At 68.8% G+C, this 56,442-nt stretch carries 49 protein-coding genes (1 of these 49 only partly in view); 24 read left to right on the top strand and 25 right to left on the bottom strand.

Annotated features, from left to right (window positions below; all coding sequences use genetic code 11):
• The 4 genes from mltA to gyrB form a co-directional block, all read left to right on the top strand.
• Positions 1-509, top strand: partial view of a murein transglycosylase A gene (mltA, locus tag NNZ72_RS03125; RefSeq protein ID WP_257312606.1) — the final stretch only. Its footprint begins 610 nt before the window's first position; 509 of the gene's 1,119 nt are visible here — the last part of the coding sequence; the start codon falls outside the window, past its left edge; its stop codon occupies positions 507-509.
• Positions 496-1,062 carry a Smr/MutS family protein gene (locus NNZ72_RS03120; RefSeq protein WP_257312603.1) on the top strand — a complete coding sequence of 189 codons (567 nt, stop codon included), beginning with the start codon at positions 496-498 and terminating at the stop codon, positions 1,060-1,062. Before mltA ends, NNZ72_RS03120 begins: the two co-directional genes overlap by 14 nt.
• Positions 1,059-1,439, top strand: coding sequence for a helix-turn-helix domain-containing protein (locus tag NNZ72_RS03115; RefSeq protein WP_257312600.1), 381 nt, complete (start codon positions 1,059-1,061; stop codon positions 1,437-1,439). Before NNZ72_RS03120 ends, NNZ72_RS03115 begins: the two co-directional genes overlap by 4 nt.
• A 135-nt stretch (positions 1,440-1,574) precedes the next feature.
• Positions 1,575-4,010: a DNA topoisomerase (ATP-hydrolyzing) subunit B gene (gene gyrB / locus NNZ72_RS03110; RefSeq protein WP_257312597.1), complete on the top strand. Its 2,436-nt coding sequence runs from the start codon at positions 1,575-1,577 to the stop codon at positions 4,008-4,010.
• Between the two features lie 176 nt (positions 4,011-4,186).
• Here gyrB and NNZ72_RS03105 read toward each other — a convergent pair whose 3' ends face one another.
• On the bottom strand, positions 4,187-4,780 hold the full coding sequence (locus tag NNZ72_RS03105) for a nitroreductase family protein (protein ID WP_257312595.1): 594 nt from the start codon (positions 4,778-4,780) through the stop codon (positions 4,187-4,189).
• Between the two features lie 168 nt (positions 4,781-4,948).
• Here NNZ72_RS03105 and gabD point away from each other — a divergent pair, with 168 nt between their 5' ends.
• The 11 genes from gabD to NNZ72_RS03050 all read left to right on the top strand — a co-directional run bounded on the left by gabD (position 4,949) and on the right by NNZ72_RS03050 (position 15,688).
• Positions 4,949-6,403: an NADP-dependent succinate-semialdehyde dehydrogenase gene (gene gabD, locus NNZ72_RS03100; RefSeq protein WP_257312592.1), complete on the top strand. Its 1,455-nt coding sequence runs from the start codon at positions 4,949-4,951 to the stop codon at positions 6,401-6,403.
• A 3-nt stretch (positions 6,404-6,406) separates the two neighbouring features.
• Positions 6,407-7,204 carry an aldolase/citrate lyase family protein gene (locus NNZ72_RS03095; RefSeq protein ID WP_257312590.1) on the top strand — a complete coding sequence of 266 codons (798 nt, stop codon included), beginning with the start codon at positions 6,407-6,409 and terminating at the stop codon, positions 7,202-7,204.
• Between the two features lie 61 nt (positions 7,205-7,265).
• Positions 7,266-7,712 (top strand): RbsD/FucU family protein, encoded by a 447-nt coding sequence (locus tag NNZ72_RS03090; RefSeq protein WP_257312588.1) that lies wholly within the window; start codon positions 7,266-7,268, stop codon positions 7,710-7,712.
• A gap of 178 nt (positions 7,713-7,890) precedes the next feature.
• Complete coding sequence (phaZ, locus tag NNZ72_RS03085; protein WP_257312586.1) at positions 7,891-9,180, top strand: polyhydroxyalkanoate depolymerase; 1,290 nt, start codon at positions 7,891-7,893, stop codon at positions 9,178-9,180.
• Between the two features lie 140 nt (positions 9,181-9,320).
• Positions 9,321-9,761 (top strand): DUF2852 domain-containing protein, encoded by a 441-nt coding sequence (locus NNZ72_RS03080; protein WP_257312584.1) that lies wholly within the window; start codon positions 9,321-9,323, stop codon positions 9,759-9,761.
• 106 nt (positions 9,762-9,867) lie between these two features.
• On the top strand, positions 9,868-10,629 hold the full coding sequence (locus NNZ72_RS03075) for a M48 family metallopeptidase (RefSeq protein ID WP_257312581.1): 762 nt from the start codon (positions 9,868-9,870) through the stop codon (positions 10,627-10,629).
• Between the two features lie 52 nt (positions 10,630-10,681).
• Entirely contained in the window at positions 10,682-11,356 is a 675-nt protein-coding gene (locus tag NNZ72_RS03070; RefSeq protein WP_257312579.1) for a phosphoribosylanthranilate isomerase, read from the top strand.
• Positions 11,353-12,573: a tryptophan synthase subunit beta gene (trpB, locus tag NNZ72_RS03065; RefSeq protein ID WP_257312576.1), complete on the top strand. Its 1,221-nt coding sequence runs from the start codon at positions 11,353-11,355 to the stop codon at positions 12,571-12,573. Before NNZ72_RS03070 ends, trpB begins: the two co-directional genes overlap by 4 nt.
• A gap of 15 nt (positions 12,574-12,588) precedes the next feature.
• A complete protein-coding gene (gene trpA, locus NNZ72_RS03060; protein ID WP_257312574.1) occupies positions 12,589-13,428 on the top strand; it encodes a tryptophan synthase subunit alpha in 840 nt (279 codons plus the stop codon).
• 38 nt (positions 13,429-13,466) lie between these two features.
• Complete coding sequence (gene accD, locus NNZ72_RS03055; RefSeq protein WP_257312571.1) at positions 13,467-14,375, top strand: acetyl-CoA carboxylase, carboxyltransferase subunit beta; 909 nt, start codon at positions 13,467-13,469, stop codon at positions 14,373-14,375.
• Positions 14,372-15,688, top strand: coding sequence for a bifunctional folylpolyglutamate synthase/dihydrofolate synthase (locus NNZ72_RS03050; protein ID WP_257312567.1), 1,317 nt, complete (start codon positions 14,372-14,374; stop codon positions 15,686-15,688). The genes accD and NNZ72_RS03050 overlap by 4 nt, the downstream gene beginning before the upstream one ends.
• Positions 15,689-15,741: 53 nt before the next feature.
• On the opposite strand, the gene trxA is transcribed toward NNZ72_RS03050, so the two are convergent.
• From trxA to NNZ72_RS02985, 12 genes are all read right to left on the bottom strand, one after another.
• Positions 15,742-16,062: a thioredoxin gene (gene trxA, locus NNZ72_RS03045; protein WP_257312564.1), complete on the bottom strand. Its 321-nt coding sequence runs from the start codon at positions 16,060-16,062 to the stop codon at positions 15,742-15,744.
• Between the two features lie 89 nt (positions 16,063-16,151).
• Positions 16,152-19,691, bottom strand: a complete 3,540-nt coding sequence (addA, locus tag NNZ72_RS03040; RefSeq protein ID WP_257312561.1) for a double-strand break repair helicase AddA — start codon at positions 19,689-19,691, stop codon at positions 16,152-16,154.
• Positions 19,684-22,833: a double-strand break repair protein AddB gene (gene addB, locus NNZ72_RS03035; RefSeq protein WP_257312559.1), complete on the bottom strand. Its 3,150-nt coding sequence runs from the start codon at positions 22,831-22,833 to the stop codon at positions 19,684-19,686. Before addB ends, addA begins: the two co-directional genes overlap by 8 nt.
• Positions 22,830-23,555, bottom strand: a complete 726-nt coding sequence (locus tag NNZ72_RS03030; RefSeq protein WP_257312555.1) for a nucleotidyltransferase family protein — start codon at positions 23,553-23,555, stop codon at positions 22,830-22,832. The genes addB and NNZ72_RS03030 overlap by 4 nt, the downstream gene beginning before the upstream one ends.
• A gap of 13 nt (positions 23,556-23,568) precedes the next feature.
• On the bottom strand, positions 23,569-25,071 hold the full coding sequence (gene tsaE / locus NNZ72_RS03025; protein WP_257312552.1) for a tRNA (adenosine(37)-N6)-threonylcarbamoyltransferase complex ATPase subunit type 1 TsaE: 1,503 nt from the start codon (positions 25,069-25,071) through the stop codon (positions 23,569-23,571).
• Between the two features lie 7 nt (positions 25,072-25,078).
• Positions 25,079-27,457 (bottom strand): sensor histidine kinase, encoded by a 2,379-nt coding sequence (locus tag NNZ72_RS03020; RefSeq protein WP_257313102.1) that lies wholly within the window; start codon positions 27,455-27,457, stop codon positions 25,079-25,081.
• 339 nt (positions 27,458-27,796) lie between these two features.
• A complete protein-coding gene (gene ahcY / locus NNZ72_RS03015; protein ID WP_257312548.1) occupies positions 27,797-29,197 on the bottom strand; it encodes an adenosylhomocysteinase in 1,401 nt (466 codons plus the stop codon).
• A 112-nt stretch (positions 29,198-29,309) separates the two neighbouring features.
• On the bottom strand, positions 29,310-29,582 hold the full coding sequence (locus NNZ72_RS03010; protein WP_257312546.1) for an HPr family phosphocarrier protein: 273 nt from the start codon (positions 29,580-29,582) through the stop codon (positions 29,310-29,312).
• 16 nt (positions 29,583-29,598) lie between these two features.
• Positions 29,599-30,000 (bottom strand): PTS sugar transporter subunit IIA, encoded by a 402-nt coding sequence (locus tag NNZ72_RS03005; protein WP_257312543.1) that lies wholly within the window; start codon positions 29,998-30,000, stop codon positions 29,599-29,601.
• Positions 30,001-30,111: 111 nt separating this feature from the next.
• Positions 30,112-30,609, bottom strand: a complete 498-nt coding sequence (locus NNZ72_RS03000; protein WP_257312540.1) for an HPr kinase/phosphorylase — start codon at positions 30,607-30,609, stop codon at positions 30,112-30,114.
• Positions 30,610-30,811: 202 nt separating this feature from the next.
• A complete protein-coding gene (locus tag NNZ72_RS02990) occupies positions 30,812-32,554 on the bottom strand; it encodes a sensor histidine kinase (RefSeq protein WP_371747696.1) in 1,743 nt (580 codons plus the stop codon).
• Between the two features lie 133 nt (positions 32,555-32,687).
• On the bottom strand, positions 32,688-33,416 hold the full coding sequence (locus tag NNZ72_RS02985; RefSeq protein WP_257312539.1) for a response regulator transcription factor: 729 nt from the start codon (positions 33,414-33,416) through the stop codon (positions 32,688-32,690).
• 292 nt (positions 33,417-33,708) lie between these two features.
• Here NNZ72_RS02985 and NNZ72_RS02980 point away from each other — a divergent pair, with 292 nt between their 5' ends.
• From NNZ72_RS02980 to NNZ72_RS02970, 3 genes are all read left to right on the top strand, one after another.
• Positions 33,709-35,319: a phosphoenolpyruvate carboxykinase gene (locus NNZ72_RS02980; RefSeq protein WP_257312536.1), complete on the top strand. Its 1,611-nt coding sequence runs from the start codon at positions 33,709-33,711 to the stop codon at positions 35,317-35,319.
• 93 nt (positions 35,320-35,412) lie between these two features.
• Entirely contained in the window at positions 35,413-35,853 is a 441-nt protein-coding gene (arfB, locus tag NNZ72_RS02975) for an alternative ribosome rescue aminoacyl-tRNA hydrolase ArfB (RefSeq protein WP_257312532.1), read from the top strand.
• On the top strand, positions 35,846-36,463 hold the full coding sequence (locus NNZ72_RS02970) for an alpha-ketoglutarate-dependent dioxygenase AlkB family protein (RefSeq protein WP_257312529.1): 618 nt from the start codon (positions 35,846-35,848) through the stop codon (positions 36,461-36,463). Before arfB ends, NNZ72_RS02970 begins: the two co-directional genes overlap by 8 nt.
• 62 nt (positions 36,464-36,525) lie before the next feature.
• Here the strand turns inward: NNZ72_RS02970 and coaA are convergent, their stop codons facing one another.
• The 7 genes from coaA to hisB form a co-directional block, all read right to left on the bottom strand.
• Positions 36,526-37,521: a type I pantothenate kinase gene (gene coaA / locus NNZ72_RS02965; protein WP_257312526.1), complete on the bottom strand. Its 996-nt coding sequence runs from the start codon at positions 37,519-37,521 to the stop codon at positions 36,526-36,528.
• Positions 37,518-37,841, bottom strand: coding sequence for a phosphoribosyl-ATP diphosphatase (locus NNZ72_RS02960; RefSeq protein ID WP_257312523.1), 324 nt, complete (start codon positions 37,839-37,841; stop codon positions 37,518-37,520). Before NNZ72_RS02960 ends, coaA begins: the two co-directional genes overlap by 4 nt.
• A gap of 9 nt (positions 37,842-37,850) precedes the next feature.
• Positions 37,851-38,627: an imidazole glycerol phosphate synthase subunit HisF gene (gene hisF / locus NNZ72_RS02955; protein WP_257312520.1), complete on the bottom strand. Its 777-nt coding sequence runs from the start codon at positions 38,625-38,627 to the stop codon at positions 37,851-37,853.
• Positions 38,628-38,733: 106 nt separating this feature from the next.
• Entirely contained in the window at positions 38,734-39,477 is a 744-nt protein-coding gene (hisA, locus tag NNZ72_RS02950; RefSeq protein ID WP_257312514.1) for a 1-(5-phosphoribosyl)-5-[(5-phosphoribosylamino)methylideneamino]imidazole-4-carboxamide isomerase, read from the bottom strand.
• Position 39,478: 1 nt separating this feature from the next.
• Positions 39,479-40,120 (bottom strand): imidazole glycerol phosphate synthase subunit HisH, encoded by a 642-nt coding sequence (gene hisH, locus NNZ72_RS02945; RefSeq protein WP_257312511.1) that lies wholly within the window; start codon positions 40,118-40,120, stop codon positions 39,479-39,481.
• A 2-nt stretch (positions 40,121-40,122) separates the two neighbouring features.
• Positions 40,123-40,584 carry a DUF2628 domain-containing protein gene (locus tag NNZ72_RS02940; RefSeq protein ID WP_257312508.1) on the bottom strand — a complete coding sequence of 154 codons (462 nt, stop codon included), beginning with the start codon at positions 40,582-40,584 and terminating at the stop codon, positions 40,123-40,125.
• A gap of 22 nt (positions 40,585-40,606) precedes the next feature.
• Positions 40,607-41,200: an imidazoleglycerol-phosphate dehydratase HisB gene (hisB, locus tag NNZ72_RS02935; RefSeq protein ID WP_257312505.1), complete on the bottom strand. Its 594-nt coding sequence runs from the start codon at positions 41,198-41,200 to the stop codon at positions 40,607-40,609.
• A gap of 173 nt (positions 41,201-41,373) precedes the next feature.
• Here hisB and hslV point away from each other — a divergent pair, with 173 nt between their 5' ends.
• The 3 genes from hslV to NNZ72_RS02920 all read left to right on the top strand — a co-directional run bounded on the left by hslV (position 41,374) and on the right by NNZ72_RS02920 (position 44,463).
• Entirely contained in the window at positions 41,374-41,934 is a 561-nt protein-coding gene (hslV, locus tag NNZ72_RS02930) for an ATP-dependent protease subunit HslV (RefSeq protein ID WP_257312502.1), read from the top strand.
• Positions 41,935-42,045: 111 nt separating this feature from the next.
• Positions 42,046-43,353 carry an ATP-dependent protease ATPase subunit HslU gene (gene hslU, locus NNZ72_RS02925; RefSeq protein WP_257312498.1) on the top strand — a complete coding sequence of 436 codons (1,308 nt, stop codon included), beginning with the start codon at positions 42,046-42,048 and terminating at the stop codon, positions 43,351-43,353.
• 180 nt (positions 43,354-43,533) lie between these two features.
• Entirely contained in the window at positions 43,534-44,463 is a 930-nt protein-coding gene (locus tag NNZ72_RS02920) for a DUF1402 family protein (RefSeq protein WP_257313097.1), read from the top strand.
• A gap of 156 nt (positions 44,464-44,619) precedes the next feature.
• On the opposite strand, the gene NNZ72_RS02915 is transcribed toward NNZ72_RS02920, so the two are convergent.
• Positions 44,620-45,162 (bottom strand): hypothetical protein, encoded by a 543-nt coding sequence (locus tag NNZ72_RS02915; protein ID WP_257312495.1) that lies wholly within the window; start codon positions 45,160-45,162, stop codon positions 44,620-44,622.
• Positions 45,163-45,284: 122 nt separating this feature from the next.
• Here NNZ72_RS02915 and NNZ72_RS02910 point away from each other — a divergent pair, with 122 nt between their 5' ends.
• A complete protein-coding gene (locus tag NNZ72_RS02910) occupies positions 45,285-47,291 on the top strand; it encodes a hydantoinase/oxoprolinase N-terminal domain-containing protein (protein WP_257312493.1) in 2,007 nt (668 codons plus the stop codon).
• 123 nt (positions 47,292-47,414) lie between these two features.
• The gene (locus NNZ72_RS02905; protein WP_257312490.1) at positions 47,415-49,568 is read left to right on the top strand and encodes a malate synthase G; all 2,154 of its coding nucleotides are present in this window, start codon (positions 47,415-47,417) and stop codon (positions 49,566-49,568) included.
• A 165-nt stretch (positions 49,569-49,733) separates the two neighbouring features.
• Here the strand turns inward: NNZ72_RS02905 and NNZ72_RS02900 are convergent, their stop codons facing one another.
• Positions 49,734-50,396 carry a L,D-transpeptidase gene (locus NNZ72_RS02900; RefSeq protein ID WP_257312487.1) on the bottom strand — a complete coding sequence of 221 codons (663 nt, stop codon included), beginning with the start codon at positions 50,394-50,396 and terminating at the stop codon, positions 49,734-49,736.
• 320 nt (positions 50,397-50,716) lie between these two features.
• Between NNZ72_RS02900 and NNZ72_RS02895 the strand changes: the two genes are divergently transcribed.
• Positions 50,717-51,247 (top strand): MmcB family DNA repair protein, encoded by a 531-nt coding sequence (locus NNZ72_RS02895; RefSeq protein WP_257312485.1) that lies wholly within the window; start codon positions 50,717-50,719, stop codon positions 51,245-51,247.
• A 181-nt stretch (positions 51,248-51,428) separates the two neighbouring features.
• On the opposite strand, the gene NNZ72_RS02890 is transcribed toward NNZ72_RS02895, so the two are convergent.
• From NNZ72_RS02890 to hrpB, 3 genes are all read right to left on the bottom strand, one after another.
• The gene (locus NNZ72_RS02890; protein WP_257312484.1) at positions 51,429-52,007 is read right to left on the bottom strand and encodes an ActR/PrrA/RegA family redox response regulator transcription factor; all 579 of its coding nucleotides are present in this window, start codon (positions 52,005-52,007) and stop codon (positions 51,429-51,431) included.
• 68 nt (positions 52,008-52,075) lie between these two features.
• Entirely contained in the window at positions 52,076-53,377 is a 1,302-nt protein-coding gene (locus NNZ72_RS02885; protein ID WP_257312482.1) for an ActS/PrrB/RegB family redox-sensitive histidine kinase, read from the bottom strand.
• 120 nt (positions 53,378-53,497) lie between these two features.
• Positions 53,498-55,969: an ATP-dependent helicase HrpB gene (hrpB, locus tag NNZ72_RS02880; RefSeq protein ID WP_257312480.1), complete on the bottom strand. Its 2,472-nt coding sequence runs from the start codon at positions 55,967-55,969 to the stop codon at positions 53,498-53,500.
• Positions 55,970-56,442: the final 473 nt, after the last annotated feature.

The raw sequence follows: 56,442 nt of genomic DNA, 5'->3' as shown, positions 1-56,442 counted from the left end.
CGGCCAAGTCCGGCCATCCCTTCTCGGCGATCGGCAAGCTCCTGATCGAGCGCGGCGAGATCGACGCGGCGACGGTGTCGATGGCGTCGATCCGCGACTGGCTCGCCCGCCATCCGGACGAGGCGGACGCGGTGCTCCGGCACAACCGCTCCTTCATCTTCTTCCGCGAGGCGGCGGTGGACGATCCGGCACTCGGCCCCGTCGCCGCGGCCAAGGTGCCGCTCGTCGCCGGTCGGTCGCTCGCCGTCGATCGTGCGATCCACACCTTCGGCCTGCCCTTCTTCGTGGCGAGCGACAGCCTCACGCACATGGACGGGGACAAGCCCTTCCGCCGGCTGATGCTGGCGCTCGATACCGGCACGGCGATCGTCGGCCCGGCGCGCGGCGACATCTTCACCGGCTCGGGCGATGCCGCCGGCGCGCTTGCCGGCTCCGTCCGCAACGCGGCGGATTTCTTCCTGCTCATCCCGAAGGCGGCGGCGGCGAGATACCTCCATGCCGAAGGATAAGACGCTGTCGAGCGAGGACCGCATCCTCTGGGGCAAGGTCGCCCGCTCGACGCGGGCGCTGCCGGGCCGGCTCGACGCGCTCACCGAATTCGAGGAGGCCTTCGCCGAAAAGCCGGCGGAGCCGAAGGCCGCGCCCGCCGCGGCGAAGGAGGCCGCCGGCAGGCCGTCCGGCGACATCCCCCTCGTTCTCGGCGGCAGGAAGGAGGCGCGCCACCATCCGCTCGAGCGGCCGGTCAAGCGCAAGATCGCCCGCGGCCGCCTGCCGCTCGAAGCCCGCATCGACCTGCACGGCATGATCCAGAGCGAGGCGCACGGCTTCCTGCTCGGCTTCCTCATCCATGCGCACGAGCGCGGGCTGCGCCACGTCCTCGTCATCACCGGCAAGGGCACCTCGCTCGGCAGCGACGGCGCGCTGAAGCGGGCGGTGCCGCTGTGGTTCTCGCTGCCGGAGTTCCGGCCGTTGATCTCCTCCTGGGAGCCGGCGGCGCGCAATCACGGCGGCGAGGGCGCGCTCTACGTGCGGCTCGCCCGCCAGCCGGGAGAGAAGCGATGACGACGCCCTTCGGCAAGGCCGTGCGGCACCTGCGCGCCCGCAAGGGCGTCTCGCAGAAGGAGATGGCCGCGGCGCTCGGCGTCACGCCCGCCTATCTCTCGGCGCTGGAGCACGGCAGGCGCGGCGTGCCGAGCTTCGACTTCCTGCAGCGCGTGGCGGGCTACTTCAACGTGATCTGGGACGAGGCGGAGGAACTCCTGCGCCTCGCCCGGATCTCCGACCCGCGCGTGGTGGTCGACACGGCCGGCCTGCCGCCCGAATACACCGCTTTCGCCAACCGGCTTTCGGCGGAAATCCGGGGGCTTTCGCCCGAGACCGTGCGCCGCCTCGCCGGCATTCTCGAAAAGGCGTGCAATAGCCGGGAAAAAGCGCGGTGATCCCCTGATTTCTGCCCCGATTCCCTGCCATCGGTTTGGAACTTGCCGGCAAAATCCCTATAGTCCGCCTGCTGGAAAACCGTGATTCGCCCCTTGTTTTCCGCCTTTCGCAAGAACTTTGGAAAGACCCTCTGAATGACCGACACACCCGAGACCGAAAACGGCGGCCCGGCCGAATACGGCGCAGACTCCATCAAGGTCCTGAAGGGCCTCGATGCGGTGCGCAAGCGCCCGGGCATGTACATCGGCGACACCGACGACGGCTCGGGCCTGCATCACATGGTCTACGAGGTGGTGGACAACGCCATCGACGAGGCGCTGGCGGGACATGCCGATATCGTCACCGTGACGCTGAATGCGGACGGGTCCGTCACCGTCACCGACAACGGCCGCGGCATCCCGACCGACATCCATCGCGAAGAGGGCGTCTCGGCGGCGGAGGTCATCATGACCCAGCTCCATGCCGGCGGGAAGTTCGACCAGAATTCCTACAAGGTCTCCGGCGGCCTGCACGGCGTCGGCGTGTCGGTGGTGAACGCGCTCTCCGTCAAGCTGAAGCTGAAGATCCGCCGCGGCGGCCGCATCCACGAGATGAGCTTCACCCACGGCGTCGCCGACGGCCCGCTCGCCGTCACCGGCGATTGCGGCGACGAGACGGGCACCGAGGTCACCTTCCTGCCGTCGCCCGGCACCTTCTCGAACATCGAGTTCGACTATGCGACGCTGGAGCACCGGCTGCGCGAGCTCGCCTTCCTCAATTCCGGCGTGCGCATCCTCTTGACCGACCGGCGCCACTCGGACGTGAAGCAGGACGAGATGATGTATGACGGCGGCCTCGAGGCCTTCGTCGCCTTCCTCGACCGGGCGAAGAAGCCGCTGGTGCAGAAACCCGTCTCGATCCGCGGCGAGCGCGACGGCATCACGGTGGAAGTCGCCATGTGGTGGAACGACAGCTACCACGAGAACGTCCTCTGCTTCACCAACAACATCCCGCAGCGCGACGGCGGCACGCATCTCGCCGGCTTCCGCGGCGCGCTGACCCGCCAGGTCGTCTCCTATGCGGAAAGCTCCGGCATCCTCAAGAAGGAGAAGGTCTCGCTCACCGGCGACGACTGCCGCGAGGGCCTGACGGCGGTGCTCTCGGTCAAGGTGCCGGATCCGAAATTCTCCTCGCAGACCAAGGACAAGCTCGTCTCCTCCGAGGTGCGACCGGTGGTCGAGGGCCTCGTCAACGAGGCGCTGAGCATCTGGCTGGAGGAGCATCCCGCCGAGGCGAAGACGCTGGTCGGCAAGGTCGTGGAGGCCGCCGCCGCCCGCGAGGCCGCCCGCAAGGCGCGCGAGCTGACGCGCCGCAAGGGCGCGCTCGACATCTCGTCGCTGCCCGGCAAGCTCGCCGACTGCTCCGAGCGCGATCCGGCGAAATCCGAGCTCTTCCTGGTGGAGGGCGATTCGGCCGGCGGCTCGGCCAAGCAGGGCCGCTCGCGCGAGAACCAGGCCATTCTTCCCCTGCGCGGGAAAATCCTCAACGTGGAACGCGCCCGCTTCGACAAGATGCTGTCGAGCCAGGAGATCGGCACGCTGATCACCGCGCTCGGCACCTCGATCGGCAAGGACGAGTTCAACCCGGACAAGCTGCGCTACCACAAGATCATCATCATGACGGACGCCGACGTCGACGGCGCCCATATCCGCACGCTGCTTTTGACCTTCTTCTTCCGGCAGATGCCGGAGCTGATCGAGCGCGGCCATCTCTACATCGCCCAGCCGCCGCTCTATAAGGTCTCGCGCGGCAAATCGAGCCAGTACCTCAAGGACGAGAAGGCGCTCGAGGACTACCTCATCGCCGCCGGTCTCGACGACGCGTCGCTGGCGCTCGGTTCGGGCGAGGTGCGCGCCGGCCAGGACATCCGCGAGCTGATCCAGGACGCGCTGCGCCTGCGCGCGCTCGTCGACGGCCTGCATTCGCGTTACTCCCGCTCCATTGTCGAGCAGGCGGCGATCACCGGCGCGCTCAACCTCGAGCTCAGCCACGACCGCGAGGCCTATGCGGCGAAGGCGGAGGAGGTGGCCCGCCGCCTCGACCTCATCGCCGAGGAGACGGAGCGCGGCTGGACCGGATCGGTCGCCGCCGACGGCGGCCTGAAGTTCGAGCGCATGGTGCGCGGCGTCAAGGAATTCGCCCATCTCGACATGGCGCTGATCGGCTCGTCCGATGCCCGCCATATCGACCAGCTCTCCGGCCGCCTCGCCGACATCTACGCGGTGCCGCCGAAGCTGCGCCGCAAGGACGGCGAGGTGGAGATCACCGGCCCGCGGGCGCTGCTCGACGCGGTCTTCGCCGCCGGCCGCAAGGGGCTTTCGATGCAGCGCTACAAGGGGCTGGGCGAGATGAATGCCGAGCAGCTCTGGGAAACGACGCTCGACCCGGACGTCCGCTCGCTCCTGCAGGTGCGCGTCAACGACGCCACCAATGCCGACGGCCTGTTCTCCCGCCTGATGGGCGACGAGGTGGAGCCGCGCCGCGACTTCATCCAGGAAAACGCGCTGAGCGTCGCCAACCTCGATATTTAGCCCGGCCGCCCTCTCTTCCGGATATGGCCCCTCATCCGGCCTGCCGGCCACCTTCTCCCCGCAAGCGGGGAGAAGGAGACGGGACGCACCGTTTTCCCGAACCATCGTCGTCTCGCGCGCTAGGGTGAGGGCGGGCCGAGCGCCCGGCACGATCTTCGCGGGGTCCGTCAGCCGGATCAGGGCGCGAACCGGCCCTCGGAGACGAACTCGGCGACCGGCTTGCGCCCGCTCGGGACCTCGCGCTTCATGAGGTCCTCCGGCAGGGTTTCCTTCGCCGCCAGCTTGCCGATCGCCAGGCCCGCTTCCACCCGGAAACCTTCCGGAATGCCGAGATCGGCCGTCGCCTTCGTGCGGTCGATGCCGCCCATCGCATGGGCATGGTAGCCGCTGAGCCGGGCCTGCAGGGCGAGGTAGCCCCAGGCCGCGCCGGTGTCGAAGGCGTGGGTGTAGGCCGGCCGCAGCTCGCCGCCCGCATTCGTCCGGTGGGTCTGCGAGACGATGACGGCGAGCACCGACGCATTCGGCGCCCAGCGCCGGTTGCCGTCGTCGAGCGTCGCGAGGATGCGTTCGAAGGCCTCGGTGCCGCGGTGGCCGTAGACGAAGCGCCAGGGCTGGCCGTTGGCGGCCGAGGGCGCCCAGCGCGCGGCCTCGAAGAGGGTGAGGAGCGTCTCGTGCGGCATGGCCTCGCCGGTGAAGGCGCGCGGCGACCATCGGTCGAGGAAGAGCCCGTCGACGGGATGGTCTGCGGTGCGTCCGGTATCGTGTGTCATCCTGGGTGTCCTGTTCTGTCGGTTTCCTCCAAGTAGCGATTCCCGCCCTTCGGGAAAAGAGATTCGCTCCGCTTTGTGAAAACGACGGTCTGCCGCATTGCCCGAGCGGCGGGCGAGGCAATATAACGGCACCACGACCGACAGCATCGACAATTGGGAGACCGTCCGATGAGCCTGAAAGACCCGAGCCTGCTGCGCCAGGCAGCCCTTGTGGGCACGCGCTGGATCGAAGCCGACGCTTCGACCGGGATCGCCGTGAAGAACCCGGCGACGGGAGAGCTCATCGGCCACGTGCCGAAGCTCGGCGCAAGCGAGACGAAGGAAGCGATCGACGCGGCCGCCGTCGCCCAGAAGGCCTGGGCCGCCAGGACCGCCAAGGAGCGCTCGGCGGTGCTGCGCAAGTGGTTCGAGCTGATGATCGAGAACAAGGACGATCTCGGCCGCATCCTCACCATGGAGCAGGGCAAGCCGCTGCCGGAGGCGACCGGCGAGATCGTCTACGGCGCGAGCTTCGTCGAGTGGTTCGCCGAGGAAGCCCGCCGCCTCTACGGCGACATCGTTCCCGGCCACCAGAAGGACAAGCGCATCCTGGTGATGAAGCAGCCGATCGGCGTCGTCGCGGCGATCACGCCCTGGAACTTCCCGAACGCCATGATCACCCGCAAGGCCGGCCCGGCCTTCGCCGCCGGCTGCGCAATGGTCTTGAAGCCCGCCTCGCAGACGCCCTTTTCCGCCATCGCCATCGCCGTTCTCGGCGAACGCGCGGGCCTGCCCGCCGGCCTCTTCAGCGTGATCACCGGCTCGGCCCGCGAGATCGGCGCCGAGCTGACGTCGAACCCGATCGTGCGCAAGCTCACCTTCACCGGCTCGACGGAGATCGGCGCCGAGCTCTACAGGCAGTGCGCGCCGACCATCAAGAAGCTCGGCCTCGAGCTCGGCGGCAACGCGCCCTTCATCGTCTTCGACGATGCCGATCTCGACGCCGCCGTCGAGGGCGCGCTGATCGCAAAATTCCGCAACAACGGCCAGACCTGCGTGTGCGCCAACCGCATCTACGTGCAGGACGCCGTCTACGACGCCTTCTCCGAAAAGCTCGCCGCCGCCGTCGGCAAGCTCAGGACCGGCAACGGCTTCGACGAGGGCGTGACGCTCGGCCCGCTGATCGACCAGGCGGCGCTGGAGAAGGTCGAGGAGCATGTCTCCGATGCGTTGAAGAAGGGCGGTCGCGTCGTCTCGGGCGGCAAGCGCCATGCGCTCGGCGGCACCTTCTACGAGCCGACCGTGATCGCCGACGTCACGCCCGAGATGGCCGTGGCGCGGGAAGAAACCTTCGGCCCGGTCGCGCCGCTCTTCCGCTTCACGGACGAGGACGACGTCGTCACCCAGGCCAACGACACGGAATTCGGCCTCGCCTCCTATTTCTACGCCAAGGACCTGTCGCGCGTCTTCCGCGTCGCCGAGGCGCTGGAATACGGCATGGTCGGCGTCAACACCGGCCTGATCTCGACGGCGGAAGCGCCCTTCGGCGGCGTCAAGCTCTCCGGCCTCGGCCGCGAGGGCTCGAAATACGGCATCGAGGAATTCACCGAGATGAAGTACGTCTGCCTCGGCGGCATCGGCTGATCCATGGCGGCTCCGAAGAACCCCTTCAAGGCGGCGCTCGCCGAGCGCCGCTTCCAGCTCGGCCTCTGGGTGGCGCTCGGCAGCCCCTACGTCGCGGAGATCCTGTCGGGAAGCGGCTACGACTGGCTGCTGATCGACGGCGAGCACGGACCGAACGACATGCCGCTGATCGGCGCGCAGCTCGGGGCGCTTCGCCATTCGCAAAGCCACGCCATCGTGCGCCCGCCGATGGGCGAGGCCTGGCTCATGAAGCAGCTCCTCGACCAGGGCGCGCAGACCTTCCTCATCCCCATGGTCGAATCGGCCGAGCAGGCCCGCGCGCTGGTGCGCGCCGTGCGCTATCCGCCGCACGGCATCCGCGGCGTCGGCGCCGGCCTCGGCCGGGCGAGCGATTTCAACCGCACGCCGGATTACCTCGCGACCGCCAACGCCGAGATCTGCCTGCTGGTGCAGATCGAAAGCCGGGCGGGCCTCGCCGCGCTCGACGACATCGCCGCGGTGGAGGGGGTCGACGGCCTCTTCATCGGCCCGTCCGATCTCGCCGCCGACATGGGCCTCCTCGGCAATCCGGGCGCCCCGGAGGTGCTGGCGATGATCACCGACGCCTTCCGGCGGATCGAGGCGCATGGCAAGGCGCGCGGCATCATGACGGTCTCGCTTGCGCAGGCCGAGCAGTACCGCGCGCTCGGCGCCGATTTCATGGCCATCGGCACGGATGTCGGCTGCCTCGTCGAGGCGGCGGACGGGCTGCGCCGCCGCTTCCTCGGGCTCGACCAGGCGGAACGCGGCGGCGGCTATTGATTCGCTCGCGGCGAATGCCGATAAAGACGCAAAAGCATCGACCGGAGGAGGATCGTCGCCCATGCTGAAAGGTATTCACCCGCTGCTCGGACCGGAGCTCCTGCACGCGATCCGCACCATGGGCCACGGCGACGACATCGTCATCGCCGACGCCAATTTCCCGGCGGGCTTCATGGGGCCGAAGGTGGTCCGCGCCGACGGCGTCGACGCCGTGGCGATGACCGAGGCGATCCTCGCCCACATGCCGCTCGACACCTTCGTGCCCGAAGCCGCCTGGCGCATGGAGGTGGTGGGCGATCCGACGGCGGTGCCGGAGGTCTGCGCCACCTTCCAGGAGGTCGTCCATCGCCTTGCCGGCGATTTCACGGTCCATTCGGTCGAGCGCTTCGCCTTCTACGAGATGGCGAAGAAGGCCGCCTGCATCGTGGCGACGACCGAATTCCGTCTTTACGGAAACATTATCCTGAAGAAGGGCGTTGTGCTTCCGCACGAAGTCTTCCGCGTCTAGCCCCTCCGTTCATCCCCGCGAAAGGTCTTTGCTGCACCATGGCGTCGTGACGACAGCCGTGTTCCACGATCTGTTGCCACGCAGCGAAAACATGCTAGTCTTTTCGCAATTGCGGAAACCAGAAGAAAGCGGCGCGGGCGCAGGACGTTCCCGCGTCCGGAACGGGATAACGCGGCCGATGTACTATCACCTCTATGAAATGAACCATGCGATGATGGCGCCCTGGCGGGCCGCCGCCGACCAGATGCGGCTCGCCTTCCGCAACCCGTTCAATCCGCTGGCGCACACCTATTTCGGCCGCACCGTCGCTGCGAGCATGGAGGTTCTGGAGCGCACGACGCGCCGCTACGGCAAGCCGGCCTTCGGCCTCGGCGAGACGCTGATCGACGGCAAGCCCGTCTCCGTGCACGAGAAGATCGTCTGGCAGGCGCCGTTCTGCAACCTCATCCATTTCGAGCGCTGTCTGCCGGCCGGCCACCGCCGCGATCCCAAGGTGCTGGTCGTGGCGCCGATGTCCGGCCACTACGCGACGCTGCTCCGCGGCACCGTCGAGGCGCTCCTGCCGGCGGCGGAGGTCTACATCACCGACTGGGTGGACGCGCGCATGGTGCCGGCCTCGGACGGCAGCTTCGACCTCGACGACTATATCGACTACGTCATCCAGATGATCCACACGCTCGGGCCGGACACGCATGTGATGGCGGTCTGCCAGCCGGCGGTGCCGGTTCTCGCCGCCGTCGCGCTGATGGAGGCCGACGACGATCCGCTCTCGCCCTCCACCATGACGCTGATGGGCGGACCGATCGACACGCGCATCAACCCCACCGCCGTCAACAAGCTGGCGGAGGAGAAGCCGATCGAGTGGTTCCAGGACAACGTCATCATGCCGGTGCCGTGGCCGCAGCCGGGCGTGATGCGCCTCGTCTATCCGGGATTCCTGCAGCTCTCCGGCTTCATGTCGATGAACCTCGACCGGCACGTCATCGCCCACAAGGAGTTCTTCGCGCATCTGGTGAAGAACGACGGCGACGCGGCCGAGAAGCACCGCGAGTTCTACGACGAATATCTCGCCGTCATGGATCTCACGGCCGAGTTCTACCTCCAGACCGTCGAGACGGTGTTCATGCGCCATGCCCTGCCGAAGGGCGAGATGATGCACCGCACCCGCCCGGTCGACACGACGGCGATCCGCAAGGTGGCGCTCCTGACGGTCGAAGGCGAGAACGACGACATCTCCGGCGTCGGCCAGACCCGCGCGGCGCAGACGATCTGCACCGCCATCCCCGACCAGATGCGCATGCACTATGTCCAGCCGGACGTCGGCCACTACGGCGTCTTCAACGGCTCGCGCTTCCGCAAGGAGATCGCGCCCCGCATCCTCGCCTTCATCGGCGAGCACGGCAAGACGGACAGGGCGAAGCCCCGCCCGCGCGTCATCCGCGGCGGCAAGGCCGGGGACGCGGCCTGAATTACGGACCGATTTTCGGGGTCGCTTTCAGGCACTTGCCCGAATTTGCGGGCGTTCGCCTTGAACGGCGAAACGCCGCTGCCCACATCGGAGACAACGGAGGCCAGGGTGGCCGCCGCCGATCGTGAGGAAGAAAGCACATGAACCAGTCAGCCCTGATTCGTCCGGACTGGACGCCCGCCACCATCGCGCTGATGGTGCTCGGCTTCGTGGTGTTCTGGCCGCTCGGCCTCGCCATGCTCGCCTACATCGTCTTCGGCGATCGCCTGAAGACCTTCAAGAAGGATGCCAACGAGGCCGTCGACGGCGCCTTCGCCTCCTGGCGCGGAAAATGCGGCGGCCGTCGCGGTCGTGGCCCGTCCTTCCGCAGCGCCACCGGCAACGTCGCCTTCGACGACTGGCGCGAAGCCGAGCTTGCCCGCCTCGACGAGGAACGCCGCAAGCTCGACGAGATGCGCGAGGAGTTCGACGCCTATGTCCGCGAGCTGCGCCGCGCCAAGGACCAGGAGGAGTTCGACCGCTTCATGCGCGAACGCCGCGCCGCCGGCCAGGGCGACGTCCCCGGCTTCCCGGCGACTTGACGCCCGGACAGACCGACCGCAGCATGGACCGGCGCCCCGCCACGGGCGCCGGTTTCTCTTTTCCGGCAAGGTTTCAGCCGGCGTCGAATCGGCTATGAAAGGCTCCATGTTTCCATCGTTCGGCAAGCCCCGCCGGCCCTTGAAGGCGCCGCCTCAGCCGGAGACGCGCGAGATCGAGGTCAACGGCCGCCGGATGCCGCTCGTCGTCCGGCGCGACCGGCGCGCGACGCGGCTGACGCTGCGCATCGAGCCCGGCGGCCGGGCGCTCAGGCTGACCGTGCCGGTGCGCCTGCCCGAGCGCGAGATCCGCGACTTCCTCGACCGCCATCAGGGCTGGCTGATGACCCGGCTCGCCCGCTTCCGCACCAGCAATGCGCTCGTCGACGGCGGCTACGTCATGCTGCGCGGCGTCTCGCACCGCATCGAGGCGACCGGCCGGCTGCGCGGCCTGACGGAAGCGCTCGTCGTCGACGGCGAGGCCGTGCTGCGGGTCGGCGGCATGGAGGAGAGCCTGCCGCGCCGCATCGCCGATTTCCTGAAAAAGGAGGCGCGCATCGAGCTCGAACGGCTCGTCGCCGTCCATGCCGGGCGGATCGGCAGGCGGGCGAAGTCGCTGACGCTGCGCGACACGCGCAGCCGCTGGGGTTCCTGCTCGGCCGACGGCGCGCTCAGCTTCTCCTGGCGCATCGCCATGGCGCCGCCCGCCGTCATCGACTATCTCGCCGCCCACGAGGTGGCGCATCTTCGCGAGATGAACCACGGCCCGGCCTTCTGGGCGCTCTGCGGCGAGCTCTGCCCCGGCATGGACGAGGCGAAGCGCTGGCTGAAGCGCAACGGCAGCCTCCTGCACGCCGTCGATTTCGCCTGAGGCTCGACTCTTCCGGTGATTCGTGCGAGTCCCGTGCCCCATGGAGCGTAGCATGACACTCGACATCAAGATCTGCGGGCTGAAGACCGAAGAGGCCGTCGACCGGGCCGTGGCCCTCGGCGCGACCCATGTCGGCTTCATCTTCTTTGCCAAAAGCCCGCGCAACGTCGATCCCGCCGATGCCGGCCGGCTGGCGGATCGTGTGCGCGGCAAGGCGAGGATCGTCGCGGTGACGGTCGATGCCGACAACGACGACCTCGACGAGATCGTGGCCCTACTGTCGCCCGACATCCTGCAGCTGCACGGCGGCGAGAGCCCGGAGCGCGTGCTGACCGTCAAGGCGGTCTACGGCCTGCCGGCGATGAAGGCCTTTTCGGTGCGCGAGGCCGACGACCTGAAGAAGATCGAGCCCTATCTCGGCATCGCCGACCGCTTCCTCTTCGACGCCAAGCCGCCGGCGGGCTCCGAGCTTCCCGGCGGCAACGGCGTCGCCTTCGACTGGCGGCTGATGCATTCGCTTGACGGCGGCGTCGATTACATGCTTTCGGGAGGGTTGAACAGGGACAACGTCGCCGAGGCCCTGGCGGTCACCGGCGCGCCGGGCATCGATGTCAGCTCGGGCGTCGAGTCCCGGCCGGGCGTCAAGGACCTCGGCCTGATGGACGATTTTTTTGCAGCGGTGCGGACGGCGCAAGGCGACATCGCGCACGCGAGGAGAGGCATGTGAACCAGTCACCGAACCTGAATTCGTTCCGCGAGGGACCCGACGAGGAGGGCCGCTTCGGCATCTTCGGCGGCCGTTTCGTCGCCGAGACGCTGATGCCGCTCATCCTCGACCTGCAGGAGAAGTGGAACGCGGCCAAGACCGACCCGGCCTTCCAGGCCGAGCTCCAGAACCTCAACACCCATTACACCGGCCGCCCCAGCCCGCTCTATTTCGCCGAGCGGCTGACGGAGGAGCTCGGCGGCGCGAAGATCTATTTCAAGCGCGACGAGCTCAACCACACCGGCTCGCACAAGATCAACAACTGCCTCGGCCAGATCCTGCTGGCAAAGCGCATGGGCAAGACCCGCATCATCGCCGAGACCGGTGCCGGCCAGCACGGCGTCGCCTCCGCGACGGTCGCCGCCCGCTTCGGCCTGCCCTGCGTCGTCTACATGGGCGCGACCGACGTCGAGCGCCAGGCGCCGAACGTCTTCCGCATGAAGCTCCTCGGCGCCGAGGTGAAGCCCGTCACGGCCGGCCACGGCACGCTGAAGGACGCCATGAACGAGGCGCTGCGCGACTGGGTGACCAACGTCGACGACACCTATTACATGATCGGCACCGCCGCGGGCCCGCATCCCTATCCGGAGATGGTGCGCGAGTTCCAGTCGGTGATCGGCAAGGAGGCGAAGGAGCAGATCCTCGCCGCCGAAGGGCGGCTGCCCGACCTGATCGTCGCCGCCGTCGGCGGCGGCTCGAACGCCATCGGCCTGTTCCACCCCTTCCTCGACGACAAGGGCGTGAAGATCGTCGGCGTGGAAGCCGGCGGCAAGGGGCTCGACGGCGAGGAGCACTGTGCCTCGCTCACGGCCGGCTCGCCCGGCGTGCTGCACGGCAACCGCACCTATCTGCTGCAGGACGGCGACGGCCAGATCAAGGAAGGCCATTCGATCTCCGCCGGCCTCGACTATCCGGGCATCGGTCCGGAACATTCGTGGCTGAAGGACATGGGCCGCGTCGAATATGTGCCGATCATGGACGAAGAGGCGCTCGCCGCCTTCCAGCTCTTGACCCGCGTCGAGGGCATCATCCCGGCGCTGGAGCCGAGCCATGCGCTCGCCGAGGTCGTCAAGCGTGCGCCGAAGATGGGCAAGGACGAGATCGTCGTCATGAACCTCTGCGGCCGCGGCGACAAGGATATCTTCACCGTCGGCAAGATCCTGGGCATGGAACTGTGAGATGGGAGCTTTGAGATGACCGCACGCATGGACAAACGCTTCGCGGATCTCGCCGCGCAAGGCCGCCCGGCACTCGTCACCTATTTCATGGCCGGCGACCCGGACTATGCGAGCTCGCTGGAGATCATGACGGCGCTGCCCAAGGCCGGCGCCGACGTCATCGAGCTCGGCATGCCCTTCTCCGACCCGATGGCCGACGGCCCGGCGATCCAGATGGCCGGCCAGCGCGCGCTGAAGGGCGGGCAGACGCTGGCCAAGACCCTGCAGATGGCCCGCGACTTCCGCCGCACCGACGACGCCACGCCGATCGTGCTGATGGGCTACTACAACCCGATCTACATCTACGGCGTCGACCGCTTCCTGGACGATGCGATCTCCGCCGGCATCGACGGCCTGATCGTCGTCGACCTGCCGCCGGAGATGGACGACGAGCTGTGCCTGCCGGCCGTCGCCAAGGGCGTCAACTTCATCCGGCTCGCCACGCCCACCACGGACGACAAGCGCCTGCCGACGGTCCTGCGCAACACCTCCGGCTTCGTCTATTACGTGTCGATGAACGGCATCACCGGCTCGGCGCTGCCCGATCCGTCGCTGATCTCCGGCGCGGTCGGCCGCATCAAGGCGCATACGCGCCTGCCGGTCTGCGTCGGCTTCGGCGTCAAGACGGCCGAGCATGCGCGCGCCATCGGCGCCTCGGCGGACGGCGTCGTCGTCGGCACGGCCATCGTCAACCAGATCGCCTCCAGCCTGACCGAGGACGGCAAGGCGAGTGCCGCCACCGTCGCCGGCGTCGAGACGCTGGTGATGAGCCTCGCCTCGGGCGTGCGCGCCGCGCGCCTTGCGGCGGCGGAATAGAATACCCAGATTTGGGGCGGACAATCGGAGTTTAGCACGTGAACTGGATCACCAATTACGTTCGGCCGAAGATCAACTCGATGCTCGGCCGCAGGGAAGTTCCGGAGAACCTCTGGATAAAGTGCCCCGAGACCGGCGAGATGGTGTTCCACCGCGATCTCGAGGAGAACAAGTGGGTCATCCCCGCCTCCGGCTATCACATGAAGATGCCGGCCAAGGCGCGGCTCCGGGACCTGTTCGACGAGGGCGTCTACGAGCAGCTGCCGCAGCCGAAGGTGGCGCAGGACCCGCTGAAGTTCCGCGATTCCAAGAAATACACCGACCGCCTGCGCGACAGCCGCGCCAAGACCGAGCTGGAGGACACGATCCTCGCCGGCGTCGGCCGCGTGCGCGGCGTCAAGCTGGTCGCCGTCGTCCATGAATTCGCCTTCATGGGCGGCTCGCTCGGCATTGCCGCGGGCGAGGCCATCATCAAGGCCTTCGAGCGGGCGATCGCCGAAAAGTGCCCGCTCGTCATGTTCCCCGCCTCGGGCGGCGCGCGCATGCAGGAGGGCATCCTCTCGCTGATGCAGCTTCCCCGCACCACGGTCGCGGTGGAGATGCTGAAGGAAGCGGGCCTGCCCTATATCGTCGTGCTGACCAACCCGACGACCGGCGGCGTGACCGCCTCCTACGCCATGCTCGGCGACGTGCATCTGGCCGAGCCCGGCGCGGAGATCTGCTTTGCCGGCAAGCGGGTGATCGAGCAGACGATCCGCGAGAAGCTGCCGGAAGGCTTCCAGACCTCGGAATACCTGCTGGAGCACGGCATGGTCGACATGGTGGTGAAGCGCCACGACATTCCCGACACGCTCGCCCGGCTCCTGAAGATCCTGACGAAGCAGCCCGCCGCCAGGCCGCAGAAGGCGATCACCAACGGCGCCCTGCCGGCCGTCGCCGAAGCATGAGCGAGGCCGCGCGGGAGATCGAGGCGCTTCTCGGTCTCCACCCCAAGGGCTTCGACCTGTCGCTCGACCGCATCGCGCGGCTGCTTTCCACCCTGGGAGACCCCCACCTCCGCCTGCCGCCGGTGATCCATGCCGCCGGCACCAACGGCAAGGGCTCCGTCTCCGCCTTCTGCCGGTCGATCCTGGAAGCGGAAGGCCTTTCCGTCCACGTCCACACCTCGCCGCATCTCGTCAACTGGCACGAGCGCTACCGGCTCGGCGTCGAAGGCGGGCGCGGCCGGCTGGTGGAGGACGGCGTGCTGGCCGATGCCGTGCGCCGGGTCGCCGCCGCCAATGGCGGCCAGATGATCACGGTCTTCGAGATCCTGACCGCCGTCACCTTCCTGCTCTTCTCCGAGCATCCGGCGGATGTGGCGATCCTGGAGGTCGGCCTCGGCGGCCGCTTCGACGCCACCAACGTCATCCCGCGCCCGGCCGTCTCCGTGATCATGCCGGTCTCGCTCGACCACCAGGCCTATCTCGGCGACCGGGTCGAGCTGATCGCGGCGGAGAAGGCCGGCATCATGAAGCGCGGCGCGCCCGTCGTCGTCGGCTACCAGCCGGAGGCGGCCGCCCGCGACGTGCTGGTCGCGACGGCCGAGCGGCTGGGTTGCCCGCACAGCGTCTACGGCCAGGATTTCTTCGCCTACGAGGAGCACGGCCGCCTCGTCTACCAGGACGAGACCGGCCTTGCCGACCTGCCGCTGCCGCGCCTGCCGGGCCGGCATCAATATGCCAATGCCGCCGCCGCCATCCGCGCCGTCAAGGCGGCGGGCTTTACGGTCGGCGACCGGGCGCTGGAACGGGGGCTGACTGAGGTCGAGTGGCCGGGCCGGCTGCAGCGGCTGACGGACGGGACGCTCGCGCGCCTTGCGCCGGAGGGGAGCGAGATCTGGGTCGACGGCGGCCACAACCCCGGTGCCGGCCAGGTGATCGCCGAGACGATGACGAGCTTCGAGGAGCGCGATCCGCGCCCGCTCTTCCTCGTCACCGGCATGATCAACACCAAGGACCCGGTCGGCTATTTCGAGCCGTTCCGCGGCCTTGCCGAGCGCGTCTTCACCGTGCCGATCCGCGGCTCCGACGCCGGCCTCGACCCGGTGGCGCTGGCGACCGACGCCGCCCGCGCCGGCCTTGCCGCCGAACCGCTCTCGACCGTCGCCGATGCGCTCGCTGCGATCGGCCGCATCACGACGCGCCCGCGCATCCTGATCGGCGGGTCGCTCTATCTCGTCGGCGACGTGCTCGCCGACAACGGCACGCCGCCCGCCTGAAACGAAAAAGCCCGGCGCGAGGCCGGGCTTCGTCCGTTTTCCGTGAGACCGCGTCAGGCGGCGCTGGAAATCCAGGAGGACAGCGCCGTCTTCGGGGCGGCACCCACCTTGATGTCGGCCACTTCGCCGCCCTTGAAGAGCGCAAGCGTCGGGATCGAGCGGACGCCGAACTGGGCGGCGAGCTCCGGATTCTCGTCGATGTTGAGCTTGGCGACCTTCACCTTGCCGGCGAGCTCGGCCGAGATCTCTTCCAGAGCCGGCGCGATCATCTTGCACGGGCCGCACCATTCCGCCCAGAAGTCCACGACCACCGGCTCGGCGGAATTCAGCACTTCGGCCTGGAAATTGGACTTGTCGACTTTGACGGTAGCCATGGGGCTCTCCTGATGGTGAACGTTGCTCAAGATGTGATGCATGAGGCCGCGGGGTTCAAGGGGCGGCGCGGATGTTTGCGGCCGGTATCTCACTTTGTGCCCAGTTCGGCAAGGCTCGCGTCGAGCAGCCCGCCGTCGAGCCACCAGACCGTCGGGCCCTCCGTGTAGATCAGGCCGCAACGGATATCGCGGGCCGGATAGAGCGGCCGCAGGATCTCGCGGTAGATCGCAAGCTGCGCCCTGTGCTCGAAGGGAATGTCCGCCGGGGTGGAGGGCGGCACGCGGTTGGTCTTGAAATCGACGATCTCGACGGTCTCCGCGCCGACCGCCATCCGGTCGACCCGGCCCGAGACGGCATAGTCGCGGCCGCCGAGCGTGAGCGTCCCCATGATCGAGACCTCCGCCCGCGCCTCCGCCGAGAAGAGCGTGGCGAGGCTGTCGTCGGCGATCACCGCGAGCGCCGCCTCGACCAGCGCGGCGCGCTCGGTCTCCGGCCAGCCGCCGGCCGCCCGTTCCAGGTAGCGCCGGGCGGCCGCCGCGCGGTCGGACGGGTCGAGGGAGGGCAGCACCTGCACGAAGCGGTGCAGGATGCGCCCGCGCTCCAGCGCGTGCGCGCCGCCGGGCACGCCCTTGCGGGAAAAGAGGGCGGAGGGCACCATGAGGTCGGCGGCGTCCGTCTCGATGACGGCCGCGGCTCCCGAGGGGCTGAGCGGCCGCGGCAGCGTCGCCTGCGGCGGCAGCGGGCGGGAGAGCGCCTCCGGCAGGGGCGGCGCTTCCGCCGTCTCCGGTGCTGCCACGGGCTCCGGCTCGGCGGTCCGTGCCCCATCCTCGCGCCAGCGAAAACCCTGCCAGGTCTCGCCCGGCGTGGAGAAGGTCGCTTCGCTGCAGCGCGCGTCGCCGGCAAGCGCGCCCGCGACCATCCCGTGCCAAGTGCCCTCGTTCTCGGTCTTGCCGCGATAGCCGCAGACGACGAGCCTGTCCGCGGCCCGCGTCATCGCCACGTAGAGGAGCCGCCGGTATTCCTCCTCCGCGCCCGCGCGGATGCGCGCCGCGTCGGCCTCGGTCAGCGTGTTGGAAAGGTCCTTGAGCGGCAGCCAGGCGGGAAGGCCCTCCGGCAGGCCGGGCGCGGCGAGGAAGCGGAGCTGCGGCATGTGGCTGTGGCTGAAGGGCTTCGACCCGCCGTCGACGAGGAAGACCACCGGCGCCTCCAGCCCCTTGGCGGCGTGCACGGTCATGATGCGGATCTCGCCGCGCGCCTTGTCCTGCTCGCGCTTGACGGTCGGCGCCTCCAGCTCCAGCGTCGAGACGAAGGCCTGCAGGCCCGGCAGGCCGTTCTCCTCCTGGTCGAGCGCGAAGGTCAGGAACTCGTCGATGATCTCGCCGGCCTCGCTGCCGAGCCGGGCGAGGAAGGCCCGCCTGCCGCCGCCCGCCCCGAGGATGCGGGCATAGAAGTCGTGCACCGGCAGCACGCGCGCCTCGGCGATCGCGGTTTCGAGCCGGCGGACGATATCGCCGAGTGCCGCGTCTTCCTTCAGCCGCGCCCAGAGGCTCTGCCGCTCGCCGCGATAGCCGGCGAGGTCGATGAGCCGGTCGTCGTCGAGGCCGAAGAGCGGGCTTTTCAGGAGCGCCGCCAGCGACAGGTCGTCCTCCGGCAGCACGGCGAAGCGGCCGAGCGCCATCAGGTCCTGCACGGCGATGTGCTTCGTCAGCACCAGCCGGTCGGCGCCTGCCACCGGCAGCCGATGCCGCTGCTTCAGCGTCCGGGTCAGCGCGTTGACGAAGGCGTCGCGCTTGCGCACCAGCACGATGACGTCGCCGGGCTCCATCGGCCGGGCCTTGCCCTTTTCCGTCACGGTCTCTCGGCCGATCCGGCCGTGAAGCGTGTCGGCGATGCGCCGGGCGAGCACGTTGATCGGCGCCTCTTCCGCCACCGCGTCGAAGGGCGCGGTCCAGTCCTCCTCGTCGAGGCCGGGCGGGGCGGCGATCGGCTCCCAGATGTCGACGGCGCCCGGCTCCCGGCCGCGGTTGGAGGCATGCACGATGACGTTGTCGTCGGGCGTGAGGCCGCGTGCATTGGCGGGGTCGGAAAAGACCCGGTCGACGGCCGAGAGCACCTCGCGCGTCGAGCGGAAGGAGAGGAGCAGCCTGATCTGGCTGAAGGACGCCTCGGCGGCCTGCGTGCGCCGGGCGAGGACCCGGCCTTCCTCCGCAAATCGTTCCGGCCGCGCGCCCTGGAAGGAATAGATCGACTGCTTCTCGTCGCCGACGGCGAACATCGTGCGCCGGGCGGCGCGCGCCGTCTCGCCGGCGAAGAAATCGTCCGTCAGCGCGGTGACGATCTGCCATTGCCGCGGGCTCGTGTCCTGCGCCTCGTCGACGAGGATGTGGTCGATGCCCTGGTCGAGCTTGTAGTGCACCCAGGCGCTCACGCCGTCGCGGGTGAGAAGGGCCGCCGTGCGGTCGATCAGGTCGTCGAAGTCGAGCAGGCTGCGGCCGCGCTTCAAGTCCTCGTAGTCGCCGATCAGCCGCTCGGCGATGACGAGCGCCGCCGCCGTCGCCTCGTAGAGACGGAAGCGCCGGAGCCGGTCGGTGCAGGCGACGATATGCGCCTGCGCCGCCGCAAGCGCCTCTTCCAGATGCGGCGCCGCCTCCTTCACCTTCTTCGACAGGAAGGCGCGGTCGAGGTTCTTCGGCGCGCCGCCGGCGGTGAAGAAGAGATCGGCGAGTGCGGCGCGGCGCGCCTCGTCGTCCGCGAGCCGGCTTGCCGCCCTGAGGACGGCCGCCGAGGTTTTCACCGTCTCGCTGCCGAGCGTCTCGGCAAGCGACAGGTAGCCGTCGAGCACGGGGCCCTGAAGGCCGTCGAGCGGCCAGAAGGCGGCGACGATATCCGCAGCGCTTTCGTCCGCGCCGATCGCCATGCCGCGCCGGAGGACGCCGTCGACGCCGCCCGTCGCGGCGGCCGTGTCGAGGAAGGCGCGCAGCGGCCCGCGCGCGGCGACGATCTCCGAGATCAGCCGGTCGAGGCCGGTGTCGTCGGCGATGTCGAGCACGGTGGCGAAGGCGGCGGCGAGCGGGCGGTCGTCCTCGGCGGCCGTGGCGGTGAGCAGCGTGCGGCGCGCGTCGGCGAGCAGCACGGCGGCGGCGCGGTCGTCGAGCACCGAGAAATGGCCGGCGACGTTGGCCTCCAGCGGGAACTGGTGCAGCAGCGCCTCGCAGAAGGCGTGGATGGTCTGGATCTTCAGGCCGCCCGGCGTTTCCAGCGCACGGGCGAAGAGCCGGCGCGCCTCGGCGAGCTTGAGGGCGTCCGGCTGCCGGCCCTCGATCTCGGCCACCTTCTGCGAAAGCGTCTCGTCCGGCAGCGTCGCCCATTCGGCAAGCCGCTGGAAGACGCGGTTCGACATCTCCGAGGCGGCCGCCTTGGTATAGGTGAGGCAGAGGATGGCGGACGGCCGGCAGCCGGCGAGCAGCAGCCGGATGACGCGCTGCGTCAGCACATGGGTCTTGCCCGAGCCGGCATTGGCCGAGACCCAGGCGGAGCGGACGGGATCGGAGGCATCCGCCTGGCGGAGCGCGGTCCAGCCGAGCCATTCGGCGGGATCGTCGGAGAGTGGCCTGTCCTCGTCACGCATCCTCGCCCTCCCCGTTCTCCGCCGAGGCCCATTCGGCGACGCGGGCCAGATGGTCGTATTCGCCGCCCCAGGCGCGCTCCTGCTCGGGGATCAGCCGGGAGGCGAAGCCGTAGCGGCCCTCGATCAGGCCGGCGAGCAGCTTCTCCAGCTCGGTAAGCGCGTCCTCCGCCAGCATGAGCGCGGATTTGTCCTTATTGTCTACCTGCTCCGGCTTGAAGCGCTCGCCGGGCTTCAGGCGGACATAAAGAAGGTTAGCCGGCTCACGGATTCCCGCCTTGCGGAAGGCGCCGCGGCGCAGCGCCGCCGCCTCCAGCGCGAGCTGCGGGTCGAGCAGTGCACGGGCGACCTTGAGCGACGGGCTGCTGCCGGTCTTGTAGTCGATGATGTCGGCCGTGCCGTCCGGCAGGATGTCGATGCGGTCGGCCGTGCCGGTGAGCCGGATGCCGGCGGAAAGGTCGAGCGCGGCGCCGACCTCCGTCAGTACCTCGCGGATCGCCGGCCGGCGCTTCAGGTGCCAGTCCACGAAGGTGCGGGCAACGGCGGCGAAGCGCGGCCGCCAGACGGCGTCGACATGGAGCGGCAGGCCGACCGCGTCGAATTCCTCGTTAAGGATGCGGCGGACGAGCGTCAGCGGCTCGGCCGTTCCTTCCTCGCGCACGAAGCGGTCGACGATGCGGTGGTAGAGCGAGCCGCGCTCGGCCGGGCCGGGATCGAGGTTGAACGGGGCGACGGGATGGAGGCGGAGAATGTGCCGCGCGTGGATCGCGTAGGGGTCGCGGCGCAGCCGGCCGATCTCGCTGAAGGAGTATTTTCTCGGTTGCAGCTCCGCCGGCGGCTTTGGCGCGGGCTGCGTGACGGAAGGTACCGGCGGCGCGGTGTCGATGGCGGCCGCCCAGGCGATCAGGTCGCGGCCGCGCGCGCGCAGATCCGCGGCGAGCGCCGGGCCGCCGACGGCCAGCAGCCGCTGCAGCCAGCGCGAGGCGACGGTGGGGGCGGTGCCGTTGCGCAGCGCCCGGGTCAGGATCAGCTTGCGCGTGCCGGCAGCCATCTGCAGGTCGTGGCCGAGCTGGCCGATGCGCCGCTCCGGCGGCTCGAGGCCGATGTCCACCTTCATGACGCGGGAGAGGAACGCGTCGTTCCTCGTCTGCCCCGGCCAGGTGCCCTCGTTGAGCCCGCCGATCACCACCGTGTCGACGCTCTGCAGGCGCGATTCGAGTGCGCCGAAGATGAAGACGCGCGGATGGCGCATCGCCCGCGGCTTCACGCTCTCGTTCGCCGCCAGCGCCTCGATGATGTCGCACCACTGCGGCCCGTCGGCCTCGATCTGGCCGTCGGCCTCGATCACGCCCCTGAGGAGGGCGGCGAGCCCGTCGCCCGCCTCGCCCGACCACAGCGCCGCGAGATTGCCGCGCTCGTCCATTGCGACCGCTTCCAGCGCGCGGCCGGTCCGCTCGGCCCAGTCGGAAAGCGTACGCTTGGTCGTGAAGCGACGGCCGGTGCGGGCCTCGCGCACCAGCACGCCGGCAAGCGGCTCCACCGCTTCGCCCACCCGGCGCGCGAGTTTGCGGGCGAGCGCGATGCTGTCCGCCGGGATCGCCATGCGCCAGGCGGGCGGATGCCGGTCCTCCGCCTGCCGTTCCAGCGCCGCGTCGAGGAGCGGGCCGAGCGCGGCGATGTCGATCTCCGTGGTGCCGCCGCGCAGCGCGATCAGCTCCAGCGCCGCCGCACCCTCGCGCAAGGATGCGGCGTCGAGGCCGAAGCGGGCGAGGGGATGCTTGAGGAGGGCGGCGAGCGGCACCGGATCGCCCGGCCGCAGCACGGCGTCGGTGAGGAGCCGGGTGAGCGTGCCCTGCGGCGTGGAGAGGAGCGGCGTGCCGGCCGAATCGTCCGCCTCGATGCCGAAGCGGGCAAGCTCGGCCGCGACCCGCCGGGCGAGCTTGCGGTCGGGCGTGATCAGCGCCGCCTGGCTTTCCGGCCCGTCCTCCAGCGCCAGCCGCAGCGCGATGGCGATCGCCGTCGCCTCCTCGCGCTCGCCCGCGGCCTCCACCAGCGCCACGTCGCGGAAGGCCGCGTGGATGCGCTCGGCGGAGAGCTTTTCGCGCACGGCGCTCCAGCCGGCGGTGGCCTCGGCGGGCAGGAAGGCGCTGGAGAGCACCGCGGCGCGGTATTCGAGGTCCTCCGGCGGGCTCCCGAGCGTCTCCACATCGTCGCGTTCGCAGCCCATGCGGTGGAGCAGCCGGTTGAGGCCGTATTGCGGGTGGCTGCGGGCGGTGGAATCGCTGCGGCCGTCCGCGACCGCCTCCAGGCCGACGAGCCGCCAGTCGGCGTCCGTCATGACGCGGTCGAGGCCGGGCAGGACGACGGCGCCGTTCGGCAGCTTCGCCACGGCGGCGATCAGCCCGGCGGTGGCAGGAATGGAGCCGGTCGAGCCGGCGATGACGACGGGGCCGTCCGGCGGTGCGGTGCGGTGGCGCTCCGTCTCGGCGTGCAGCGTGGCGTTGCGGCGCAGCGACGGCGAGGAGCGGGCAAGCTCGGCGAGCCGCGCCGGCCAGAATTCGTGCGCGACCTTCAGGAACTCGGCGGTGAGCTGCCACCACAGCGCATGGCCGGACGTGCCGAGCCGGTCGAGCGCCGTCCAGTCGAGCGCCTCCGTCTCCATCGCGTCGATGATCTCGGCGAGGTTGCGGGCGAGCCAGATCGCGTCGGCGGGGCTCGCCGGCGCCACCAGCGGGCTCTCGGCATGGACGGCGGCGATCGCCGCCGGCAGCCGGTTGCGCCAGGCGAGCACCAGCCGGGCGAGCTCGATCAGCCGCACGGGGCCGGAGAGCGGCTCGGCCATGTCGAGGAGGGCGGGCGCGGCCTCGTCGAAGAAGCCGCTGTCGTCGTCGGTCTCGCCGAGCGGGCGGATGACCGGCAGGATCGCCGAGCGGCCGCCGAGGAGGTCGACGAACTGCGAGCGCAGCACGCGGGCGGACCGGCGGGTCGGCACGTAGATGGTGGCGTCGGCGAGCGCCAGCGGGCGCGCCGGATCGTAGGAAAAGCCCGGGACGAGGCGGCCGTCGAGCAGCGCCTCGGCGACCGTCTTGAGGAAGGGCAGGCTCGCCGGGATCGAATAGACGCGCCCGCCCCGCCGCGCCGTCACGCTGCGATCCTCGCCACGGCGGCTTCGGCCGCGCCGATCGCCTCCGGCGTGCCGACGGTGATCCAGTGGCCTTCCAGCATCAGGCCGAACAGCCGGCCGGCGGCGATCGCCCGGTCGAAATAGATGTTGAGGTTGAAGGGCTCGGCCGGTGCGTCGTCGAGCAGCGCCGGCATCAGGGCGAGCGCGCCGGCATAGACGACGGGCGTGCCCGCGCCCTCGCGGTAGCGCGAGAGCCGGCCGTCGGCATCCATGGAAAAGTCGTTGCGGCCGTTGTGGCCGGTCGTGTCCTCGAGCCGCACGCAGAGCATGGCGATGTCCATGCGCTCCGGGTCGAAGGCCTCGGCGAGGCGCTGGAGGTTCGTCGGCCTGCCGGGTCTCTCGCCGATCCAGAAGAGGTCGGCGTTCATCACCAGGACCGGACCGCGGCCGAGGCGTTTCAACCCTTTCGCCAGCCCGCCGCCGGAATCCAGCAGCTGCTCCGTCTCGTCGGAGACCAGGATCTCCGGCTTTTGGCGCGCGGAAAGGTGGGCGATCATTTGCTCGGCGAAATGGTGGACGTTGACGACGGCGCGCTTCACGCCGGCCGCCGCCAGCGCGTCGAGCCCGTAGTCGATCATCGGCTTGCCGGCGATCGGCACGAGCGGCTTCGGCATCCTGTCGGTGATCGGCCTCAGCCGCGTTCCGAGGCCGGCGGCCAGCACCATGGCGTCTTCGATTGTCATTCCCGTCCCGCGATCATGATTCGGTCGCGAGGATTCCAGCCTTTCCGCACCAGTCGCGCAAGGGGGAGAGATCGGGATGGGAGAGCGCCCGGTCGAGATTGCTGAGCGTGCGCGGCATGTGGCGCATGTAGGCCGGCTTGCCGTCGCGCCGCATCAGCCGCACCCAGATGCCGACGAGCTTGCAGTTGCGCTGCGCCGCCATGATGTGCCAGTCGCGCAGGAAGCGGTCGCGATCGAAGCCGGGACTGTTTTCTTCGCGCAGCGCCAGATAGCGGGCGAGCACGTCGTCGGTAAGGCCGGCCGGCATGTCGACGCGGGCGTCCTGTGCGAGCGAGGCGACGTCGTAGGCCGTCGGGCCGATCATCGCATCCTGGAAATCGATGAGGCCGACGCGGCCGATCCCTGTCGCCTGCGCCTGCCAGAGGATGTTCGGCGAATGGAAGTCGCGGAGCAGCAGGTTGCGCTCGCCGTCGGCGAGCGTTTCGATCAGCCCGTCCCAGATCGCGACATAGGCCCGCCGCTTCGCCTCGGGCAGCGGCGCGCCGCGCTTCCAGGGGACATACCAGTCGGCAAGCAGGCTCACCTCGATCTGCATCGCGTCGCGGTCGAAGTCCGGCACGCGGTGGACGATGTCGCCGGTGACGGGAAGATCGCGTGCGAAGGGTTGCGCGTGCAGGCGGGCGAGGCATGCGGCGCTTTCGAGGTAGCGCTCGGCGATCGGCCCGCCGTCGGCGTCGAGCACGCCCTCGCCGCCGAGGTCCTCGATCAGCAGTATGCCCTCGCCGATATCTGCCCGATGGATTTCTGGCGCGCGCAGGCCGCGCGCGGCGAGGTGCCGGGCGACGGCGATGAAGGGGCGGACGTCCTCGGCGATATGGGCGATCTGCTGGTAGTACTTGCCGTCGGCGAGGATCGGCCCCGGTGGGTGCCGCGGCGCATCCATCAGCACGAAGCGTTCGCCGCCGGCATGGACGCGCTCGTAGGCGCGCACGGAGGCGTCGCCCGTCAGGTGCCGCCGCGCCGCATTTCCATAGCCGGCTTCGTCGAGGAAGCGGCGGATGGCGAGCGTGCGGCGGATGCGGGCGAGCGACGCCTCGGGTGCCGCGATCTCGACGCGCCGGCCGGCGCCCTCGTGCAGGAAGCGGAGCGTGATGCCGTCCTCGGGCAGCGCCCCTTCGCCCTTCTCCGGCCATTCGACCAGGCAGACGCCGTCGGAAAGCGCCTCGTCGAAGCCGAGCTCGTCGATCTCGGCGGCGTCGGCGATGCGGTAGAGGTCGAAATGGGCAACGGGGAGCCGGAGCGCGTAGGTCTGGACGAGCGTGAAGGTCGGGCTCGGCACCTCCAGCCCGGCGTCGTCGGCGACGGCGCGGATCAGGGCGCGGGCGAAGGTCGATTTCCCGGCGCCGAGATCGCCGGAAAGCGCCAGATAGTCGCCGCGTTTCAGCGCCAGCGCCATGTCCTCGCCGAAGCGGATCGTCGCGGCCTCGTCGGCGAGGAAAAGCGTTTCCCCGGGCATCCGCGCCCTATTCCGCCGCCGCGACCGCCGGCATCGCCGCGGTCGGAATGCGGCAGGTCACGTCCGTGCCCTCGCCCTCGCGGCTGTCGATGGTGACGGTGCCGTTGTGCAGGCTGACGAAGCTCTCGACGATCGAGAGGCCGAGGCCGGCGCCGCTGTGGCGGCCGTGGCTCTCGAAGCGGCCGAACACGGTCTTCAGCACGTCCTGCGGAATGCCGGGGCCGGCGTCGGAGACGGTGAAGACGAAGTCGGTGCCCTCGCGCCGGCAGGCGAGGCGGATCGAGGAGCCCTCGGGGGCGAAGTTGGCCGCGTTGCTGAGCAGCTTGACGAGGATCTGCTTGAGGCGCTGCGGGTCGGCGACGATGGTGCCGAGCGCGTCGGGCGCGACGATCTCCAGCGTCAGCCGGCCTTCCTGCAGCCGGTCGGAGAACTGCAGCGCGACGTCGTCGACGAGGTCGGTCAGGTTGATCTCGCTGTAGTCGAGCTCCATGATGCCGGCGTCGACGGTGGCAAGGTCGAGGATGTCGTTGACGATGGTCAGCAGCACCGCCGAGGACGTGGCGATATGGTCGACATATTCGGCCTGCCGCTCGGTGAGGTCGCCCATGGTCGGCGTCTTCAGGAGCTCGGCGAAGCCGATGATGTTGGTGAGCGGCGAGCGCAGCTCGTAGGAGACGTGCTGGACGAAGTCGTTCTTCAGCGCATCGGCCTTGCGCAGGGCCTCGTTCTTCTCGGTGAGCGCGCGGCTGACGCGCACGCTGTCGGTGATGTTGACGAAGGTGAGCATCGTCTGCGCGTTGGAAAGCGGGATGACCGCGAAGTCGAGCACCAGCCCGGTGCGAAGCTCCAGCACGCCCTGGCAGGACGGGCGCTCGTCGTCGAAGCTGGTGATGATATGGGCGAAGCGCTTCCAGCCGTCCGGCTTGTCGTAGGAAGCCGCGCAGGCCTGCTCGATGGCGCGGATGTGGGTGCCGGGCTTCGCCTCATCCTCGGTGATGCCCCAGAGCGCCCGGAAGGCGGGGTTGGAAAGGCGGATGCGCCCGTCCGGGCTGAACACCGCGACCCCTTCGGCGAGATGGTCGATCGTCTCGTCCTGCACCTGCACCAGCGTGTTGTAGCGGGCCTCGAGCGCGACCTTCTCGGTCAGGTTCTCGAACACCCAGGTGGCGCCGCCCTGCGGGCGGGCGGTGGCGAAGACGCGCAGCGTCTGGCCGTTCGGCAGGTGCCAGAGGTCCGTCTGCGTGTCGATGGCGCGGTAGACGGAAAGGGCGTTCTCCTTCCACTGCCGCCAGTTGAGCTGCTCGGGCAGTTTTCCCGCCGCGCGCAGCCGGTCGAAGAGCTCGCCGTTGCCGGGCTTGGTCTCCAGGAAGGCGGTCTCCAGGCCCCAGACCTGCTGGAAGGCCTGGTTGTAGAACTGCAGACGCTGCTCGCCGTCGAAGATCGCGACGGGCGTGGCGAGATGGTCGAGCGTCTCGGCGTGGCTCTTCAGCGTGCGGGCCAGCTCCTCGCGCACCGCTTCCGCGTCGGAGACGTCGATGGCGATGCCGGCCGAGCCGGTCGGGCTCTTGGCGTCGACCACGTCGAGGAAGCCGCGGTTGCCGCGGATGACGGTCGAGACCTTGTCGCGGAACGGCGTGTCGTAGGTGCTCGCGGACCGGATCTTCTCGCGCGCAATGGTGGGAAGAAGCTCGCGGCCCTCGCTGACGGCGCGCGCGGCGTCGGCGGCCTCGACGGCCTGCGCGTAGGCGGCGTTCACCCAGGAGAGCTTGCCGCCCGCGTCGCGCTGCCAGACGGGCAGGTCGATCTGGTCGAGCAGGTTCTGCAGCGTGGCGAGCGCGGCGACGAGCCGGTCGCGTTCCAGCTTCAATTCCGCCGCCTCGGCGCGCAGGTTGTTGAGGGCGATGAAGCGCACGAAGGCCTGCCCGCCGGAGACGCGGCCCTGCGCTTCCAGCACCTCGCCGCGCGCCGTCTCGACAATGAGGTCGAAGCTCTGCGCCTGCGCGCGCAGCGTCTCGATGGCGCGCTCGATCGCCCCGGCCGATGCCGGCGTCATCCAGCGGCCGAAGGCGAGGAAATCGCGGTCGGCGGCGGGCGCGCCGGTCTCCGGCGGCAGTTCGCCCAGGAATTCCGGCTTCTGCGACAGGCCGTCCCAGACGACGATGCGCCGGTTCTTGTCGCCGATCAGCGCGTGGAGGCGGGAAACGGTGTGGCGGGCGTCGGCGAGATGGGCCTTGAGGTCGCGGTTCGTCGTCTCCGTCCGGCCGCGCAGGCGCACCGTCCAGAGCGTCGAGACCACGGCGGCCGACAGGACGCCGAGCAGCATCGAGACGGTGACGATCTCGCCGGTGGCGAGATAGGGCGCGGCCTGCGCCGGGCCCGCCGCCATGGTCAGCGCCGAGCCGGCGGCGAGCAGCGAGAAGAAGCGGCGTCGCCGCCGTCCGGCGGGGTTCGCACCGTCCGCATGCGTCGTCCCGCATCCCGGCAGCGCGTGCGCCTGCCCGGAACGGCCTCGTTCCAATTCCGCCATCATCCCCGTTCCGTCTCCGTCCAATTTGCCGCTGATCGGACATCCCCGTCCGGCGCGCCAGGTCCGCATCCGGCGCCGAATCGGGAGATTGAAGGATACTTGTTTCCCGAATCGGCGGGAAGGGACGCGCCCAAAAAAGAGGCCGCGCGCTTTGTCAAGCACGCGGCCTCCACATGTTGTGGATAAGTCGGGTAAGGATCAATACCTGTAGTGTTCCGCCTTGAACGGACCCTCACGGCCGACGCCGATATAGTCGGCCTGCTCGGAGGAAAGCTCGGTGAGCTTGGCGCCGAGCTTGGCGAGATGGAGGCGCGCGACCTTCTCGTCGAGCTGCTTCGGCAGCACGTAGACCTCGTTCTTGTAGGCCTCGCCCTTGGTGAAGAGCTCGATCTGGGCCAGCACCTGGTTGGAGAAGGAGGCCGACATCACGAAGGACGGGTGGCCGGTCGCATTGCCGAGGTTGAGGAGCCGGCCTTCCGAGAGCAGGATGATGCGGTTGCCCTTCGGGAACTCGATCATGTCGACCTGCGGCTTGATGTTGGTCCACTTGAAATTGCGCAGCGCCGCGACCTGGATCTCGTTGTCGAAGTGGCCGATGTTGCCGACGATCGCCATGTCCTTCATCGCCCGCATGTGCTCGAGGCGGATGACGTCCTTGTTGCCGGTGGTGGTGATGAAGATGTCGGCGCTGCCGGCGACGTCTTCCAGCTGCACGACCTCGAAGCCGTCCATGGCGGCCTGCAGCGCGCAGATCGGGTCGACCTCCGTGACCTTGACGCGGGCGCCGGCGCCGCTGAGCGACGCGGCCGAGCCCTTGCCGACGTCGCCGTAGCCGCAGACGACGGCGACCTTGCCGGCCATCATCACGTCGGTGCCGCGGCGGATGCCGTCGACCAGCGATTCCTTGCAGCCGTACTTGTTGTCGAACTTCGACTTGGTGACCGAGTCGTTGACGTTGATCGCCGGGAAGGGCAGCAAACCCTTCTGCTGCAGCTGGTAGAGGCGGTTGACGCCGGTGGTCGTCTCCTCGGTGACGCCCCTGATGGCGTCGCGCTGCTTCGTGAACCAGCCCGGCGAGGCGGCAAGGCGCGTCCTGATCTGCGCGAAGAGGATCTCCTCTTCCTCGGAGCCCGGCTTCGACAGCACGTCCTCGCCCGCTTCCGCGCGCGCGCCGAGCAGGATGTACATGGTGGCGTCGCCGCCGTCGTCGAGGATCATGTTGGAGAAGCCGCCGTCGGCCCACTGGAAGATCTTGTCGGTATATTGCCAGTATTCGGTGAGCGTCTCGCCCTTGACGGCATAGACCGGGATGCCGGCGGCGGCGATGGCGGCTGCGGCGTGGTCCTGGGTGGAGAAGATGTTGCAGGAGGCCCAGCGGACCTCGGCGCCGAGCGCCACCAGCGTCTCGATCAGCACGGCGGTCTGGATCGTCATGTGCAGCGAGCCGGTGATGCGCGCGCCCTTCAGCGGCTTGGAAGCGCCGAATTCCTCGCGGCAGGCCATCAGGCCCGGCATTTCCGTCTCGGCGATGGCGATTTCCTTGCGGCCGAAATCGGCAAGCCCGATGTCGGCGACGTGGTAGTCATGCGTGGTGGTCATGGGTTTCTCCAGCCGTCTGGCCTTTTCCGTTATGGCGCTCGTCTATCAGGAAAAGGCGGTCGGAGCAACCGAACATAAAGAAGTCTTTATATCCTTATGTGGCCCAGCGGGCCTACATCTCCTCGCCGAAGCGGTCGGCGACGAGCCGGTCGAGGGCGGCGAGCGCTTCCTGGGCCTGGGCGCCCGTTGCCGTCACGAGCACGCTGCAGCCGGGGCTTGCCGCCAGCATCATCAGGCCCATGATCGAGGTGCCGCCGACGGTCATGCCGTCCTTGGTGACGGTGACCTCGGCGTCGAAGCCGTCGACCGTCTGCACGAACTTGGCCGAGGCGCGGGCGTGCAGGCCGCGCTTGTTGATGATGAGAAGCTCCTTCGAGACGGTCATGGACGGCGCCGCGCCTCTACTTGCCGCTCAGCACGCGGCTTGCCACGTTGATGTACTTGCGGCCGGCCTCCGAGGCGTCGACGAGCGCCTTCTCCATGTCGTTTTCGCCGCGCACGCCGGCGAGCTTGATCAGCATGGGCAGGTTGACGCCGGCGATCACCTCGACGCCCGCGCCGGTCATCACGGAGATGGCGAGGTTGGAGGGCGTGCCGCCGAACATGTCGGTGAGGATGATGACGCCGTTGCCCTCGTCGGCGCGCTTGACGGCCTCGAGGATGTCCTGACGGCGCTGGTCCATGTCGTCCTCGGGGCCGATGCACACGGTCTCGATCGCCTTTTGCGGACCGACGACATGTTCAAGGGCGTGGCGAAATTCCTCCGCCAGCTTGCCATGGGTGACAAGCACCAGTCCGATCATATGCAGACGCTCCAGTTTCCCAGCACAGAACGGAGCCGGAATACCGCAATGCAGCAATTCCGTCCACCGTCGGGGACGCCATCTTGTCAATGAAACGCTTGAGCGCAAGCCCTAAATGGCCGATTTCGCCTTTTCACGAGCCTTTGACCGCCACCCCCGGAGGATTTCCGGATGAATCGCGACAAGAGTGGAAAAGGCGCAGCAGCCGGGAAAAAGCGGAAGCCGGGTGAGCGGAAGAAAAAGCTGCGGCAGGACCTCGGCGGTCTCCTCCTCCGGCGGCAGCCGCTCGGTGAAGGGGGGCGCAAGCGGCGCGACGGCGCGGCCGAGGACGGCCGCCTCGATCGCCGGCATGCGGACGACGCCGGCGCCGCGCACCTCCAGGAGCCCCGCGATCGTCCGCGGTGCGCGGGCGACCGCCCGCCCGCCTTCAATGGAGATCAGCACCTGGTCGTCGCTCACCAGCGCGGAGAACAGGCCGCGCAGCCGGGCCTGCTCCAGGCAATGGAGCGCGACCGCGCTCTTGCCGGCGCCCGAGCGGCCGATGAAGAGAAGGCCGGTCGTGCCGACGACGATCGCCGTGCCGTGCACGTTGGCGGGGACCGGCGTCATTCTTGACCCCCCTCTGCCCTGCCGGGCATCTCCCCCTCAAGGGGGGAGATCGGATGGAGCATCGTCCCGCCCCACTCGAACCCTGCGGTTTGAGCAAGGTTTTCGCATCTTGCCGATCTCCCCCCCAGAGGGGGAGATGCCCGGCAGGGCAGAGGGGGGTATGGCGGCGCACTGCCTTGTATTTGCGGCAACCTCGCCGTCATCATTTCCGCGGTCCCGTCACGCCGCTCGTCGGCAGCGACAGCGTGAAGCGCGCGCCGGCGACCGCACCGGTCGCCTTGTCGAGGATGTTCTCCGCCTTGAGCGTGCCGCCGTGCGCCTCGGCGATCTGGCGCGAGATGGAGAGGCCGAGGCCGGAATTCTGGCCGAAGCCTTCGCTCGCCGGGCGGTCGGTGTAGAAGCGCTCGAAGATGCGGTCGATGTCTTCCGCCTGGATGCCCGGCCCGTTGTCCTCCACCTGGACCAGGCAGCGGTCGTTCCGCCCGCGCGAAAGGCGTACGACGATCCGCCCGCCGTTCTCCGGCACGAAGGAGCGGGCATTGTCGATGAGGTTGGTGACGATCTGGCCGATGCGCAGCTCGTAGCCGGAGATCTCGAAGCGGGCCTTGGGATTGTCCCTGCGGTCGACGACGAAATCGAGGGTGACCGGCTTCTTGCGGCTGTTGACCTGGCGGGAGATGTCGATGAGGTCGCCGAGCAGCTTTTCCAGATCGACGGTGCGCGCGTCCGAGCGGGCGAGCTCCGCATCGAGGCGCGAGGCGTCGGAAATGTCGCTGATCAGCCGGTCGAGGCGGCGCACGTCGTGCTGGATGATGTCCATGAGCCGCGTCTTCGATTCGTCCGTGCGGGCGAGCGGCAGCGTCTCGACGGCGCTTCTGAGCGAGGTCAGCGGGTTCTTCAGCTCGTGGCTCACGTCGGCGGCGAAGCTCTCGATCGCGTCGATGCGGTCGTAGAGCGCCGTCGTCATCTGGCGCAGCGCCACGGACAGATTGCCGATCTCGTCCTGCCGCGAGGAGAAGTCGGGGATCTCCTCGCGCTCCTTGGCGCCGCGGCGCACGCGGATCGCCGCCGCCGCGAGGCGTCGCAGCGGATTGGCGATGGTGCTGGAGAGCAAGAGCGACAGCGCGATGTTGACGAGGCCCGCCACCCCCGCAACCCGCATGATGGCGAGCCGCTCGGCATGGACGATCTTGTCGATGTCGCCGGCCTGCGTCGAGAGCAGCAGCACGCCGAGCACCGCGCGGAACCGCTGCACCGGCACGGCGACGGAGACGATCAGCTCGCCCTTGTCGTTGACGCGCACGACCGCGCCGCGCACGCCGGTCAGCGCGTTCATCACCTCCGGGTAGATCGAGCCGTCGCCGCCCGGCGCCTCCTTGTATTGCGGCAGGTTGGCCGGCTGCAGCAGCCGGTTGAACCAGGCGTTGAAGCGATCGAGGATGCCGACGCTCTCGGGCTCGACCGGCGGCAGGTCGAAGCGCAGCACCTGGCCCTGGGTGTAGAGATGGCGCGAATCGAGGAGCAGGTTGGCGTCGGTGTCGTAGATGCGTGCGCGGGTGCGCGTCGGCGAGATCAGGCGGCGCAGCACCGGCGCCACGCGCTCCGGATTGATCGGGAATTCCAGGTCCTCGTCGTTCGGCAGCGGCGTGATCGACTGCCCGGCCTGCAACTCCAGGAGTTTCTCCGGATCGATGGTGATCGAGTTGGTGTCGACGGAGGCGGATGCCGAGATCGCGCCGGCGATGATCTCGCCCTGCGTCAGCAGGCTCTCGACGCGGGCGTCGATCAGCCCCTCGCGGAACTGGTTGAGATAGAGGATGCCGGCGACGAGGACGAGGAGGGCGACGAGGTTGAAGAAGAGGATGCGGCGCGTGAGGCTGGAGAAGACCGCGTTGCCGAAGATGCGGCGGGCGAGCGTGAAGGGCCGCGTCCAGCGTCGCCGGATCGAGCGCGGCGCGGGGCGGCCGTCGATATCCTCTCCATCCCTCTCCAGAACGGTCTGCGACACGCGGTGTCATCCTCGATGCGAAAGCGGCGGCATGCCCTGCCGCCGCCGTCGATGCAAGCGAAATCGCGCCTCAGGCGGTCTCGCGGAAGCGGTAGCCGACGCCGTAGAGCGTCTCGATCATGTCGAAATCGGCATCGACCATCTTGAACTTCTTGCGCAGCCGCTTGATGTGGCTGTCGATGGTGCGGTCGTCGACATAGACCTGTTCGTCATAGGCGGCGTCCATCAGCGAATCGCGGCTCTTCACCACGCCGGGCCGCTGGGCGAGCGAATGCAGGATCAGGAATTCCGTGACGGTCAGCGTCACCGGCTCGCCCTTCCAGGTGCAGGTGTGGCGCTCCTGGTCCATGACGAGCTGGCCGCGCTCCAGCGAGCGCGCCGGCGTATCGCCGCTTTTGGCCGCGCCGCTGCCGGCATTGGCGGAGGCCTGCTCGCGGCTGGAGGCGCGCCTGAGGATCGCCTTCACCCGCTCGACCAGCAGGCGCTGCGAGAACGGCTTGGTGATGAAGTCGTCGGCGCCCATCTTCAGGCCGAACAGCTCGTCGATCTCCTCGTCCTTGGAGGTGAGGAAGATCACCGGCAGGTCCGACTTCTGGCGCAGCCGGCGCAAGAGCTCCATCCCGTCCATGCGCGGCATCTTGATGTCGAAGATGGCGAGATGCGGCGGGCGGGCGAGAAGGCCGTCGAGCGCGGAGGCGCCGTCGGTGTAGGTTTCGACCTTGTAGCCTTCCGCCTCCAGCGCGATCGACACGGAGGTCAGAATATTCCGGTCGTCGTCGACGAGTGCGATCGTCTGCATCCTGCTCTCCATCGTCATGGGCGCCCTTTCCGGTTTTTTCCGATGCGCCTCCTTGGGGATAAAGGTGGAACAAATTGTGGCGAAGATAAAGGGTGCGTTTTCGACGCGGCCGCCGCCGGGGATTTAAATCGATTATTTAACCGATTAAAAAAGTAAGATAATTCTTTAAATCGATTAATTATTTGATATCATTGGTTAATTTCGAACTGCCCGCTTGTTTTTCCGTCATGCGCAGATTAGTTTCACGAAAATTTCACGCGGGACTTTTGTCGCCATGGAGGAAAACCGCACCATGCAGGAACTTGGAATTCGCAACCCCGCCCTGGGGCTCGACGCGATGGGTATCCATACGAACGGCACGGTCCGGTACAATTTTGCCGCCGAGGCGCTCTACGGGGAGGCCCTCGGCCGCGGCGAGGCGGTCAAGACCGCGCACGGAGCGCTGCGCGCGCTGACCGGCCAGCACACCGGCCGTTCGCCCAAGGACAAGTTCGTCGTGCGGGACGAGAATACCGCCGACCATATCTGGTGGGACAACAACAAGGCGCTGTCGCGCGCGCATTTCGACGCGCTCCACGCCGACATGCTGGCGCATGCCGCCGGCCGCGACCTCTTCGTGCAGGACCTCGTCGGCGGTGCCGATGCCGACTATGCGCTGCCGACGCGCGTCGTCACCGAGCTCGCCTGGCACTCGCTGTTCATCCGCAACCTGCTGATCCGCCCGGAGGAGGCCGCGCTCGCGACCTTCGCACCGAAGCTCACCATCATCGACCTGCCGACCTTCAAGGCCGATCCGGAGCGCCACGGCGCCCGCACCGAGACGATGATCGCCTGCGACCTGACGCGCGGCATCGTGCTGATCGCCGGCACCTATTATGCCGGCGAGATGAAGAAGTCGGTCTTCACCGTGCTCAACTGGCTCTTGCCGGAAAAGAAGGTAATGCCGATGCATTGCTCGGCCAATGTCGGGCCCGAGGACGACGTCGCCGTCTTCTTCGGCCTTTCCGGCACCGGCAAGACGACGCTGTCGGCCGACCCGAAGCGCACGCTGATCGGCGACGACGAGCACGGCTGGGGCGAGAACGGCGTCTTCAACTTCGAGGGCGGCTGCTACGCCAAGACGATCCGGCTCTCGGCCGAGGCCGAGCCGGAAATTTTCGCGACGACCCGGCGCTTCGGCACCGTGCTGGAAAACGTCGTGCTCGACGCCAACGGCGTGCCGGACTTCGACGACGGTTCGCTGACGGAGAACACGCGCTGCGCCTATCCGCTGCACTTCATCCCGAACGCCAGCGAGACCGGCCGCGCCGGCCATCCGAAGACGATCATCATGCTGACGGCCGACGCCTTCGGCGTGATGCCGCCGATCGCCCGGCTGACGCCCGACCAGGCGATGTACCACTTCCTCTCCGGCTACACCGCCAAGGTCGCGGGCACGGAGCGCGGCGTCACCGAGCCGGAGGCGACCTTCTCCACCTGCTTCGGCGCGCCCTTCATGCCGCGCCACCCGACCGTCTACGGCAACCTGCTCAAGGAGCTGATCGCCGGGCACGGCGTGGATTGCTGGCTGGTCAACACCGGCTGGACGGGCGGTGCCTACGGCGAGGGCCGGCGCATGCCGATCAGGGCGACGCGCGCGCTGCTGTCGGCCGCCCTCGACGGCTCGCTGAAGAACGCGCTCTTCCGCCGCGACGACAATTTCGGCTTCCAGGTGCCGGTCTCCGTGCCGGGCGTCGACACGAAGATCCTCGACCCGCGCTCGACCTGGGCGAGCGGGGCCGCCTATGACGCGCAGGCGCGCAAGCTGGTCGACATGTTCGTCGCCAACTTCGAGAAGTTCGAGGATCAGGTCGACGGCAGCGTCCGCGACGCGGCGCCGGGCCTCAAGGTCGCCGCCGAATAAGGCAAGGCCGGCTGATTCACGTGAAACCCGGCCGCAAGGCCGGGTTTCCGTTTTGTGCGCGGGCGGCTACAAGGGCGTGGAAAGGAACGTGCCATGGCCAGCGCCCCCCTCCACATCAAGGGCTCCATCACCATCGCCGGCTGGGAGCTGACGGAGCAGTTCGTGCTGGCCAGCGGCCCGGGCGGTCAGAACGTCAACAAGGTCTCGACCGCCGTCCAGCTCTTCTTCGACCTGCGCAACTCGCCCTCGCTTCCCGACCGCATCAAGGCGAATGCGGAAAAGCTCGCCGGCCGGCGGCTGTCGAAGGACGGCGTGCTGATGATCGAGGCGAACCGTTTCCGCAGCCAGGAGCGCAACCGCGAGGATGCGCGCGAGCGGCTGAAGGAGCTGCTCCTCGCCGCCGCCGAGCCGCCACCGCCGCCGCGCAGGAAGACGAAGCCGACGAAGGGCTCGGTCGAGCGCCGGCTCAAGGAGAAGGCGGGCCGCGCCGACGTCAAGAAGATGCGCGGCCGGCCGAGGTCCGAGAATGGCTGACCCGTCGCTGCCGCCCGGCCTGCGCTACCTGCCCGGCTACTACGATCGCGAGGCGCAGGAGGGTCTCGTCGCCGCGATCCGCCGCGTGGTCGCGGATGCGCCGCTGTTCGTGCCGCGCATGCCGAGGACCGGCAAGCCGATGTCCGTGCGCATGACCAATTGCGGCCCGCTCGGCTGGGTGACGGACCGCGAGCGCGGCTATCGCTACCAGCCGTCCCATCCCGAGACGGGAAGACCCTGGCCGGAGATTCCCGCCGTTCTCCTCGACCTCTGGCGGGCCGTCGCCGGCTTCCAGGCTCCGCCGGAAGCCTGTCTCGTCAATTTCTACGACGGGGAGGCGCGGATGGGCCTGCACCAGGATCGCGACGAGGCCGAATTTGCCGCGCCCGTCGTCTCGGTCTCGCTCGGCGACCAGTGCCTCTTCCGCGTCGGCGGGCTCAGGCGCGACGACCCCACGCGCTCCTTCCGCCTGTCGAGCGGCGACGTGCTGGTGCTCGGCGGCGAAAGCCGGCTGGTCTTCCACGGGGTCGACCGCATCTATCCGGGCACCTCGACGCTGTTGAAGAACGGCGGGCGGATCAATCTGACGTTACGGCGGGTGAATCCTTAGCCGGCTTAGGTAATTCCAGGAAAAGTGCGGAGCGGTTTTCCGTCCGGAATTGCGTGAAGCGATCAGAGCTTGCGGAGCGCCACCGTCTCGACGAGATGGTTCGGACCCTTCTGCAGGATCAGGTCGGCGCGCGGGCGCGTCGGCAGGATGTTCTGGCGCAGGTTCTTCAGGTTGATGTTGTGCCAGAGGCCTTCAGCGATCGACAGCGCCTCGTCCTCGCCGATCGTCGCGTAGCGGTGGAAGTAGGAATCGGGACTGCGGAAGGCGGTGTCGCGCAGTCGCATGAAGCGTTCCACGTACCAGTTGTGGATCAGCGCCTCCTCGGCGTGGATGTAGATCGAGAAGTCGAAGAAGTCCGAGACCATCGGCACGATCTTGCCGTCGGCCGGCAGGTTGCGCGACTGCAGCACGTTGATGCCCTCGAAGATCAGGATGTCGGGGCGGTCGATGGTGCGGAACGTGTTCGGCAGCACGTCGTAGGTGAGGTGCGAATAGGTCGGCGCGCGCACGTTCGGCAGGCCGGCCTTGATCGCCGAGAGGAAGCGGAGCAGCGCGCCGGTGTCGTAGCTCTCCGGAAAGCCCTTCCGGTCCATCAGGTTCTCGCGCTGGAGCACGGCGTTCGGATGGAGGAAGCCGTCGGTCGTCACGAGATCGACCTTGGGGCTGGAGGGCCAGCGCGAGAGCAGTTCCGCGAGGATACGGGCGGTGGTGGATTTTCCGACCGCGACCGAGCCGGCGATGCCGATGACGAAGGGCGTCTTCGATTCGTTGGAGAGGCTGAGGAAGCGCTTGCGCTGCTCGAACAGCATCTGCGAGGATTCGACATGCGCCGAGAGAAGCCGCGACAGCGAGAGGTAGATGCGCCGGACCTCGTCGAGATCGACCGGGTCGTTCAGCGAGCGCAGCCGGCGCACCTCGTCGGCCGTCAGCGTCAGCGGCGTATCGGCGCGGAAATGCGCCCATTCCTCGGCGGAGAAGAAGCGATAGGGCGAATAGTCGTGATTTCCGAAATCGTCCGGAATATCCGCCTGGTCCTTGTCGCGCGCTGCCTGGATCATCCGTTCTGCCGGCCGGCCTTCTCCGCAAGGCCGGACTGGCGCGTACGGCCCTCCAGCTCCTCCAGCACCTCTTGTAGCGCCACGCCGCCGATTTTCAATACGACCATCAGGTGATAGAGGAGGTCGGCGGCCTCGCTGGTGAGTGCCGCCCGGTCGCCCTCGATCGCGGCGATCACCGTTTCCACCGCCTCCTCGCCGAGTTTCTTCGCCGCTTTGCCCTGGCCGGCGGCAACGAGCTTCGCCGTCCAGGATTGCGATGGGTCGGCTTTCGCGCGCTCCGCGACGATGCCTTCGAGATCGGCAAGGGTGAAGGTGGTCATGGCCTCTCCTCAGTCGAGCCGCATGGGAATGCCGTGCTCGGCCATGTAGCGCTTGGCCTCGCCGATCGTATAGGTGCCGAAATGAAAGATCGAGGCGGCGAGCACGGCGGTCGCATGCCCGTCGCGCACGCCCTCGACCAGGTGGTCGAGCGTGCCGACGCCGCCCGACGCGATCACCGGCACGGAGACGCGGTCGGCGATGGTGCGCGTCAGCGCGATGTCGTAGCCGCTCTTGCTGCCGTCGCGGTCCATCGAGGTGAGCAGCAGCTCGCCCGCGCCGCGCTCCACCATCCTTTCGGCGAAGGCGACGGCGTCGATGCCGGTCGGCTTGCGCCCGCCATGGGTGAAGATTTCCCAGCGGTCCTCCTCGCCTGCCTGCGACACCTTCTTGGAATCGATGGAGACGACGATGCACTGGTTGCCGAACTTGTCGGCGGCCTCGGCGACGAAGTCGGGGTTCGCCACGGCGGCCGAGTTGATCGACACCTTGTCGGCGCCGGCGAGCAGCAGCTTGCGGATGTCGGCGACCGCGCGCACGCCGCCGCCGACGGTGAGCGGCATGAAGCAATGCTCGGCCGTGCGCGCCACCACGTCGAAGATCGTCTCGCGGTTGTCGGAGGAGGCGGTGATGTCGAGGAAGCAGAGCTCGTCGGCGCCGGCCGCGTCATAGGCCTTGGCCGACTCCACCGGATCGCCCGCATCGATGAGGTTGACGAAGCTGACGCCCTTGACGACACGGCCGTCCTTCACGTCCAGGCATGGGATGACGCGGGCCTTGAGGGTCAAAGGACGGCCTCCTCTTTCTTGCTTTGCGCGTCCTCGCCGCTCCGCGGCTGCGGGCGTCGCGGGCTGTCCTTGACGTCGAGGCATGGGATGACGCGGGCTTTCAGGGTCACGCCGCACGTCCTTTCGCTTCACGGATCACGGCCAGGGCCTCCGCCGGATCGATCCGGCCGTCGTAGAGCGCGCGGCCGGAGATCGCGCCTTCCAGCTTGCGGGCCTCGGGGGCGACGAGACGGCGGATGTCGTCCATCGAGGCGAGCCCGCCGGAGGCGATGACGGGGATCGAGACTGTATCGGCGAGTTCCAGCGTCGAGGTCCAGTTGATGCCGGCGAGGATGCCGTCGCGGTCGATGTCGGTATAGATGATCGCGGCCACGCCCGCGCCCTCGAACTTCTTCGCAAGCTCGATCACGCCGAGCTCGGAGGCCTCCGCCCAGCCCTCGACCGCCACCTTGCCGCCCTTGGCGTCGATGCCGACGGCGACCTTGCCGGGGAACCTTTTGCAGGCCTCGATGACGAGCGCCGGGTCGCGCACGGCGACGGTGCCGAGGATGACGCGGGAGAGGCCGCGCGCAAGCCAGCTTTCGATATGGTCGAGCGTGCGGATGCCGCCGCCGAGCTGCACCGGGTTCCTCGTCGCCTTGAGGATCGCGTCGACCGCGGCGCCGTTGACGCTTGTCCCCGCGAAGGCGCCGTTGAGGTCGACCACATGCAGCCACTTAAAACCCTGGTCCTCGAAGGCCTTCGCCTGGGCGGCGGGGTCGGGATTGTAGACGGTGGCCTGGTCCATGTCGCCGAGCTTCAGGCGAACGCACTGGCCGTCCTTCAGGTCGATGGCGGGAAAGAGGATCATCTTACGGCTTCCAGCGCAGGAAATTGGTGATGAGGGAAAGGCCGAGCGCCTGGCTCTTCTCCGGATGGAACTGGGCGCCGGCCTTGTTGTCGCGGGCGACGAAGGCGGTCATCGGCCCGCCGTAGTCGACGGTCGCCACCACGTCCTGCGCGTCCGCCGCGGCGAGATGGTAGGAATGGACGAAATAGGCGTGAAGCCCCGCCGGGATGCCGTCGAAGAGCGGATGCGGACGCTTCAGGTCGAGCGTGTTCCAGCCGATCTGCGGGATCTTCAGCGTGGGATCCGCAGGCTTCATGAGAACGACGTCGCCCTTGATCCAGCCGAGTCCCTCGGTGACGGTCTTCTCCAGCCCGCGCGAGGACATGAGTTGCATGCCGACGCAGATGCCGAGGAAGGGTTTTCCCTTCGCCTCGACCGCCTCGCGCAGCGCCTCTACCATCCCGGGCACGGCGTCGAGGCCGCGGCGGCAATCGGCATAGGCGCCGACGCCCGGCAGCACGATCCGGTCGGCGGAAGCGACGCGCTCGGCCCTGTCGGTGAGCGCGATCTCGGCGGCAATCCCGGCCTCGCGGGCCGCCCGCTCGAAGGCCTTGGTGGCCGAGCGCAGGTTGCCCGAGCCGTAGTCGATGATCGCAACGCGCATTCTCAGCGTCCTTCCCCGAAACCGACGAGGCCGAGCATCGGCCCGTGCCTGCGCCCGGCATCCGATGCCGTGAGGCTGGGCTCGACGCGCTCCGGCGTGCCGGCGGTTTCCGTATAATAGATCTCCTCGGCCGTCGCCCGGTCCTCGGCGACGATCACGGCGTCCTGCGTCCACCCCCTGTATCCGAGGCCGGCGGCGACCATCGACGGGCCTTCGAGCGCGACGATGAGGCCGGTCGCAAGGAGAAGTGCTGCGCCGGCGGCCCCGAGCCCCGCATGGCCGATGATCGCAAGGCCGAGGCCCTGCACGGCGAGCGCGAGGAGCGCGGCGGCGAAAGCCCGGTGCCAGAGCAGCCAGAGGACCGGCAGCAGCAAGGCGATCCAGGAGAAGCGGTCGCGCAGGAAGCGGGCCTTCTCGTCGTGCGCGGCCGCACCCGGGGGGATCAGAACGAGGAATGTGGCCATGGTTTGGCCTCCGGATGGGCCGTCAGGCCAGCGAGCCCTTCGTCGAGGGAACGCGGCCTGCCTGGCGGGGGTCGATCTCGGTCGCGGTTCTCAGCACGCGCGCGACGGCCTTGAAGCAGGTCTCGGCGATGTGATGGTTGTTCGCGCCGTAGATGTTCTGGATGTGCAGGGTGATGCCGGCGTGCTGGGCGAGAGCCTGGAAGAACTCGCGCACCAACTCTGTGTCGAAGGTGCCGATCTTCGGCGCGGAGAACGCGACGTTCCAGACGAGGAACGGCCGGCCGGAGACGTCGACGGCGGCCCGCGTCATCGTCTCGTCCATGGCGAGATCGAGCGAGGCGTAGCGGGTGATGCCGCGCCGGTCGCCGAGCGCTTTCGCAATGGCCTGGCCGATGGCGATGCCGGTGTCCTCGACGGTGTGGTGGTCGTCGACGTGGAGGTCGCCCTCGGTCCTGATCTCCATGTCGATCAGCGAATGGCGCGAGAGCTGGTCCAGCATATGGTCGAAGAAGCCGACGCCCGTCGAGATCGTCGACGTGCCGGTGCCGTCGATGTCGACGGTGACGGAAACGGCGGTCTCGTTCGTCTTGCGCGAAACGCTGGCTTTGCGGCTCATGGTTTTCTCCGGGGTTCTCCGGCCTGCTGACGCCGCTCCATAACAGGGTGCGCCGCAAAACGCCAGCGTGTCGGCGGTCCTTTGCAATTGCCGGCGGGCCGCCTACATAGGGGTCGACGAAGCCGCCCCGCGGGGGTGGCATCCCGCCCGGCAACGGGCCCTGAAGGTATGTCATGAGTGAACACGATCCCTATGCGACGATGCATGCCACGACCATCATCACGGTCCGCAAGGACGGCAAGGTGGTGATGGCGGGCGACGGCCAGGTGAGCCTCGGCCAGACGATCATGAAGGGCAACGCGCGAAAGGTCCGACGCCTCGCCAAGGGCGACGTGATCGCCGGCTTCGCGGGCGCGACGGCCGACGCCTTCACGCTGCTGGAACGGCTGGAGTCGAAACTGGAGCAATATCCCGACCAGCTCATGCGCGCGGCCGTGGAGCTCGCCAAGGACTGGCGCACCGACCGGTATCTCCGCCGGCTGGAGGCGATGATGCTCGTCGCCGACAAGTCCGTCACGCTGGCGCTCACCGGCAACGGCGACGTGCTGGAGCCCGAGCACGGCACGATGGCGATCGGCTCCGGCGGCAACTATGCCTATGCGGCCGCCCGCGCGCTGATGGACACGGACAAGTCGGCCGAGGAGATCGCCCGGCGCGCCATGCAGATCGCCGGCGACATCTGCGTCTACACCAATCACAATGTCGTCGTCGAAACGCTCGACGCCGACCGCTGACGCCGCGATGCCCGGGCCGTCCGGCCGGGTGCCGCGGACAAGATGAAGGACTGATACGGGACGGCCCGGCGCCGACGATGGCCCGGGACCGTTGCCAGAAACGGAAAGCCCATGTCCAATTTCTCCCCCCGCGAGATCGTCTCCGAGCTCGACCGCTACATCATCGGCCAGAAGGACGCCAAGCGCGCCGTGGCGATCGCGCTGCGCAACCGCTGGCGCCGCCACCAGCTGTCGCCGGACCTGCGCGACGAGGTGATGCCGAAGAACATCCTGATGATCGGCCCGACCGGCGTCGGCAAGACGGAGATCTCGCGCCGCCTCGCCAAGCTCGCCGGCGCGCCCTTCGTCAAGGTCGAGGCGACCAAGTTCACCGAGGTCGGCTATGTCGGCCGCGACGTCGAGCAGATCGTGCGCGACCTCGTCGAGGTCGGCATCGCGCTGGTGCGCGACAGGAAGCGCGCCGAGGTGACGGCCAAGGCCCATGCGAATGCCGAGGAGCGGGTGCTCGACGCGCTGGTCGGCGCCACCGCCTCGCCCGCCACGCGCGACAGCTTCCGCAAGAAGCTGCGCAACAACGAGCTCGACGACAAGGAGATCGAGATCGACGTCGCCGATACCGGCGGCGGCATGCCCGGCTTCGAGATCCCCGGCATGCCGGGCGCCAATATCGGCGTGCTGAACCTCTCCGAGATGTTCGGCAAGGCGATGGGCGGGCGCACGAAGAAGGTGAAGACGACGGTCAAGGACAGCTACAAGATCCTGATCGACGACGAATCCGACAAGCTCCTCGACAATGAGCAGATCCAGCGCGAGGCCGTCCGCTCGGCCGAGAACGACGGCATCGTCTTCATCGACGAGATCGACAAGATCGCCGCCCGCGACGGCGGGCTCGGTGCCGGCGTCTCGCGCGAGGGCGTGCAGCGCGACCTGCTGCCGCTGGTCGAGGGCACGACGGTCGCCACCAAGTACGGGCCGGTGAAGACGGACCATATCCTCTTCATCGCCTCCGGCGCCTTCCATGTCTCCAAGCCCTCCGACCTCCTGCCGGAGCTGCAGGGCCGCCTGCCGATCCGCGTCGAGCTGCGCGCGCTGACGAAGGAGGATTTCCGCCGCATCCTGACGGAGACCGAGGCGAGCCTCATCCGCCAGTACAAGGCGCTGATGGAGACGGAGAAGGTCGAGCTCGACTTCACCGAGGACGCGATCGACGCGCTCGCCGACGTCGCCGTTCAGCTCAACGCCAGCGTCGAGAACATCGGTGCGCGGCGCCTGCAGACGGTGATGGAGCGGGTGCTCGACGAGATCTCCTTCGAGGCGCCGGACAAGTCCGGCGACCGGCTCGTCATCGATGCGGACTATGTCCGCAAGCATGTCGGCGCGCTTGCCGCCAACACGGACCTGTCGCGCTACATTCTGTGACGTTTCGGCACCGGTGGCCGCGCTTGCGGCCGCCGGTCGCCGTTTTCGCGCCTTCCCGCCCTCGACAGGCCGGCCCCTGCCGTGCTTCGGCATGATTCCGACACGATTGGATTGCATCGATCGGCGCGATTCGCCGATATCGTTAAGACGGGAACGCAGACCGTGCGACAGTTCTCCCTGATGCTTGCCCTCGCGGCGGCCCTCCTGCTTCACGGCCAGACCCTCGCGGCGGCCGCCGAGCTCGTGCCGCCCGGCAACCGCAACGCCGAGCAGCCGCAGGTTCCGGGCGCCTCCGTGCGCCGCACCAAGGCGGGCAAGACCTCCTTCGACGCGAAATACGAGAAGGTGCGCGACCTGCTCGCCACCGACCGGGCGCTGATGGGCAAGATCCGCAAGGTCGCGGGCCAGTACGGCATCGACCCGATCCACATGGTCGGCGCGATCGTCGGCGAGCACACCTACAATGTCGACGCCTACGACCGGCTGCAGAGCTACTACGTCAAGGCCGCGTCCTATGCCGGCAATTTCCGCTTCGCCTATGACGGCGAATCGATCGGCGATTTCGTCGGCCGGCCGGAATTTGCGAAATGCGCGGAGAAGACGGGCTCCTATGCGCTGTGGACCTGCCGCGAGACCGTCTGGAACAGGCAGTTCAAGGGCAAGAGCGTCGGCGGCACCGCCTTCCCGAACAACCGTTTCAGCGCGGTCTTCTTCCAGCCTTTCTATGCCGGGCAGACCTTCGGCCTCGGCCAGATCAACCCGCTGACCGCGCTGACGCTCACCGACGACGTGGCGCGCGTCTCCGGCTACGATCGGCTCGACGAGAACGACGCGGCCGGCGTCTACAAGGCGATCATGGACCCGGACATCTCGCTTGCCTACATGGCCGCCTCGATCAAGCGCTCCATCGACGCCTACCGCAGGATCGCCGGCGTTGACATCTCCCGCAATCCCGGCATCACCGCCACGCTCTACAATCTCGGCAATCCGGACGCCCGCGCCGCCGCCTTCGCCGCCCGCCGCGCGTCGGGCGAGGCGACCTGGCCGGAGGAGAACTACTACGGCTGGCTGGTCAACGACCGGCTCGACGAGCTGAAGGGCCTGCTCTGAGCGCATCAGGCGCAACTCTCCGCCGCTTTCCCCTTCTCCCCGCCGGGGAGAAGGTGGCCCGGAGGGCCGGATGAGGGGGTGGAACACAGCTTTTCGACCCTGATTTCGCTTGGCGAGCGTCCCCCCTCTCATCCCGCTGCCGCGAAAACGAAACCCCTACCGCGCCGGCATGGACGGCGCCGGCTCGTCGGCGCGCTTCTTCGATTTCTTGATCGACTTGATCGCCGCGCAGGTGGCCTCGCCGGCGTTCTCGCAGGGCTTGTAGATGACGATCTCGCTGCCGCTGCCGTCGTCCCAGACGGCCTGCACGGCGACCGTCTCGGCCTCGCCGGGCTTCAGCGAAATGTAGATATATTCGTTCGTGTCGTCTGCCGGCAGGTTGAAGGGCAGCTGCGGGTCGCACGTGCCGAGCGGCAGCCGCCGGTCGAGCGCGTCGGAATTGATCGAGTAGCGCACCTCCGACAGCCGGCAGTGCATGGTCTGCAGCGCCGTGAAATAGACGAGCTGCTTGCCGGCGAAATCGCGGAACTGGATCCAGCCCGTCTGCTTGTTGGCGTCGAGCATCGCCTTGTAGATCGAGACGTCCGGGATCTGCGGCCGGTATTCCTCCTCGTCGTCCTCCTGCGCGGCGGCCGGGCCGGTGACGGCGAGGAGGAGAAAGAGGACGAGCGCGAGCCGATGCTTTCCGCCGAAATCCATCGAAATCCTCCCGATCCCACGCCGGATGTCGCCGGCGGAACGATGGCCTTTGCCTCTGACATGCAATAACACCATCGGCGGGCCGGTTTGAAAAGGCCCGCCTGCAAGTTGGAAGACATATCGTGACGGATCAGTTGTTGCTCGGCATCGATACCGGCGGAACCTATACGGACGCCGTTCTCTACAGCGAAACGGCGGGCGTCGTCGCCCGCGCCAAGGCTCTCACCACCCGATACGACCTCGCCGTCGGCATTTCCGGCGCCGTCGAGGCGGTGCTGGAGGAGGCCGGGGCGGCGATCTCGTCGATCGCGCTGGTCTCGCTTTCCACCACGCTCGCCACCAATGCGCTGGTGGAGGGGCAGGGCGGCCGCGCCGGCCTCGTCATGGTCGGCTTCGGCCCCGAGGACCTGAAGCGCGACGGGCTCGCCGACGCGCTCGGCAACGACCCCGTCCTGTTCCTGCCCGGCGGCCACGACGTCCACGGCAACGAGCGCACGCTCGACATGACGGCGCTGGACGAAGCGCTGCCGGAGTTGTCGCGCACGGTCTCCTCCTTCGCCGTCGCCGGCTATTTCGCCGTGCGCAACCCCGCCCACGAGGAACGGGTGCGCGAGCGCATCCGCGCCGTCTCGCAGCTCCCCGTGACCTGCAGCCATGAGCTCACCTCGAAGCTCGGCGGCCCGCGCCGGGCGCTGACGACGCTGCTCAACGCCCGGCTCGTCTCGATGATCGACCGGCTGATCGGCGCCTGCGAGGACTATCTCGACCGGCGCGGCATCCATGTGCCGATGATGGTGGTGCGCGGCGACGGCGCGCTGATCGCCGCCGCCGAGGCGCGGCTGAGGCCGATCGAGACCATCCTGTCGGGACCGGCGGCGAGCCTCGTCGGCGCGCGTCATCTGACCGGCCTCGACGACGCCGTCGTCTCCGATATCGGCGGTACCACCACCGACGTCGCCGTGCTCGACGGCGGCCGGCCGAAGCTCGACGCCGAGGGCGCCGTGGTCGGCGGCTACCGCACGATGGTCGAGGCCGTCGCCATGCGCACCTACGGGCTCGGCGGCGATTCGGAGGTGCGCATCGGCGACCGCGGCCTGAAGGCGAGCCTCGACCTCGGACCCCGGCGCTTCCTGCCGCTGAGCCTCGCCTCCGCGCAGCATCCGGGCGCGATCGTGCCGGTGCTGGAGCGCCAGCTCCGCTCGCCCCATGCCGGGCGCCACGACGGCCGCTTCGCGGTGCGCACCGGCGTGCCGGAGCGGCTGGCGAGCGGCCTGCTGGCGCAGGAGCAGGCGCTCTACGAGCGGATCGGCGCCGTGCCGCTGCCGCTCGACGGGCTGCTGATGAGCACGCTGCAGCGGGCGACGCTCGACCGTCTCGTCGCCCGCGGCCTCGTCCATATCTGCGCCATCACCCCCTCCGACGCGCTGCACGTGCTGGGCGGCCAGGAACAGTGGGACGCCGAGGCCGCCCGCCTCGGCCTCGAACTCGCCGCGCGCATGAAGGACGGCTCCGGCCGGCCGATCGCCGACGGCGCGGAAGGGCTCGCGCGCCGCATCGTCGACCGGCTCACCCGCCAGTCGTCCGACGTGATCCTCGCCGCCTGTCTCGCCGACGACGGCATCGGTGCGGCCGGCCCCGCCAATGCGCTCTTCGTCGACCATGCGCTTCACCGCCTGCCCGGCATCGTGCAGTTCCGCGTCAGCCTCGACCGGCCGCTGGTCGGCCTCGGCGCCTCGGCGCCGGTCTACTATCCCGATATCGCCGGGATGCTGGGCGCACGCTCGGTGATCCCGGAGGACGCCGGCGTCGCCAATGCCGTCGGCGCCGTCGTCGGCCAGGTGCGCGCCGCCGTCACCGTCTTCGTCACCATGCCGGAGGAGGGCATCTTCTTCGTCGGCGGGGCGGGCGACAGCGTGCGGCTGACCGAGGAGGAGGCCGCCTTCTCGCTCGCCCGCGAACGGGCGCTCTCCGCCGCCCTCCATGCCGCGCGCGCCAATGGCGCCGACGAGCCGGTCGTCACCCTTGCCGAGGAGGTGGATGCGCCGGAGATCGAGGGGCGGCGCAAGCTGATCGAGGCCCGCTTCACCGCGACGGCGAGCGGGCGGCCGCGCATAGCCAGCGATGCATAGTCCGCTATCTTCTTCGCGGCGGAACAAATTCTTTGAACCATTGCCGGATTGACGGGGTATGAAAGCTCTGGAAAGTGGCACTATCCGCGATCACTCCCTCCCCACATCCGGAGTCCATTGAAAATGACCTATCTCGACAAGGCCGGCCTCAGGGTCGACAGCGCGCTCCACGATTTCATCGTCGACGAGGCCCTCCCGGGCACCGGCGTCGATGCCGGGACCTTCTTCCGGGAATTCTCCGCGATCGTGCACGACCTCTCCCCCGAGAACCGGGCACTCATCGACAAGCGCGACCGTTTCCAGGAACAGCTCGATGCCTGGTACCGCGAGAACGGCGCGCCGACGGACCTTGCCGCCTACGAGGCCTTCCTGCGCGAGATCGGCTACATCCTGCCCGAGGGCGAGGCCTTCTCGGTCACCACCGCCAATGTCGACCCGGAGATCGCCGAGATCGCCGGCCCGCAGCTCGTCGTCCCCGTCATGAACGCACGCTATGCGCTGAATGCCGCCAACGCCCGCTGGGGCTCGCTCTACGACGCGCTCTACGGCACGGACGCGCTCGGCGATCTGCCGGGCGGCAGCGGCTACGATCCGGCGCGCGGCGCCCGCGTGGTCGCCTTCGCCAAGGACTTCCTCGATACCAGCATCCCGCTTGCCGCCGGCAAATGGGCCGACGCGACCGGTTTCGACTACGAGAACGGCGCCCTGTTCGTCGAGACGGCGGCCGGCCGCACCGGTCTTGCCGATCCGGCCCAGTATGCCGGGTTCAGGCGCGAGAGCGACACCGCCTTCCGTCTCTATTTCAGGACGAACAACCTCCACACCCTGGTCTTCGTCGATCCGGACAGCCTGATCGGCAAGGACGATCCCGCGGGCATCGCCGATGTCGGCCTCGAAGCGGCGATCACCACGATCATGGACTGCGAGGATTCGGTCGCCGCCGTCGATGCGGCCGACAAGGTCGCGGTCTACCGCAACTGGCTCGGCCTGATGAAGGGCGACCTTACCGAGGCGGTCACGAAGAACGGCAAGACCTTCACCCGCAGGCTTTCCGGCGACGTGGCGTTCACCGGGCCGGACGGGTCGCCCGTCTCGCTGCCGGGCCGCTCGCTGATGCTGGTGCGCAACGTCGGCCACCTGATGATCAACCCGGCCGTGCTCGACCGCGACGGCGCCGAGGTGCCGGAAGGCATCATGGACGCCATGGTCACGGCGCTGATCGCGCTGCACGACATCGGCCCGAACGGCCGGCGGAAGAACTCGCGCGCCGGCTCCATGTATGTCGTCAAGCCGAAGATGCACGGTCCCGAGGAGGTCGCCTTCGCGGCAAAACTGTTCGGCCGCGTCGAGAAGGCGCTCGGCATGGCGGAAAACACGATGAAGATGGGCATCATGGACGAGGAGCGCCGCACCACGGTCAACCTCAAGGAATGCATCCGCGCGGCGAAGGCGCGCGTCGTCTTCATCAACACCGGCTTCCTCGACCGCACCGGCGACGAGATCCACACCTCGATGGAAGCGGGGCCGATGATCCGCAAGGGCGACATGAAGCAGGCCGCCTGGATTTCGGCCTACGAGAACTGGAACGTCGACATCGGCCTCGAATGCGGCCTTTCCGGCCACGCGCAGATCGGCAAGGGCATGTGGGCGATGCCCGACCTGATGGCGGCCATGCTGGAGCAGAAGATCGTCCATCCGAAGGCCGGCGCCAACACCGCCTGGGTGCCTTCGCCGACGGCCGCGACGCTGCATGCGACGCACTATCACAAGGTCGACGTCGCCGCGGTGCAGGCCTCGCTTCGCTCGCGTGCGCGGGCGAAGCTCGCCGACATCCTCTCCGTGCCGGTCGCGGTCAGGCCGAACTGGACGCCGGAGGAGATCCAGCGCGAGCTCGACAACAATGCCCAGGGCATCCTCGGCTACGTCGTGCGCTGGATCGACCAGGGCGTCGGCTGCTCGAAGGTGCCGGACATCAACGATGTCGGCCTGATGGAGGACCGCGCGACGCTGCGCATCTCCGCCCAGCACATGGCGAACTGGCTGCACCACGGCGTCGTCACGCGCGAGCAGGTCGTCGAGACGATGAAGCGGATGGCCGCGGTCGTCGACGGCCAGAACGCGGGCGATCCGGCCTACCGGCCGATGGCCGCCGATTTCGACGGCTCCGTCGCCTTCCAGGCCGCCCTCGATCTCGTGCTCAAGGGCCGCGAGCAGCCGAACGGCTATACCGAGCCGGTGCTGCACCGCCGCCGCCTGGAACTGAAGGCGAGGGGCTGAGGAGGCATTTCCGCCCCGCATCCGCCTGCCGGCACCGTCTCCCCGCAAGCGGGGAGAAGGGATATGCCGCACCGGCTTCGGATCGCGGGATGAGGAACGGCATCAACGACGAAGGGCCGCCGGAAGCCATCCGGCGGCCCTTCGGATCTTTCCCTCGCGAGCCTCTTACTGCTGGACGATGACGCGGGCGTTCTTGCCCGGGCGCACGCGGCTGTAGAGGTCGATGATGTCCTGGTTCATCAGGCGGATGCAGCCCGAGGAGGCGGCGGTGCCGATCGAGGACCATTCCGGCGTGCCGTGCAGGCGGAACAGCGTGTCCTGGCCCTTCTCGTTGAAGAGATAGAGGGCGCGCGCGCCGAGCGGGTTCTTCAGGCCCGGACCCATGCCTTCCTTGACGTAGCGGGCGACCTCCGGCTTGCGGGCGGCCATCTCTTCCGGCGGATGCCAGGTCGGCCATTCCTGCTTCCAGGCGATATAGGCCTCGCCCTCCCAGGCAAAGCCCTGCTTGCCGACGCCGATGCCATAGCGCACGGCCTTGCCGCCGGGCAGCACGTAGTAGAGGAAGCGGTTCGGCGTGTTGACGATGATCGTGCCCGGCCTTTCCTTGGTCTTGTAGTCGACGATCTGCCGGTGGAACTTGGTGTTCACGCGGTTGATCGGGATCGCCGGCAGGGCATAGCCGTTGTCCTCGACGGCGCCATATTCCGAGGTGAAGATCGCGTTGGTCGCGACTTTCTCGCCGGGCGCACCGGTCGAGGAGGACGAGCAGCCTGCGAGCGTGACGGCTGCTGCGAGGCCGCACAGAAGGAGGGCATTGCGGAGGCGCATGGGGTTCTCTTGGGTATCAAGGGATTAAGAAGTTCCGTGACGCAGAACTTTCATCGATCATGGTTTATTTTCGATTAAACCGGGCAATGCAAGTGCGCGCGCCATGGCGGGAGCGTGCGCGGAAGCAAAAAGCGGGGGGATTGTTTTTTTGCAACAACAATCCGCGAAAGCCAGTCGCTTGGCACCCGTCCGCTCCCATGCCAAGCACGCCGTCCGCCGCCGTTCAACGGTCTTGACGGCCCGTCTTGCGGCTGCCGCACAGAAACCGCGTTGCACGGTTAACGAATCCCTTACAATGCGATTCGGGGAGACCAGCCGGAATGACCATCGTTTCGATCCACAACGACAACCCGCTTCTGGACGGCCGCCAGTCGGACCGCGCCATGCTGGTGCGCCGCGGCGTGCAGCGCATGCTCGCCGAGATGCGCCATGCGGTGCTGCCGGAGCTGACGCTTGCGGGCGGCCGGCGCGCCGACCTCATCAGCCTGTCCGACAAGGGGGAGATCTGGATCGTCGAGATCAAGACGTCGATCGAGGATTTCCGGGTGGACCGCAAATGGCCGGACTATCGCCGCCATTGCGACCGGCTGTTCTTCGCCACCCACAGGGACGTGCCGCTCGACATCTTCCCGGAGGATTGCGGGCTGATGCTCTCCGACGGCTACGGCGCGCATATCCTGCGCGAGGCGCCGGAACACAGGCTCGCCGCGCCGACGCGCAAGAGCGTGACCTTCGCCTTCGCCCGGGTCTCCGCCGGCCGCCTGCTTCTGGCGGAGCTCGCCATGGACCCGCGGCGCGACGGCCCGGACATCGCCTCGATCGTCTCGGGCAGCCGCGACGCGCCGGCATGAGGAGAGGCAATTGCTATGGAATGCGGAGCGTGCCTTTTTCTCCTTCTCCCCGCCGGGGAGAAGGTCGCGGCAGCGGGATGAGGGGACGCCGCAGGCAAGGCCTCGGCACATCCCACCCCCTCATCCGACCCTTCGGGCCACCTTCTCCCGGCGGGGAGAAGGAGAAATGAGGCGTGGCGCTTTATTTCGGCGCGCGCTTGGCGAGGATGCGCTGCAGCGTGCGGCGGTGCATGTTGAGCCGGCGGGCGGTCTCGGAGACGTTGCGTTCGCACATCTCGTAGACGCGCTGGATGTGCTCCCAGCGCACCCGGTCCGCCGACATCGGGTTTTCCGGCAGCTCCACCTTCTCGCCGGGCCGCTGCGTCAGCGCGGCGAAGATGTCGTCGGCATCGGCGGGCTTGGCGAGATAGTCGACGGCGCCGAGCTTCACGGCCGTCACGGCGGTGGCGATGTTGCCGTAGCCCGTCAGCATGATGATGCGCGTGTCGTCGCGCCGCTGGCGGATGGCGGAGATCACGTCGAGCCCGCTGCCGTCGCCGAGCCTGAGGTCGACCACCGCATATTTCGGCGCCTTGGCCTTGGCCTTGGCGATGCCTTCGGCCGCCGATTCGGCCGTGTCCACCGCAAAGCCCCGCGTCTCCATCGCCCGGGCGAGCCGTCGCAGGAACGGCCCGTCGTCGTCGACGATCAGGAGCGAGCGGTCCGGGCCGATGCCGTCGCCGTTGTCCGTTTCATCCGCTGCCGTGCCGGTTTCGCTCATCGTATCCCGCCATCTTTCCTGTTTTCGCTTCGCGACAGCTTATCGCCTGTTAATTATGGCGGGTAAAGTCATTTTGCCACCTTCGCCTCCATCCGCGCGCGCGGCCAGTCGACCGTGACCCGTGCGCCGGGCGTGGCGCCGGTGCGGTTGGCGAACGTCAATTTGGCGCCGGAGCGCTCGAGCAGTGTCTTGGCGATGAAGAGGCCGAGGCCGAGCCCGCCCGCCCGGTCGTCGCGCTGGCGCTTGGTGACGTAGGGATCGCCGATGCGCTGCAGGATGTCGGGCGCGTAGCCGTCGCCGTCGTCCTCGATGACGATCCGCACCCGCTCGCCCGCATGGCTCACCGTCACGGTCACCTCCTCGCGGGCATGGTCGACGGCGTTTTCGAGCAGATTGCCGAGGCCGTAGAGGATGCCGGGATTGCGGTTGCCGACGGGCTCGCCCGCCCGCCCGTCCGTCTCCACCAGGCGGATGCGGATGCCGAACTCGCGGTGCGGCGCCGTCACCTCCTCCAGCAGCGAGGAGAGCGGCAGGAGCCGCATGTGCGCCTCGTCCTCCGTCGACAGCGTGGTGAGCCGGCGCAGGATGTCGCGGCAGCGCTCGCTCTGGCTGCGCAGGAGCTGCACGTCCTCGCCGAAGCGCTCGTCGTTGCCGAGGTCGCGCTCCATCTCCTTCGCCACGACGCTGATCGTCGCGAGCGGCGTGCCGAGCTCGTGCGCGGCGGCGGCCGCAAGGCCGTCGAGCTGGGAGAGGTGCTTCTCGCGCTGGAGCACGAGCTCGGTCGCCGCCAGCGCGTCGGAAAGCTCCGCCGCCTCCTGCGAGACGCGATAGGAATAGAAGGCGGCGAAGGCCGTGGTGCAGACGATCGCGACCCACAGCCCCGCCGTCAGGACCGGCGGCACCACGAGCACGGCGCCGGGAAACCAGGGCAGCGGGAAGGGCGTGAAGGCGAGCGCCGTGATGCCGGCGAAGGAGAGCAGGCCGAGCGTCAGGCTGTAGCGTACCGGCTGCAGCGAGGAGGAGACGATCACCGGCACGCAGACGAGCAGCGCGAAGGGATTGGCAAGCCCGCCCGTGATGAAGAGCAGCGCCACGAGCTGGCCGAGGTCGAAGGCGAGCAGCGCGAAGGCGGCCGCCGGCGTCAGCCGGTGCGCAGGGGGGAAGCGCACGGCGAGGAAGAAATTGACGCCCGCCAGCAGCGCGATCAGCACGGCGGCCGGCACGACCGGCAGCGGAAAGTCGAGCCAGAAGGCGACGACGATGACCGCGATCGACTGGCCCGCGACGGCGAGCCAGCGCAGGCGGATGAGCGTCTCGAGGCGCAGGCGCCGGCCGGAAGCCTCGAGGTCGATAGGATGGTAGCCCGCCATGGTTCGTCCTTTCCTGGGCAGTTCCGGCAAGCCGCGGAACGCGGCTTTGCGGGACTTGCGTGACTGCGACAAGGATAGAGCGCTTCCGCGATTCGGAGAAAAGCGGAAATGCTCCATCCGTCAGGTGCCGCGCGGCTTGGCGCGCGTCGTGGGGCTTGCCGCGGCCGGGTCCTCCGGCCAGGGATGTTTCGGATAGCGCCCGCGCATGTCCGCCCGCACGTCGCGCCAGGAGCCGGCCCAGAAGCTCGGCAGGTCGCGAGTGGTCTGGATCGGGCGGTGGGCGGGCGAGGTGAGTTCCAGCAGCAGCGGCAGCCGTCCGCCGCCGATCGCCGGATGGTTCTTGAGGCCATACAGCTCCTGCACGCGGATCGACAGCACCGGCTCGTCGCCGTCGTAGCGGATCGGGTGGCGCTGGCCGGTCGGCGCCTCGAAATGGGTGGGCGCGAGCCGCGCCAGCTCGCGCTGCGCCGCGTGCGGGGCGAGCGCCATCAGCCCGTCGCGCAGGCTCGCCTGGGAAACGTCGTCCAGGCCGCGCGTCTCCGCCTGGAACGGCTCGAACCAGTCGGCAAGCCGTGCCAGCAGCGCCTCGTCGCTCACGTCCGGCCAGGGTGCGCCGATCGAGCGGTGGAGGAAGCCGATCCGGTCGCGCAACTGCGCTGTCTCCTTGCCGAAGGAGAGCGCCTGCAGCCCGAGCTGGCGCACGCCCTCGGCAAGCGCCCGCGCCGCCGCCGGCCCGGCCGGCCGCGGCAGGGGCGTCTCCTCCAGGATCATCGCGCCGAGGCGCACGACCCGGCGGGCGCGGACCTGGCGGCTCGCCCTGTCGAAGACGCATTGCTCCTCGCGCACGATATCGCCGGCAAGCTCCTTCTCCACCGTGGCGCGGTCGATCTCCGCCGCCGCGAGGATGCGCTGCCGCCCGGCCTGCCCGGTGAGGTCGGCGACGACGATCATCGCGCTGCCCGCAAGCCGCTCGGTCTCAGGCAGTTCCGCGCCGCGTCCGTTCGCCATCACGAACCGCCCGCGCCCGCCGCGCTGCAGGGCGACGCGGTCGGGAAAGGCGTGGAGCAGCAGCGCCCCGGCCGTCGTCCCGCCCGCGCCCCGCTTGCCGCTTCGCCCGGCGCCCTCGGCCATGCGTGCGGCGAGCCTCCGCGCCGCCTCCGCGCGCTCGCCCCGCTCCGATCCGAACCGCCGCAGCCGCTCCTCCAGGTCGATCGCGGTGCCGCCGAGCCCCTGCTCGGTCAAGAGCACGGCAAGCCGCGCCGCCGCGCCGCCGTCGCCCTCGTCCGCCGCGCGGATCACCATGGCGGCAAGCCGGGGCGGCAGTGCCAGGTCGCGGATGCGCCGGCCGAGCGGCGTCAGCGCGCCCGCGCCGTCGAGCGCGCCGAGGAGCCGCAGCAGGTTGCGCGCCTCCTCCACCGCGGCGGCCGGCGGCTGGTCGACAAGCCGGAGTGCGGCCGGATCGCTCACCCCCCAATGGGCGAGGTCGAGCAGGAAGCCGGACAGGTCGCTGGACAGGATCTGCGGCGGCGTGAAGGCGGGAAGCGCCGCCGTCTGCCCGGCATGCCAGAGGCGGATGGCGATGCCCGGCTCCGTGCGCCCCGCGCGGCCGGCGCGCTGGTCGGCCGAGGCGCGCGAGACGCGCACGGTCTCCAGCCGGGTGATCCCCGTCGCCGCCTCGAAGACGGGCAGGCGCTGCAGGCCGCTGTCGACGACGATGCGCACGCCGTCGATGGTGATCGAGGTCTCGGCGATCGACGTGGCGAGCACGATCTTGCGCGTGCCGGGTGCTGCCGGCCGGATCGCCGCGTCCTGCTCGCGCTGGCCGAGATTGCCGTAGAGCGGCACGATGGCGGTATCCGCGCCGACCCGGCCCGTGAGCCGCTCCGCCGTGCGCAGGATCTCCCCCTGTCCCGGCAGGAAGGCGAGGATCGATCCCGTCTCGCCGCGATGCGCCTCCAGGATGGCGCGCGCCATGCTCTCCTCGATCCGCTCGCCGGCGGGCCGGTCGCGGTGGACGATCTCGACGGGGAAGCTGCGGCCCTCGCTCGCGATCACCGGCGGATCGCCGAGCAAGGCCGCCACCCGCTCGACGTCGAGCGTCGCCGACATGACGAGGATGCGCAGGTCCTCGCGCAGCGCCGCCTGCACGTCGAGCGCCAGCGCCAGCCCGAAATCCGCGTCGAGCGACCGCTCGTGGAACTCGTCGAAGAGCACGGCCGCGACGCCGGCAAGCTCCGGATCGTCGAGGATCATGCGGGCGAACACGCCCTCCGTCACCACCTCGATCCGCGTCCTCGCCGAGACGCGGCTGTCGAGCCGCATGCGGTAGCCGACCGTCTCGCCGACCCGTTCGCCGAGCAGGTCGGCCATCCGGTTCGCCGCCGCCCGCGCGGCGAGCCGCCGCGGCTCGAGCAGGATGATCCGGCCGTCGCCGCGCCAGGGCGCGTCGAGCAGGAAGAGCGGCACGAGCGTCGTCTTGCCCGCCCCCGGCGGCGCCGACAGCACCGCGCAGGCGCCTGCCGCGAGCGCGGCGCCGAGCGGGCCGAGCGCCGCGCTCACGGGCAGGTGCGGCAGGGCGGGCCGGCCGGTCATGCCGCCGGCCTGCGGCCCGTGCGGCGGGACGGGAATCGTTCGAGGGCTGGCATCTGTCGCTCCGGTCTCAGGTCCCGCCTGAATATCGCGCCGCGGCGGGCGCGAAAAGGGGTGCGGCCGCCGCCGGAGACGGCGGGCCGATTTTACCGTTTGGACAAGATTTTTCGCACTCTTTCCCGCCGAAGCCGGATCACCCGCAGGCATTGTCTTTTGATTTCAAGAGGATAAAGGAATTTTCGCATTTCTCGCTCTTGCCTGTTGACGTCTACCTTTTGGTGGGCTTATAACGCCGCTCATCGACGAGGGCGGTGGCGCTTCTGGCGGCATTTGACTTTGCGTTGAGGTTTCCGGAAGGGGCTGGGAGAATTTGGCCGGACTTTGGTCCGGGTCGGTTTGCTGCCTTGTCCGGGTGAACGACGATTTGGTGTCGTTAGTTATTTGACAATTGAAGATTGAGAAGAAAGAGAAACGTG

It is taken from the genome of Shinella pollutisoli (assembly GCF_024609765.1).
Classification (GTDB): domain Bacteria; phylum Pseudomonadota; class Alphaproteobacteria; order Rhizobiales; family Rhizobiaceae; genus Shinella; species Shinella pollutisoli.
This window is presented reverse-complemented; position numbering and strand designations above follow the sequence as displayed.

Bases quoted from the DNA above. Each gene is read 5' to 3' on its own strand.
- NNZ72_RS03050 (WP_257312567.1), top strand. From the start codon at position 14,372: ATGAGCGAGGCCGCGCGGGAGATCGAGGCGCTTCTCGGTCTCCACCCC.
- NNZ72_RS02940 (WP_257312508.1), bottom strand. From the start codon at position 40,584: ATGGCCACATTCCTCGTTCTGATCCCCCCGGGTGCGGCCGCGCACGAC.
- NNZ72_RS02890 (WP_257312484.1), bottom strand. From the start codon at position 52,007: ATGAGCGAAACCGGCACGGCAGCGGATGAAACGGACAACGGCGACGGC.
- NNZ72_RS03090 (WP_257312588.1), top strand. From the start codon at position 7,266: ATGCTGAAAGGTATTCACCCGCTGCTCGGACCGGAGCTCCTGCACGCG.
- NNZ72_RS03115 (WP_257312600.1), top strand. From the start codon at position 1,059: ATGACGACGCCCTTCGGCAAGGCCGTGCGGCACCTGCGCGCCCGCAAG.
- NNZ72_RS02905 (WP_257312490.1), top strand. From the start codon at position 47,415: ATGACCTATCTCGACAAGGCCGGCCTCAGGGTCGACAGCGCGCTCCAC.
- hrpB (WP_257312480.1), bottom strand. From the start codon at position 55,969: ATGACCGGCCGGCCCGCCCTGCCGCACCTGCCCGTGAGCGCGGCGCTC.
- coaA (WP_257312526.1), bottom strand. From the start codon at position 37,521: ATGATCCAGGCAGCGCGCGACAAGGACCAGGCGGATATTCCGGACGAT.
- phaZ (WP_257312586.1), top strand. From the start codon at position 7,891: ATGTACTATCACCTCTATGAAATGAACCATGCGATGATGGCGCCCTGG.
- NNZ72_RS02900 (WP_257312487.1), bottom strand. From the start codon at position 50,396: ATGCGCCTCCGCAATGCCCTCCTTCTGTGCGGCCTCGCAGCAGCCGTC.
- NNZ72_RS02895 (WP_257312485.1), top strand. From the start codon at position 50,717: ATGACCATCGTTTCGATCCACAACGACAACCCGCTTCTGGACGGCCGC.
- NNZ72_RS03075 (WP_257312581.1), top strand. From the start codon at position 9,868: ATGTTTCCATCGTTCGGCAAGCCCCGCCGGCCCTTGAAGGCGCCGCCT.
- ahcY (WP_257312548.1), bottom strand. From the start codon at position 29,197: ATGACCACCACGCATGACTACCACGTCGCCGACATCGGGCTTGCCGAT.
- tsaE (WP_257312552.1), bottom strand. From the start codon at position 25,071: ATGCCCGGGGAAACGCTTTTCCTCGCCGACGAGGCCGCGACGATCCGC.
- NNZ72_RS02920 (WP_257313097.1), top strand. From the start codon at position 43,534: ATGCTTGCCCTCGCGGCGGCCCTCCTGCTTCACGGCCAGACCCTCGCG.
- NNZ72_RS02915 (WP_257312495.1), bottom strand. From the start codon at position 45,162: ATGGATTTCGGCGGAAAGCATCGGCTCGCGCTCGTCCTCTTTCTCCTC.
- NNZ72_RS02960 (WP_257312523.1), bottom strand. From the start codon at position 37,841: ATGACCACCTTCACCCTTGCCGATCTCGAAGGCATCGTCGCGGAGCGC.
- hslU (WP_257312498.1), top strand. From the start codon at position 42,046: ATGTCCAATTTCTCCCCCCGCGAGATCGTCTCCGAGCTCGACCGCTAC.
- NNZ72_RS02980 (WP_257312536.1), top strand. From the start codon at position 33,709: ATGCAGGAACTTGGAATTCGCAACCCCGCCCTGGGGCTCGACGCGATG.
- NNZ72_RS02885 (WP_257312482.1), bottom strand. From the start codon at position 53,377: ATGGCGGGCTACCATCCTATCGACCTCGAGGCTTCCGGCCGGCGCCTG.
- NNZ72_RS03095 (WP_257312590.1), top strand. From the start codon at position 6,407: ATGGCGGCTCCGAAGAACCCCTTCAAGGCGGCGCTCGCCGAGCGCCGC.
- hisA (WP_257312514.1), bottom strand. From the start codon at position 39,477: ATGATCCTCTTTCCCGCCATCGACCTGAAGGACGGCCAGTGCGTTCGC.
- trpA (WP_257312574.1), top strand. From the start codon at position 12,589: ATGACCGCACGCATGGACAAACGCTTCGCGGATCTCGCCGCGCAAGGC.
- NNZ72_RS03080 (WP_257312584.1), top strand. From the start codon at position 9,321: ATGAACCAGTCAGCCCTGATTCGTCCGGACTGGACGCCCGCCACCATC.
- NNZ72_RS03005 (WP_257312543.1), bottom strand. From the start codon at position 30,000: ATGATCGGACTGGTGCTTGTCACCCATGGCAAGCTGGCGGAGGAATTT.
- NNZ72_RS02970 (WP_257312529.1), top strand. From the start codon at position 35,846: ATGGCTGACCCGTCGCTGCCGCCCGGCCTGCGCTACCTGCCCGGCTAC.
- NNZ72_RS03030 (WP_257312555.1), bottom strand. From the start codon at position 23,555: ATGACAATCGAAGACGCCATGGTGCTGGCCGCCGGCCTCGGAACGCGG.
- gyrB (WP_257312597.1), top strand. From the start codon at position 1,575: ATGACCGACACACCCGAGACCGAAAACGGCGGCCCGGCCGAATACGGC.
- NNZ72_RS03120 (WP_257312603.1), top strand. From the start codon at position 496: ATGCCGAAGGATAAGACGCTGTCGAGCGAGGACCGCATCCTCTGGGGC.
- NNZ72_RS03105 (WP_257312595.1), bottom strand. From the start codon at position 4,780: ATGACACACGATACCGGACGCACCGCAGACCATCCCGTCGACGGGCTC.
- arfB (WP_257312532.1), top strand. From the start codon at position 35,413: ATGGCCAGCGCCCCCCTCCACATCAAGGGCTCCATCACCATCGCCGGC.
- NNZ72_RS03000 (WP_257312540.1), bottom strand. From the start codon at position 30,609: ATGACGCCGGTCCCCGCCAACGTGCACGGCACGGCGATCGTCGTCGGC.
- trxA (WP_257312564.1), bottom strand. From the start codon at position 16,062: ATGGCTACCGTCAAAGTCGACAAGTCCAATTTCCAGGCCGAAGTGCTG.
- NNZ72_RS03020 (WP_257313102.1), bottom strand. From the start codon at position 27,457: ATGGCGGCGGGCCCGGCGCAGGCCGCGCCCTATCTCGCCACCGGCGAG.
- addA (WP_257312561.1), bottom strand. From the start codon at position 19,691: ATGCGTGACGAGGACAGGCCACTCTCCGACGATCCCGCCGAATGGCTC.
- hslV (WP_257312502.1), top strand. From the start codon at position 41,374: ATGAGTGAACACGATCCCTATGCGACGATGCATGCCACGACCATCATC.
- NNZ72_RS02985 (WP_257312539.1), bottom strand. From the start codon at position 33,416: ATGCAGACGATCGCACTCGTCGACGACGACCGGAATATTCTGACCTCC.
- NNZ72_RS03070 (WP_257312579.1), top strand. From the start codon at position 10,682: ATGACACTCGACATCAAGATCTGCGGGCTGAAGACCGAAGAGGCCGTC.
- hisB (WP_257312505.1), bottom strand. From the start codon at position 41,200: ATGAGCCGCAAAGCCAGCGTTTCGCGCAAGACGAACGAGACCGCCGTT.
- hisH (WP_257312511.1), bottom strand. From the start codon at position 40,120: ATGCGCGTTGCGATCATCGACTACGGCTCGGGCAACCTGCGCTCGGCC.
- NNZ72_RS03010 (WP_257312546.1), bottom strand. From the start codon at position 29,582: ATGACCGTCTCGAAGGAGCTTCTCATCATCAACAAGCGCGGCCTGCAC.
- gabD (WP_257312592.1), top strand. From the start codon at position 4,949: ATGAGCCTGAAAGACCCGAGCCTGCTGCGCCAGGCAGCCCTTGTGGGC.